Here is a 54,504-nt window from a genome sequence, read left to right on the forward strand (position 1 = left end):
TCGATCGCCGGGATCTATCGCACCACGGAGAATCCATTGCCGGCCGATGTGATCGGCAAGTCGGTGCAGATCCGGCTGTCCGACGAGAAACTGATGATCGAGCCGCTGCGGCTCACGTAACACGAGCCGCGCGAAGACGCGCCGCTTCATGCGTGGCGTCGATTCAATGGACGAATTTGACGAATACAGGGTAAGGGGAAATGGCGAAAATCGTTGTAGTGACTTCGGGCAAGGGCGGCGTGGGTAAAACCACCACGAGCGCGAGCTTCGCGTCGGGTTTGGCGCTGCGCGGTAACAAGACGGCCGTGATCGATTTCGACGTCGGCTTGCGCAATCTCGATCTGATCCTCGGGTGCGAGCGCCGCGTCGTCTACGATTTCATCAATGTGATCCAAGGCGAAGCGAACCTGAATCAGGCGCTGATCAAGGACAAGAAGTGCGAGAACCTGTTCATTCTGCCGGCCTCGCAAACACGCGATAAAGACGCGCTCACGCTCGAAGGCGTCGAGAAGGTGATGACGGATCTCGCCGGCATGGGCTTCGATTACATCGTCTGCGATTCGCCGGCCGGTATCGAATCGGGCGCGTTGCTCGCGATGCACTTTGCCGACGAGGCGCTCGTCGTGACGAATCCGGAAGTGTCGTCGGTGCGCGACTCCGATCGCATCCTCGGCATTCTTTCGTCGAAGACGAAGCGTGCGATCGAAAGCAAGGACCCGATCAAGGAGCACCTGCTGATCACGCGTTACAACCCCAAGCGCGTCAGCGAAGGGGAGATGCTCTCGCTGTCCGACATCCAAGAGATTTTGCGGATCGATCTGATCGGCGTCGTGCCGGAATCGGAAGCCGTGCTGCATGCGTCGAACCAAGGTTTGCCGGCCGTGCACATGGACGGCACCGACGTGGCGGAAGCGTACAAGGACATCGTGGCGCGCTTTCTCGGCGAAGAGAAGGAACTGCGCTTCACCGATTACCAGAAGCCGGGCCTGTTGCAGCGCCTCTTCGGCACTCGCTAAGGAGGGCGCCCGTTATGTCGATTCTGTCGTTCTTGCTCGGCGAGAAGAAGAAGTCTGCGGCGGTCGCGAAGGAGCGCCTGCAACTCATCATCGCGCACGAGCGTGCCGGCGGCCATCCGCCCGCCGATTACCTACCCGCGCTTCAGCGCGAGCTCGTCGCCGTCATTTCGAAGTACGTGAAGATCTCGGACGACGATATCCGCGTCAGCCTCGAGCGCCAAGACGACCTCGAAGTGCTCGAGGTCAAGATCGAAATCCCGCAAGCCTGACCGCGCCCGGGGCGCGAGACATGCGCCCCGGCTGCGCAAGACTGCTGCGAATCACTTTCCTCCCTCATCGCTCCGTGGCACGGCGGCTAGCCAGCCGGCCATCGCGAGCGCGATTCGACGCTGCACCCCGACGCTGCACCACCACGCTTACTCGCAAGGTCGGGCCGGTGCAAATTCGATTACGACTCTGTTAAATCTGTGGCCGCGCATTGCTGGCGCGAAGCCGGCCACGGCTCGGCCGCCCGCCGCCGCAAGGAAGCTGCCGCAGCCTTGCCCAAGCCTTGTAATAACGATAGTCCGACGCTTACAAATTGCAACGAAGAGCCGGCCGCATGTGGGGTTCAATGCGATTCATTCGACATGCCGTCGAATCGACGAACCACGACGTGAGGGGAATAAGATGAAACGCTCGACACTCTATTGGGTTGCAGGCGCGTTGGCTGCATTGCTGCTCGGCGGATGCGTCATCGCGCCGGCCCCCGGCTACTACGGGTACTACGGCGGCTACCACCACGGTTATTACTACGAGCGCTAGCCGCGCCGCGGTGCCGAACCGCAGGCGGCGATCAGGCCAACAACGCTTCGACGGCGAGCACGGCGGCGAAGGCCGCGGCGTTCGCCAGCAGCGCCTCGACGACGATCGCGAGCCAGGTCTTCGGGCGGAAGCGTAGGGCAAGCAACAGTGCCAAGAGCAGCGCGAGTGCGAGGATGGCCACGATGTCGGCGTTATCGATGCGGATGTCCATCGTCGTCTCCCATGCTGATGCGCACGGTGCAAAACATGTCCTGAAATGGTGCGCAAGCCCAGTATAAATAGGCAGTTTGCACGAACAAGTCCGGACATTCCCGATGCTTTCGCCGGTTGCAAGGTTCTCGTCGAATCCGTGGCCGCGAAAATCGCGCGGGCGAGGAATTTTTAGCGGTTTGGCGGCACCAACAGGCGACGGCCGGGGACGGTCACTGACATAGGGGTGCGAATGAATTCATCCGCTGGACGGTCGATCGAGGTCGACCTGCTACGCGGGATCGTGCTGATCGCGATCGCCATCGATCATATTTCCGGGAGCGTGCTGGCGCAGGCGACGCTGCATAGCTACGCCTATTGCGATGCGGCCGAGGTTTTCGTGTTCCTCGGCGGCTACGCGTCGGCGTCGGGCTATGCCGCCATCGCGGCGCGTCAAGGCGAGGGCGCCGCGCGCCGCCGCTTCCTGAAGCGCGCGTGGGAGATCTACCGCGCGTACCTGCTGACCGCGGCGCTCATGCTCGCGTGCGGCGCCGTGATCGCGAGCTTGCCGATTGCATCGCCGCTCGTCGCGCAGTCCGATTGGCCGAGCTTCGTGCATCGCCCGCTGCAAAGCATCGTCGAAATCGCCACACTGCGCCGGCAGCCGTTTCTTTCCGCCGTCCTGCCGATGTACACGCTCTATGCGTTGAGCGTGCCCGTCGTGATCCCGCTTGCGCGGCGCATGCCCGTCGCGCTGTTCGGCGGCAGCCTTGCCGTGTGGCTTGGGGCTTCTTGGCTGGCCGCCGGCGTGCCGGGCGTCGCGAATTGGCCATTCAATCCTTTCGCTTGGCAGTTGGTGTTCATGCTGGGCTTGCTGTGCCGCCAGCATTCCGTATCGACCCCCATGCAAACGTCGAACGTCGGTCACGCGCTGACGGCCGCCGCGTTCGCCGTGGCATTGACGTTCGCCTTCGTGAAGATCTGCATCGATCATCACCCGTCGCCCGGCTACATGAAGCAGAATTTGGCCAGCGTGCGGATCGTCAGTTTCCTCGCGCTGGCTTGGCTGTGCGCGCAAGCCGCGCGGCTGGGCTGGGTGCGAACGGCGGCCGAGCGTCTGGCCGCCGTCGTGACGGTGGGAAGGCACGGGCTCGTCTGTTTCGTCGGCGGGACCGTCGTGTCGATCGTCGTCGACACCGGTATCCGTCTCGCACATGCCGACACGAACGGGTTCGCGCGGCTCGCCGGCGACGTCGTTGCGGTGACGGCAGTGCTGATGCTCGCCCGTATCGCCGCTGCCCGACGGGCCGTGGGCGGCGGACAGCGGAATCTGGCGCCCGCCGCCCGGCTCGTCCGCGTCGCTTCCGACGCCGGGACGCCGCCGCGTGAGCGGCGTCAACGGTGAAGGGTCAGGACAACGTGGCGTCGCGCGTTTCGCGCATCGCGATGACGGCGACGAGACTGACGGCGGCCGCCAGCGAAACATAGCCGCCGACCCACGCCAACCCGCCGCGTGCGGCGAGCATTTGCGCGATGTAGGGAGCGATCGATGCACCGAGGATGCCGCCCAGGTTGTACGAAACACCTGCGCCCGTATAGCGCACCGCGGTCGGAAACAACTCGGGCAGCAGCGCGCCCATCGGTGCGAACGTGATCCCCATCAGGAACAACTCGAGCGTCAGGAACAGCGTGATCAGCGCGGGCGAGCCGCTGCCCACGAGCGGGGCCATGGCGAAGCCCGAGACGATGGCGCCGATCATGCCCGCCATGAGCACCGGGCGCCGGCCGAACCGATCGCTGGCCCAGGCCGCCAGCGGTGTCGCCAGCGCCATGAACAACACGGCGAAGCAGAGCATGCCAAGGAAGCTTTGGCGTGAGATGTGCAGCGTCGAGACGCCGTACGAGAGCGTAAACACCGTCGAAATGTAGAACAACGTATAGCAGACGACCATCGCGAACGAACCGGCCAGCGTGGCGCGGCCGTGATGAGCGAGCAGCGAGACGAGCGGAACGCGCACGCGCTCGGCGCGTTCGATGGCGGCGCGAAAGGCCGGTGTTTCAGCGATCTTCAAGCGCACGTACAGGCCCAGCGCGACGAGCACGGCGCTCGCGATGAACGGCACGCGCCATCCCCAGGAACGAAACTGGGCATCGGAGAGCCCGAGCGCGAGCGCGAAGAACAGACCGTTCGAAGCGAGGAAGCCGACCGACGGCCCGAGTTGCGGAAACATGCCGAACCAGCCGCGTTTGCCTGCCGGCGCGTTCTCGGTGGCGAGCAGCGCCGCGCCGCCCCATTCGCCGCCGAGGCCGATTCCTTGCCCGAAGCGCAGGATGCACAACAGGACGGGCGCGACGGAACCGAGCGTGTCGTAGCCGGGGAGGACGCCGATCAGCGTCGTCGACAGCCCCATGACGAGCAGCGACGCAACGAGCGTCGACTTGCGTCCGATGCGGTCGCCGAAATGGCCGAACAGGAATGAGCCGATCGGCCGCGCGATGAACGCGATGCCGAAGGTGACGAACGCAGACAACGCTTGGGCCGTCGGTGATCCATGCGGAAAGAACACCGGGCCGATGACGAGGGCGGCGGCCGTGGCGTAGACGTAGAAGTCGTAGAACTCGATCGCCGTGCCGATGAAGCTGGCGAAGACGATGCGCGCACGGCTCGTTCCGTCCGCCGGTTCGGACACGGAAGTCACGGAAGGCGTTGACGGCGAAGTGGACATAGGGTCTCCAATGGTTGTGACGGCCGAAGCGACGCCGGTGAGCGTCGGCTTCGATCGCGGTGTTGGGTGGAGCAACGGCACGATTGCGCAACCGCGTGTTCGAGGCACACGCCTGTTGAGCGGTTGAGCAATACAGCAAGAGAAAAACGACAGATGCTATTCGACCAGCGTGGCGCGCGCAGGGTGAGGGCGAAGTGGCGTCGGGCTCATCGGCGCCTCGCGGGTGAGCGGGGCGCCGCGAGCGTGACCGGATGGCCCGGCTGCACGGTGGGGAAAATTATAGAAGGGTGCGTGCGCAGCGGCAACGCTCGACGTGGCTCGATCGCGAGGGCGTTTCAAGCGCTCGATTCAAAAACTCGACTCGATAACTCGCCTCAATCGAGCGTCAGCGCTTGAGGAGACGCGAGTTCGCGCAGTTGGAATTTGCCGTCGTCGTTGAAGAGCCAGTCTTCCATCATTTCGACTTGGCCGAGGCCATTGAGGAGCTTGGCCGGCGGCGGGGGCAGCGGCGACGCGCGGCGTAGCGCGGCAAGCGCCGTTGCCTCGGCGTCGTCGTCGCCGTTCGTGCGGTAGACGGACGAGCGCAGGACCTTGCCGTCGCGATCGACGGTGAACGCGACGACGACGAGCGAGCGCAGCATCGCTTGCGGCGGGCGATGCTCGAGATACGATGGGCTGCGCTCAGCGATGCGTCGCGCGATCGCTTCTCGGTATTGATCGAGCGTAAGGCTATTGACGGCTGCCGGTGGGGGCAGCGCGGCGGCCGAGGGGCGCGTCGGCGGCGTGAACGTGCAGGCGGAGGCGACGAATAAGGCGCCTAGTGCGGCGAGGCCGGTCAGTCCGCAGGCGCGTAATGCGGGGTGGCGCACGAGATCGAGTGTCATGGCGGTCGCGATGTGACTTGCGCGCTAGGTCGAGCGCGAGACGATGTGCATGAAGCGTAGTCAATGGCGCGCGCGGACGCATCCCGATTCGCGCGCAAATCGTGCGCGTGCCCACAGCGCAAGCTCGTGGCGCAACGGTGTGTGCGGGCATGTCTGCACCCATTGCAGAAATGGCGGCGGCGCCGGTCGATGAGCTCAGCCGAGCGGTGGATCGGGCAGCGGCATGCGAACAGGATTGCATGCGAACCGGGGTGCGTCGACACCCCGGCGAGTCCCTCAGGACACTAGCTGAGCGTTAAGCGTCCGCGAAGGTCATGTCCATCGACCACTGCGTTTGATTGGACACGGCATAGGTGACGGCAGGGCTGCCGGACGTATATTCGTCGGTCACGGACAGCAGGCTCGTATCGGGGTGTTGTCCGATGGTCGTTTGGTACATGCCGACTTGGCCGTAGTGGAAATCCTTGGCGTTGGCGAAGATGACGCCCATCAACTGCGCGTCCGGCGTCGTATCGGCTCCGAGCCGGACACCGACGTTGGCGGCCGTGCCGGGTGCGAGGCAGAGCGAGCGGCTGGCCGGCCGACCGTTGATGAGCAGCACTTGATCGTCCCAATTCGGATCGCGTGCGATGCACACGGGATGATTGGCTTGATTCGTCACGTGTACGACGGGATCGGTCATGACGTTGTCTTCCTTTTGATCGAGCGGCCGCCGCGCATGCGTGACGAACGCCGACGATCGGCGGCGCCACGCCGGCCGCATGTCGGGGCGCGGGGCACCATCGTCTCGCGGGGAGGGCGCCTGGGGGCAAATAAGGCAAAGATTAGGACTGCTGCGCGGATCGATGCATTCGGCATCGATGCAGTCATAGCCCTGAGATAGTCCTGGGTGGGGACGACGAAACCCACGCCGCAACGCTCGTGCCGGGCATCAATCGCAGCGAGGCCCCTTTGGGCCGGATGCGGGGGCGGAGCGGGCGCATGGGCATCTTCTATGCGCCGTCAGAAGAAAGCGCTGCGGTCCGGCTGAGCCATCGCGGCGCGCGAGAGGAGGCGGACGATGCTCAATTCATTTTGCCGTGCCGCGGCGGCGACGGTGGGTTGCGCCGCATTGATTGCAGCCGGCTGTTCCTTCTTGCAATCGAACGCCGAAGTCACACCGGTCGATCAGCAATTCATGCTGACTGCCGCGAGCGTCGGCACGGCCGAGGTCGACATGGCGGAACTGGCGGAGCGCCAGGGCGGCGATCCGGCCGTGAAGGCATACGGCCATCGGCTCGCGCAGACGCACGCCCGTATCAACGACGAGCTGTCGCTGCTGGCGGAACGCAAGCACGTGAACCTCATTCACGCGATGGACCCGGCGAATCGCACCCTCTACGAGGAACTGACACATCTGAGCGGCCCGCTGTTCGATCGCGAGTACCTGCTCGCGCAAATCAACATGCATCGCATGGGCGATGGGCTGTATGAAAGCGAGGCACAGGCGGGTGAGGATGCCGACGTAAAAGCGTTTGCGGCGAGGAACGCGCCCGTTGGCGTCGAGCATCTGCAGCTTGCGCAAACGCTGCTGGCGCAGGAACGACCGTCGGGCCGCTAAAAGAGCTCGGGCGGTCTTTTGTCGGTGAGTACTCGCGGCACGGGTTCGGCCAGTGTGAAGCGAATGTGCGGCAACGCGTCGAGCGCGCCTTCGAACTTCGCGTCGGCTTCGCTCGTGAACAGCCCGTCGAGATAGTCGAACGTCAGTAGCGGCACGAGCGCGCTCAGGGCCGCTTGCGCATCCGCTTGCGGCCCCGAGTCGATGGCATCGACGTCGAGCGCGATCTGGCAGGCGCCGTTGCCGGGACATGCGATTGCACCGATGTCGATGATCTTGCCCGCCGCGTTTTGGGCGAGCACGCGGGACCCCGCGGCGAACAGGCGGAAGGGGCGGTCGAATTGGGGTTGGGCGGTAGCGTAGTCGGTCGCCATCGTGGTTCCTCCGGAGTAGTGTGACCGCGCGTGAACTGCCACGCGCAGCCGATGGAGGAAGCAGCGCAACCCGCGTGCCGCCGGAACATCGCGGGTCGGATGGGCAACGGATAGGCCACTCGCTTGGTCGCTTAGCGCAAGTTTGCCCGGGCGAGCATCGATCCTCACGCGGAGCCCAGCCGCCCGTGGCTCGAACCTATGCGCGCCTGCAAGCGAAAGAACGCCACGACGGCGCTGAGCTGCCGTCCCTGTTCGTTCAGGGAAGCGGAGGCGGCCGCCGCCTGCTCCACGAGCGCGGCGTTCTGCTGGGTCACCTGGTCCATCTGGGCCACGGCAAGATTGACTTGCTCGATTCCCCGGCTCTGCTCGGTCGAAGCTGCCGCGATCTCGCTCATGATGTCGCTCACCCGGGCGACGGCGCGGGTGACGTCCGACATCGTTTCCCCGGCCTCCGATGCGAAGCGTGCGCCATCATGAACCGTGGCGACCGAGGCGGCGATCAATTCCTTGATCTCCTTGGCTGCGCCGGCCGAGCGTTGAGCCAGGTTACGCACTTCTCCCGCGACGACGGCAAAGCCGCGCCCCTGATCGCCCGCGCGCGCTGCTTCCACCGCGGCGTTCAGCGCCAGGATGTTCGTTTGAAACGCGATGCCCTCGATGATGCTCGTGATGTCGGCGATCTTGCTCGAGCGAGCGCTGATCTCGCCCATCGTGCTGACGACCTTGCCGACGACCGTGCTGCCCTTTTCGGCGACACCGGCTGCGTCGGCCGCGAGCGAGGTTCCCTGCTGCGCATTGTCGGCGTTTTGCCGCACCACGGCGGTCAGCTCTTCCATGCTCGTAGCCGTTTCCTGCAGCGAACTCGCCTGCTCTTCGGTGCGCGAAGATAAATCTTGGTTGCCCGCGGCGATCTGGCTCGTCGCCGTCGCCAAATGGTCCGCGCCGTTGCGCACCTGACCGACGACGCGCAACAGGCTTTCGTTCATGTCCTTCAACGCCTTCAAAAGCCGGCCCGTTTCGTCGGCGCGATCGGGTGTGATTTCTTGCGTGAGGTCGCCGCGCGCCACGGCCTCGGCGGCATCGACGGCCACCCGGATCGGCGCCGTGATGCCTTGCGTAATGAAGCGCGCCAACAGCGCTGCGGCGATGAGCGCTGCGATCGTCACGACGATGATCGTGCGTTCGGCTTGCGCCGCCAACTGAGTGATCGCCGCCCCCTCTTCATGCGTGCGTGCGAGACCGGTTTCGATCAGTGCGTCGAGGGCCTTGCCGATCGGCTTGTCGGCGCCGGCGACGTCGCGGTCGCGCGTTTCGATCGAGGCGCCGGAAGCGACGAGCGGATCGAGCTTCTCGAGCGATGCCCGATATCCCGCGGTGGCGGCCGTGAGTTTGTCCACGGCCTCGGGTTCGCCGGCATCGAAGGTGCCCATCTGCAACGATGTTCGCGCGGCCTTGTCGATTTCGTCGAGATCCGCCAGAAACTTCGTCCGGTATTCGCCGCCGCGCAGGACATAATCCTTGTAGTTGTGCACGGCATCGCCGAAGAGATCTTTTCCGTGCTGGAGCAGTTGCATTTTCGCAACCGTAACGCTCTCGTACTGGCGCCATTCGGCGCTGATGGCCGACAACCGCGCATACGCAATAGAGCCTAGCACCGCGGTCAAAAGCGCAGCGAGGAAGAACGCGACGCCTAGACGCACGCCGATGCGTAAATCGCGGAAACGGGGCAGCATATGATGGTTCCTTGCTTTTAGGCGCGTTGTTCGGATATGGCTCCGCCCGCAATCCGCAATCTGGAAAACAGCGTATGCAGGCGCTATCCGTATAATCGGCTGCACTCCTCGCTTTCTGAAGCCTTGCAACAGGTCTCGTTTTCCCGAAGGCAAGGCAGCGGCGAAGGGCAGTTTCTCGTAGGGGCGGTCCTTTGCCGGGGGGGAATCACGTGCCGGACAGAGGACCTACAGTGGGGGCGCGCGAGTTTTCACGATATGCCCGGCGTGTCGAAGCGACTTTTATCGAACGTGCCAGGCGCACGGATCAACTGTGCGTAGATGATGAAAGAACGAGCCACGATCGTATGCAGGCGGCGCGAGAAGATCCTGCTTGTCACGCGCGAGCGATCGCGCTGGTCGTTGCCCGGCGGCACGATTCGGCGTTCCGAATCGCCGCTCGAGGCAGCCAAGCGCGAACTCGAAGAAGAAACCACCCTCGCTGTCGATGGTTTCGCCTACCTGTTCGCATTCGGCGGATTCAGCAAGCGGCATCATGTTTATCTCGTCGATCTGCCGCACGGCGTCGTACCCGAAGCCGCGAACGAGATTCTTAGATGCCGCTGGTTCCGGCCGGAACAGATATCAACGCTGATGACGAGCGTGCCGACGCGAGGCATCGTCGAGTTGATGCTTCGCCGCGAGGCCGCGCTGCTCGGACAGCTCGGCTGAGCAGGTGCGTCGCGGCGTCACCCTCGCACTCATCAGCGCAGCAGCGATGCGGCCAGGCCGGCCAACGTCGAAAACGCGACGACCCCGAGTGGCGGGGTTCGCCAGCGCGTCAGCAGAAAGAAGGCGATAGCAGCAACGGCGAAGTCGATCGGCGCGTGCACCGCGCTCGTCCAAACGGGTGAGTACAGCGCCGCTGCCAGCAGCCCGATGACGGCGGCATTCACGCCGGACAAGACGGCCGCCATCGAGGGGGCTGCCCGAAGCGCTTGCCAGTAAGGCAAAGCCGCCAGGACGAGCAGCAGCCCGGGCAGGAAGATTCCTGTCAGCGCCAGCAGTGCGCCGAGGCCGTGATGGGGCGGGCTGCTCATGATCCATCCCAAGTAAGCGGCGAACGTGAAGAGGGGACCGGGCACGGCCTGCGTCGCCCCGTATCCGGCCAAGAAGTCGTTCGGCGAGACCCAGCCGGCAGCGACCGTCTCGTGCTGAAGTAGCGGCAGGACGACGTGACCGCCGCCGAAGACGAGCGCACCCGAGCGGTAAAAGGCGTCGAACACGCGGATGGTGTGCGTCGAATCGAACGGTGCAACGGCGGGAAGCCCGAACAGCAGTGCGCAGAACAGCGCGAGACAGAGCGCGCCGATGGTGCGCGGCACGCGGAACTCGCTCGCGTGCGGGTGTGTGCCGACGATGCTGGCTCGGGAATCCGGCCGGCACAATGCGATCCCGAGCAGGGCACCGAGAGCGATCACGACGAGTTGTGCGTAGACGGTCGTGAGGACAGTGAGCAAGACGATCGAGACGAGCGCAATGCCGGCTCGGCGATGATCGGGGCAGAAGCGCCTCGCCATGTCCCAGACGGCTTGGGCGACGACGGCAACCGCGGCGAGCTTGAGTCCGTGCACGATGCCGTTCCCCACGGGGCCGCCGAGCTCGGGCGCCACGGTGGCGAAGGCGATCAGCAGCGCGGCGGACGGCAGCGTGAATCCGCACCACGCGGCAAATGCGCCTAGCCAGCCCGCTCGAAGCAAACCGATCGAGAAGCCCACTTGGCTGCTGGCCGGGCCGGGAAGGAATTGGCAGAGGCCAACGAGATCGGTGAAGGTCTCCTCGCTGAGCCAGCGCCGCCGTTCGACGAATTCGCGGCGGAAGTATCCGAGGTGCGCGATAGGGCCGCCAAAGGATGACAGGCCGAGCTTGAGAAAAACACGAAGGACCTCGATCGCGGACCCCGCGCGGCTTGGGTGCGACGTCGACATACCTGCTTCCATGGCGATTTGAGGGTGGGGAGGGAGGACGGCTGCGCGCATGGTATCGATACAATCGTCGTTATCGATCTTTGCCGAGGAAAGCATGCGTGCCGCGTTGGAACAGGATCTTATCGAAATTGTTCTTAAGAACCCGTGGAACGCGTTGATTTTGGCAACTGCAGAGCAACTGCGGCTCGACGATTGGTGGCTGACCGCCGGCTGCGTGGCTCAGTCCGTCTGGAATGCGGCTTATGGGCGCGAGATGCATTCGGGCATCCGGGACTACGATCTGTTCTACTTCGATCCTGACACGTCTTGGGCGGCGGAAGACGATGTCATCCGCCGAGGCCGCTCGCTCTATGCTGGGCTGCCTATCGAGGTTCAGATTCGCAATCAGGCTCGTGTTCCACTGTGGTACGAGGAGAAATTCGGCGTTCCTTTCGGTGCGGTGAACGGGGCATCGGACGGGATCGATAGATTCCCATGCGCGACGGTTGCGGTCGGGATCAGATGCTTGCGGGGCCGGTTCGAGGTGTATGCGCCGTTTGGCCTCGAACCTTTGTTTGGGGGAATGCTGAAGCCTAATCGAGTGCTTTCGGTCGAGCCTGTGTATGTCGCGAAAACTGAGCGCTGGCTGCACGAGTGGCCGCACTTGAAGCGGGAGCCCTGGTGAGGCGGGAGGGAATCGCCCTCCGATGGCGTTTTGCCGGCAGGCGGTGTAACCGATAGGGCAGTTCATTTGCCCGACGCTGAACGGCCAGAATAGGCGTTCTGGCGGAGGGCGTGGGATTCGAACCCACGAAGGCCGTAAAGCCTTGCCGGTTTTCAAGACCGGTGCATTCAACCGCTCTGCCAGCCCTCCGAGAGGCGCGATTGTAACCCGAAGTAACCCGAAACGGGGCGACGCCCGCGTACCACCCCGCCTCGCCTCGCCGGTCACGCGCCGCCTTCGTTCAAGAACAACGCCTGCAAATCGTTCAAGAACCGCTGCCCGAGCGGCGTCGGCGCGATCTTTTCATACGTGCGCTCGATCAGCCCGCGCCGCTCCGCCTCCTGCAAAGCCGGCTCGATCGACGTCATCGGCAGCCCCGTCCGCTCGATGAAGCGGTGTACGGGAAAGCCCTCGACGAGCCGCAGCGCATTGAGCATGAACTCGAACGGCAGATCGTGCGCCGACACCTCGTGCTCCTCCTGCACCGGCATGCCCGCGCGCGCTTGCTCGATGAACGTCGCCGGATGCTTGTAGCGCGCCTGCCGAACGATGCGATGCGCGAACGAAAGCTTCGAGTGCGCACCGGCTCCGATGCCGAGATAGTCGCCGAAGCGCCAGTAGTTCAGATTGTGCTTGCACTGCCGATGCGGCTTCGCATAAGCCGACACTTCGTAGCGCTCGTAGCCGCCCGCCGCCGTGCGTTCGTGGATCCACTCTTGCATGTCGGCCGATGCGTCGTCGTCGGGCAACGCCGGCGGAAACTTCGCGAACAGCGTATTGGGCTCGAGCGTCAGGTGATAGAGCGACAAGTGCGGCGGGGCGAACGAGAGAGCCGTCTCGATGTCGGCTCGGCATTCGTCCAACGTTTGCTGCGGTAACGCGAACATCAGATCGAGATTGAAGTTCTCGAAATGGCGCGCGGCGATCTCGACGGCGCGATGCGCATCGCCGCCGTCATGAATGCGCCCCAGCGCCTTCAAATGCGATTCGTCGAAGCTTTGGATGCCCACCGACAGCCGGTTCACGCCGCTCGCTCGAAATTGGGCGAACTTCTCGGCTTCGAACGTGCCCGGGTTGGCTTCCATCGTGATCTCGGCGTCCGCATCGAGCGGCAGTAGCGCGCGCACGTCGGACAACAAGCGATCCAACCCGCGCGCCGATAGCAGGCTCGGCGTGCCGCCGCCGATGAACACGGTATGCACCTGCCGGCCCCAGACGAGCGGCAGCGCCTGCTCGAGATCGGCGCGCAATGCATCGAGATAGTCGTCTTCAGGAAACCGCTCGCCTTTCCACTCGTGCGAGTTGAAGTCGCAGTAGGGGCACTTGCGCACGCACCACGGAAAGTGGACGTAAAGCGCGAGCGGCGGCAGCGAGGTCAGTCGAACGGCGCCGGGCGCGGTGAACGCCTGCACGACGCCGGCGCGGGTGCCGATCATCGTTCCTCCCGGAGCCGGTTCAACAGCGCGGCGAGTGCAATGGCGCGGTGGCTGCGCGCATTCTTGACCTCGGGATCGAGTTCGGCGGCGCTCGCCTGCAACTCGGGTACGAAGAAGTACGGGTCGTAGCCGAAGCCGTTCCCCCCGCGCGGCGCTTCCAAAATCTCGCCGTGCCAGCGGCCTTCGGCAATCAGCGGTTCCGGATCGTCGGCGTGCCGCACGAGCACGAGCACGCAGAAATAGTAGCCGCGGCGATCCGCCTGACCACTCAGACGTTCGATGAGATGCGCGTTGTTGGCTGCGTCGCTTTTTTCACCGCCCACGGCGCGTTGCGCGTAGCGCGCCGAATAGACGCCGGGCTCGCCGCCGAGTGCGCGCACGCACAGGCCGGAGTCGTCGGCCAATGCCGGCAGGCTCGTGAGGCGCGCGGCATGGCGCGCTTTTGCGAGCGCGTTTTCGACGAACGTTGCATGCGGTTCCTCGGCCTCGGGTACGCCGAGCTCACCTTGAGGAACGAGGGCGATGCCTGCGGCGCCGAGCATCGCGTCGAACTCGCGCAGCTTGCCGGCGTTGTTCGAGGCGAGAACGACGCGCGAGAGCGCGGTGCCGCCCGGCTCACGCATCGCCCGCTCCCAACGCCGCCTTTTGCAAATCGACGAGCGAACGAATGCCTTGTTGCGCGAGATCGAGCAACGCGTTCATTTCGTCGCGCGAGAACGGCGCGCCTTCGGCCGTGCCTTGCACTTCGACGAAGCCGCCTTCGCCCGTCATGACGACGTTCATATCGGTGTCGCAGCGCGAATCTTCGTCGTAGTCCAAATCGAGCACGGGCACGCCTTCATAGACGCCGACCGAAATCGCCGCGACGTAATCGGTGATAGGCGATGCCGCGATGCGGCCCGCGGCGATCAGCTTCGAGACGGCATCGTGCGCTGCAACGAAAGCGCCCGTGATGCTGGCCGTGCGCGTGCCGCCGTCCGCCTGGATCACGTCGCAGTCGATATGCAGCGTGCGCGGCCCGAGCCGCTCGAGATCGAACACGGCGCGCAGTGCACGCCCGATGAGCCGCTGGATTTCCTGGGTGCGGCCCGTTTGCTTGCCGCGCGCGGCTTCGCGGTCGCTGCGCGTATGCGTGGCGCGCGGCAGCATCCCGTATTCGGCCGTCAGCCAGCCCTGGTTGCGCTCGCGCAGGAACTCGGGCACCCGCTCGGCGATGCTCGCCGTGCAGATCACCTTCGTGTCGCCGAACTCGACGAGCACGGAGCCCTCGGCATGCTTCGTGTAGTGGCGCGTGATGCGCACGTTGCGCAATGCATCGGCGGCGCGGCCGCTAGGACGTTGAACGGTATCGGGCATGGTCGGCATGAAAAGCGGCCTCGGCCGCATGGCAAGAAGGGAAAGCGCAATTTTACCGCTCCGCGCGCGATCCATGCGCCGCGCCGGGTGCCGAGCCCAATGCCGGCCCCCAATGCCGGCCCCCAATGCCGGGCCTATCCGGCAAAAATGGGATAATGCGCGTTCAACGCTTTCGCGCCGGGTCGACGCGCGAAGCGGCTCGAACAACCGGCCGGCGACGGCCACAATCGCGAGACGGACGATGATTTACAGCATGACAGGCTACGCGAGCGCGACGCGCGAGCTCGCGGCCGCAGGCGGCACCGGAGCCATGAGCGTATCGGTCGAACTGCGCACCGTGAATTCGCGTTTTCTCGATCTGAACTTTCGCATGCCCGAGGAGGCGCGCACCTGCGAGCCGACGCTGCGCGAAATGCTGATGACGAAGCTCTCGCGCGGCAAGGTCGACATCCGCGTGAACTTCCAGCGCAGCGAGCAGACGGCCACGGTGGGCTCACTCAACCGCGATGCGCTCGCGCAGTTGGCCGTGCTCGAACGCGCGGTGCTAGAGGCATTTCCCGGCAGCGAGCACATGCGCACGGGCGAAATTCTGCGCTGGCCCGGCGTGCTCGCCGAAACGAACGTGTCGCTCGAGACGCTGCGCGATGCGGTGCTCGCGTGCGGCAAGCAGGCGATCGGGGAGCTCATCGAGGTGCGCGCGAGAGAAGGGGCCCAACTGGCCACGATGTTGCTGACCAACGTGACCGAGATGGAAGCGATCGTTGCGCGCATCACGCCGCTCGTGCCCGAGCTCATTGCGAAGCATCAGCAAAAGATCGTCGAGCGGTTGCAAGAAGCACTCGGCATCGCCGCGCCCGACGCGGCCGCGACGATCGTCTCTCGCGAGGAAATCGCCGAGCGCATCCGTCAGGAAGTGACGATGTACGGCATTCGCATCGACATCGCCGAGGAGCTCTCGCGGCTCACGGCCCACTTGAACGAAACGCGTCACGTCATCGAAAAGGGCGGCAAGGTCGGCAAGCGCCTGGACTTCATGATGCAAGAGCTCAACCGCGAAGCGAACACGCTCGGCTCGAAGGCGGCGGCGAAGGAGCTCGCCGACGCGTCGATGACGCTCAAGCTGCTCATCGAGCAAATGCGCGAGCAAGTGCAGAACCTGGAGTAACGACAGTCATGATCGAGTCCACGCACGAATCGCACGAGCCGCACATGCCGTCCGGCACCCCGCGCAATCCCTATGCCGGTGCTTATCCGGGCAATCTGTTCATGGTGGTCGCGCCCTCCGGGGCCGGCAAGTCGACGCTCGTGAACGCGCTGCTCGCACGCGATCCGGCGATCCGTCTGTCGATTTCGTACACGACCCGCAAGCCGCGTCCGGGCGAGCAGGACGGCCAGCACTACCATTTCACGACCGTCGAGGATTTCCTCGCGCGCCACGGCGCCGGGGAATTTCTCGAAAGCGCCGAGGTGCATGGCAACTACTATGCGACGTCTCGCTTGTGGATCGAGCAGCAGATGAAGAACGGCCATGACGTGCTGCTCGAGATCGATTGGCAGGGGGCGCAGCAAGTGAAAAAGCGCTTCCGCAATGCGGTGGAGATTTTCATTCTGCCGCCTTCGCTCGCGGCGCTCGAGGAGCGTTTGAAGAAGCGCGGGCAGGACGAGCCGAACGTCATCACGCGCCGGCTGCTGGCGGCTGGCAGCGAGATCGCGCACGCGGCCGAATCGGAGTACGTCATCATCAACGAGCACTTCGAGCGCGCACTCTCCGAGTTGCAGTGCGTGGTCGATGCGACGCGTTTGCGCTTTGCCTCGCAATACGCGCGCCATGCCGAGCTTTTCGTCGAACTCGGCATTCATCTGCCGCAGGCCGACTGAAGGCGGATGCTTGCGCACATAAGGTAGAATGAGCAACATATTGAGAAGGAATTTCGAAACATGGCCCGCATTACCGTCGAAGACTGCCTGAAGCAAATCCCGAATCGTTTCGAGTTGGCGCTCGCCGCGACGTATCGTGCACGTCAGCTCGCGCAAGGCCACACGCCGAAGATCGAAAGCCGCGACAAGCCCACCGTCGTCGCGCTGCGCGAGATCGCGGCGGGCCAAGTCGGTCTCGAGATGCTGAAGAAGGTCCCCGTCTAAAGTGTCCGATGCGCTAGGCGCCTTGCTCGCGCCTAGCGGTCTTTCCGACATGCCATCTCGCGCATAGCCCGCATAGCGACCGTTACGGAGGCGAAAATGAGCGCTACCCCATCGTCCGCCTCCGCTTCCGACGATGCCGTGCATCTCGAGCACGAGCACGACGTCGAAGCACCCGGCCCCGCGCGCAAGTACATCGATGCGGTTCTCGAACAATCGTTTCGCCACCTGTTCGGGCCGACCGCCACGCCGGAACAGCCGCGCAAGCATGACGTCGTTTCGATCGCGAAACTCACGTCGATGCTCGCCGGCTATCTGAGCGCCGAAGAGATCAAGGAAGTCAAGGCCGCGTTCCACTTCAGCGATGAAGCGCACCTCGGCCAATACCGCCACAGCGGCGAGCCCTACATCACGCATCCGGTCGCCGTAGCGGAAACCTGTGCCGGCTGGAAGCTCGATGCCCAGTCGATCATGGCGGCGCTGCTGCACGACGTCATGGAAGACCAGGGCGTCACGAAAACGGAGCTCGCCGAGCGCTTCGGGCCGAAGGTGGCCGAACTCGTCGACGGCTTGTCGAAGCTCGACAAGATGGAGTTCCGCAATCGCGAGGAAGCGCAGGCCGAGAACTTCCGCAAGATGCTGCTAGCGATGGCGCGCGACGTGCGCGTCATCCTCGTCAAGCTCGCCGACCGGCTGCACAACATGCGCACGCTGGGCGCGGTGCCCGCCGAGAAGCGCCGGCGCGTGGCCCGCGAAACGCTCGACATCTACGCGCCGATCGCTCACCGCCTGGGTCTGAACAATACCTACCGCGAGCTGCAGGACCTCAGCTTCGAGAATTTCAACCCGCACCGCTACGCCACGCTCGAAAAAGCCGTAAAGGCCGCGCGCGGCAATCGGCGCGAGGTCGTCGGCAAGATTTTGGAATCCGTGCAGCGCTCGATCGCCGACGCCCACATCGAGGCCGAAGTCACGGGCCGCGAGAAAACGATCTACAGCATCTACAAGAAGATGCGCGACAAGCAGCTTTCGTTCTCGCAGGTGCTCGACGTCTACGGTTTTCGCGTCGTCGTCGGCAGCGCGCTCGAATGCTATACGTGCATCGGCGTATTGCACGCGCTCTACAAGCCCGTGCCCGGCAAGTTCAAGGATTACATCGCGATTTCGAAGGTCAACGGCTATCAGTCGCTGCATACGACGCTCGTCGGCCCGTTCGGCGCACCAATCGAGTTTCAGGTGCGCACGCGTAAGATGCACGAGATCGCCGAAGCGGGGGTGGCCGCTCACTGGCTATACAAGAACGGCGGCGCCGATCTGAACGACGTGCAAAAGCGCGCGCATCAGTGGCTCAAATCGCTGCTCGACATCCAGAGCGAGGCCGGTGATTCGAGCGAGTTCCTCGAACACGTCAAGATCGATCTCTTCCCGGACGCGGTTTACGTTTTCACGCCTAAGTCGAAGATCATGGCGCTGCCGCGCGGCTCGACGGCGCTCGATTTCGCCTATTCGATCCACAGCGACCTCGGCAATCAATGCGTTGCCGTCAAGATCAACAACGAGCTGCTGCCGCTGCGCACCGAGCTCAAGAGCGGCGACATCGTCGAGGTGATCACGGCGCCGTACTCGAAGCCGAATCCGGCGTGGCTCGGCTTCGTGCGCACCGGTAAGGCGCGCTCGGCGATTCGTCACTACTTGAAGACGATGCGGCTGAACGAATCGGTCCAGCTCGGCGAGCGGCTCGTCGACCAAAGCTTGAAGGGATATGGGCTTGCGCTGGCCGACATCGAGCCGGAAGTGTGGGACAAGCTCGTGCAGTGGACGGGCAACAAGAACCGCCAAGAGATCTTTGCCGACATCGGGCTCGGCCGGCGCGTGGCCGCGGTCATGGCCAAGCGGATCGAGGTGCTCGTCAGCGGACGCGATGCCGACGACGAGCGCGCCGACCAAGCCGGCTCGAGCCAGTCGTCGGTGCCGCATGCGCCGCCGGTCGTCATCACCGGCACGGAAGGCATGTCGGTGCAGTTGTCGGCCTGCTGCCGGCCGATTCCGGGCGACGACATCATGGGCTACATCGGCATCGGGCTCGGCATGGCGATCCACACGACCGACTGCCGTGTCGCGCAGCGGATTCACCGGCGCGATCCGGGGCGTTGGATCGACGTCGCGTGGGCGCCTCAGCCAGGCCGGTTGTTCGACGTCGCCGTCAAGGTGCTCGTACGCAACGTGAAGGGCGTCTTCGCCCGGGTGGCGGCCGATATCACGTCGGCGGACGCGAATATCGTCCACATTGCGATGGACGAGGATTTGTCGCAGGAATCGACGGTGTTGCGCTTCGTGATCCAAGTGAGCGACCGCGTTCATCTGGCCAATGTGATGCGCCGCGTCAGAACCAATCCGGACGTCATGCGGATCGTGCGCGAGCGTCCGAGCGAGGATGGTCATCATCGCCACGACGGCGGGATGCGGATCGAGCGGGAACGCGGCGACTATTGAACGCTGAGAGAGGGCGGGGCCGCAGCTACCGGAGGAGCGGGGCCGGGGTCCGGCCGATGGGGCGATCGATGCCGGAGGACGGGCAAGCGGGCGGCGCCCGCAACAACCACCCGAAAAAACCGTCCGAAAAAAACAAAGGGCCTTCCGAGAGGAAGGCCCTTCATAGGTGGCGCGGCTGGCAGGATTCGAACCCACGACCCCTTGGTTCGTAGCCAAGTACTCTATCCAACTGAGCTACAGCCGCACGCTAAAACGCAAAAACCGGACTTCGGTGAAACAAAAGAGCCTTCCGTGAAGAAGGCTCTCGAAAAAAGTGGCGCGGCTGGCAGGATTCGAACCCACGACCCCTTGGTTCGTAGCCAAGTACTCTATCCAACTGAGCTACAGCCGCACGCAGAAGCGAAATTATAGCAAACTTCCGAGAAAAGGGAAGACATCGGAGCGCGTTTGTTCAAACTTTCTCGGAGCGCGTCCGATCGTGTACGCTTGAATATTGATTCCCGCAGTGATTCGTACCATGAACAAAGCATTCGTCAAAGAATCGAGCGACGGCGACGACGACGATCTCGATGTGGTTCAGCCGGAGATACCGGCCGGCACGAAGAACTATATGACACCCGCAGGCCACAAGCGCATGCGGGACGAACTGCTCCATCTGATCGACGAGGCGCGTCCGGAGGTCGTCAAGCTCGTCTCGTGGGCGGCTTCGAACGGCGATCGATCGGAGAACGGCGATTACATCTATGGAAAGCGCCGCTTACGTGAGATCGACCGGCGCATCCGCTTTCTCACGAAGCGGCTCGACGTGGCAGAGGTGGTGGATGCCAGCAGGCAAGAAAACGTCGATCAGGTGTTCTTCGGCGCGACGGTCGAGTATGCGACCGAGGATGGCGAAAGCCATGCGGTCACGATCGTCGGGGTCGACGAAGTCGACCTCGATCGCGGCCACGTGAGCTGGATTTCGCCGATCGCGCGAGCGCTGCTCAAGGCGCGTATCGGCGATACCGTCACGCTGCATACGCCTGCCGGGCCCGAGCAGATCGACGTCGTCGACGTGCACTATCCGGCGCGGGATTAGGGCGCGCCCGCCTCGGCGGCCGACGGCTGCGGCGTACCGTGGCGGGCTTTCCTTTTCGTTGCGCCCGCTGTGCGGTGCGATGAATACGGCGCGATAAAAAAGGCGCCGCGAACATGCGGCGCCTTCGTCATGCATTGCGCGTCGAACCGGAGGCCGGCCGACTGCCTAGCTCAGAAGCGGTGGCGCAGGCCGACCGTCGCGGCGATTTGCTTGTTGTTCGACGACGCATTCAGGCCGTTGATGTCCGCGGTGAGCGGCAAGCCCTTGTTGACCGCGAGCTGATAGACCCCTTCCACGTAGACATCGGTGCGCTTCGACAACGCGTAGTCCGCCTGCAGATTGAACTGATTCCACTTCGGATTCACGCCGCCGATCGAACCGTCCGTGAACGTGTAGGCGCCGGCCAGGCTGACTGCGGGCGTCAGCGCATAACGTGCATTGACTTCGTAGTTGTTGAAGCGGCCCGTGCCGCCCGGCAGCGCGAGCGTTGCCGCCGTGCCGGCGTTGGCCGCGTTGACCCCGAGCGCATCGTTCAGGTGCGTTTGCGTGAAGACGAAGCCCGCCGTCGCCGGCCCGAACGTGTAGTTCAGGCCCGCGCCCCAGGTGCGCTGACGGCTCGCGACGAACGTGGCATCGCCGGCCACCGAGCCGGGCGCCGTCACGGCTTGGTTCAGCGCGTTCAGATCGTTGTCGATCTGCATATAGGCGGCTGCGACGTTCAACCCCATCCAGGAGTACGAAGCGCCGACGCTGACCGTGCGGTTGTTCGAGAATTGGCCTGCCGTATTCGAAAAGCCGTACAACGCGCCGATCTTGAAGCCACCGTAGTTCGCGCTCTGGAAGTGGACCGAGTTATTGATCCGGAACGAGTTGTCGAGGTTGTCGTTGTCGAACGGGTGCGCGAAGTACGTGCCGCCGTACTGCGTGCCCGTCAGCGCCAGCGGTCCGAGGTACTGGACGACGTCGTCGTATTGGCGGCCCAAGGTCACGGTGCCGAACTGATCGCTGCTCAGGCCGACGAATGCTTGACGCCCGAATTCGCGGCCGTTCTGCTTGAGCGTGCCGTTATTGATGCCGAACCCGTTTTCCAACGTGAAGATGGCCTTGAGACCGCCGCCGAGATCCTCGGCGCCGCGCAAGCCCCAGCGGCTCCCGTTGACTGCGCCCGTCGATTGTTGCCAGGCGTGGGCGCCGCCTTGATTGTTCGTGTAGGTGATGCCGGCGTCGATGAGGCCGTACAGCGTCACGCTGCTCTGCGCGTGCGCCATCGTCGCGAATGCACCCGTGAGGGCGCCCACTAGAAGCGTCTTCTTCATCTTTCACTCCAGTATCAGGAAGTTTTTTGGCTGTCCTTGGCTGTCGCCCGAGGCGTCGGCCCTGGCGTCTTGCCACCGCGCCGGACCATCCGCACGGCGATGCGGGAAACCACGGCAACAGGTCCGTTTTTCCGAACTGGGTTGAGTGTAAATAGCGACTCCTTCTAGAACGACCTTCGGAAATCGCAATAAAGTATTGAGTGATCGGAAATAAGGCGAAATCGGCTTCAAACCCTTGCGGTACAAGGCTTTGCGGTCGACATTGCGGGGTCGAAATCGAATATCTGAATCACACTGCGTTGCGTTTACGACACGCGTTGGCGCATATTCAAAAAGAGGGATGCGGGCAGTGATCGATTATTAACGATTCTGAAAAAGACGATTTCCGAGACTAACGGTAATCGCGGCTGGGCATGGGGCTATACTGCCGACTCTGCTTGCCCAAGCAGATCCTTTCATCAAGGAAAGACGTCTCCAAACCTTTGTCAGCGCGGCTTTCGAGCCGCGTTTTTTTCGTCGTCGCCGCCCTGGGGCGCGATTGCACGCCTCAGCCGCGCATGCGCCGCCGGCCGCCCGGCTTGTCCGCCGCTTGCCGATAGTCGACTTCGTCATCCTCGAGCGGCAGGGCCCAGTCTTCCATGACGTAGTGGCGCGCATCCATCGGCGAAGCCAATAGATTTTGCCAGTGGTCGCCGTGCCAGAACGGATCGAACTCGAGGATCGAGGCTGTTGCGCTATTCGTCCGACCATTCGATGCCGTCGTGCAACGCGACATACCGAGAAGCCAGGAGACGAAGCGCTTGAGGGGGATTGCATGCATGGCCGTCTCCAACCGAATCATCTACTTGATGATGAGTGCGCGGTTCGAGCGGGACAACCCGGAAAAATACTTATCGTAGAAATATCTTGTTGCAAACCGGGCAGCTTTTTCCTGGTTGACGATTTTTTATGTGCCCGTCACAGGTAATAGTGACTGCATCCGCGCGACCTTCTCGTGCAAGACGCATATCCGCGAAGTGGACTGCCCGTTTAATGAAAAATTTCTTGACGAGCAATCGGCGGAACATTTATAAAAGCAGCGCCGGAATCACCCAGTGAGCGGCACGCCGAAGAGAGAGACGAGGTGTCGTTCTTCCGAGGCTGGGCTTCAGGCGGAGGGCGCTGCCCGTCTATTAAAATTTCGAGGGAATTAGTACTATGGAAACCGGTGTCGTCAAATGGTTCAACGATGCTAAAGGCTTTGGCTTCATCACGACTGATCAGGGCAACGAAGACGTGTTCGCGCATTTCTCCGAGATTCAGGCTGACGGCTTCAAGTCTCTGAAGGAAAACCAACGCGTTCAGTTCGACGTGAAGACGGGCCCGAAGGGCAAGCAAGCGGCCAATATCCGTCCGCTGTAAGCGTTTGTCCCGGCAAGCCGCGCTCAGCCGTCCTGCGCCACGGCGCTAGCACTCGGCGGTGCGGCACGCATCCTTACAAGGGCGCTCGGGTGGTGCATACTTCGTCAGTCGAAGCACCCGAGCGCCCTTATTCATGTCTGATTCCTCGTTCTCCGCCCCACCAATCGACACGCCCATCGCGTTCGTCGATCTGGAAACCACGGGCGGATCGGCCGCTGAACATCGCATTACCGAAATCGGCATCGTGACGGTGGGGCCGGGCGGGGTTTCGCGGTGGAGCACGCTCGTCAACCCCGGGCAGCCCATTCCTCCCTTTATCCAATCGTTGACGGGCATCACCGATGCGATGGTGCGCGATGCACCCACGTTCGCGTCGCTTGCGCCGGATGTGTTCGGCCGGTTAGCGGGCAGTTTGTTCGTTGCGCATAACGCCAGTTTCGACCGCGGGTTCTTGCGCAGCGAGTTCGAGCGGGCCGGTTTCTCGTTCCACCCTGATGTCCTGTGCACGGTCAAGCTTTCGCGCGCGCTGTGGCCGCACGAGAAGCGCCACGGGCTCGACGCGCTCATCGAACGTCATGCGCTGGAGCCGTTGGCGCGCCATCGCGCCTTGGCAGATGCGGATTTGCTCTGGCAGTTCTGGCAGCGGCTGCATGACGCATGGGGGCCCGAGGTGCTGCGCGGGCATATCGACCGCACCGTGCGGCGCTATCGCATCGCGGGCGACATCACGGAGGACGTCATCGATTCCGCGCCGGCCGGGCACGGCGTCTACGCGTTCTTCGACGCTTCGGACGCGCCCCTCTACGTAGGCCGCAGCGTGCGCTTGCGGCAACGCGTGCGCGCGCATTTGACGGGCGAACGTCGTTCGTCGCGCGAAACCCGGATCGCCGAACAGGTGCGCCGCGTGCAATGGCGTGCGACCGGCGGCGAGGTCGGTGCACTGTTGACGGAAGCGCAATGGGTCAGCACGCTGCGCCCCGCCCATAACCGGCAGCCGCGCGTCGGGCGGGGGGAACCGCAGGGTGCGCCGTGGCCGTTCGAAGCGGCGATCGTGTTCGAGGAGCGCGGCGAGGATGCGGCGCACGAGCGCTTGTTCCACGTCGTCGATCGCTGGTGCTACTTGGGCGCGGCGCCGACGCTCGAGGCGGCCCGAGCGCTTCGGATCGAGAGCGGGGAGCCGGTGTTCGAGCCGTCGACTTTTCGGATCTTGCAGACGCACCTCGCGCGCGGGCTGCGCGTGATGCCGTTGGAGGCCGTGGCGGGGGAGGTCGTGGACGCGGGCGTGTGAGCGAGGCTGTTGCTCGCGCTCAGCGGTGGGGCAACTGGCCTTCGGCGGCTAACCTTCACTGCCCACGCCGCCCGCCGCGCACACATGGGCGAGCGCCGTATTCAACGCGCCAGCGTCGATCTCGCCATAGCGCGTCAGCGTTTTCCATTGATTGACGCTTCGTGCGAGCCGAGTAGGGCAGTCTTCGGCGGTGCGCCACGGCTGCACGCGCGCCAGCGCGGCGATCAGCGCATGTGTCACGCGATCGAGTTGCGGGCGGGTGCTCGTGGCCAGATCGGGGATCGCGCCCGTAGGCGGCGCGGAGGTGCGCCAGCGTTCGAACAACGCGGTTTGCACTTGCTTGCTGGCCTCGATTTGGTCTTGGAAGAAGGTATGAGCCAGCGCCGGATCGACGTCGGCGGCCCGAGCCCGGCGCTCGACGTCGGCGAGTAGCGCCGCCTCGCGCGGCGTATCGGTGATCGGGCGATGGTTCGCCCATTTCCATTGAGCAACGGGGAGCGCCAACGCCAAGCGTTGGGCGACGAGCGCCACGAGGTTCGTCATCGCGGTTTCGTCGTCGTCCGCGCGCGCGAGCGCCGCCGCCAATGACAAGGTCAGCCAAAGGGCGAAAGCGGTCAGCGCCGTGCGGCGCATCCGAGGCTTCATTCGACGCGGGCTCCAAGGCCCGCGACCGTTACAACCGTCACTTCTGTTCGCACGACTTGCGCTGTTCGTCGAAGAACGCTCGCACATGCTCGGGTAGTTCGGTCGCCAGAAATTCGACGCCTACCGGTTCCGGATCCGGGCTGGATACTTTGTCGGGGGTCGGAATTTTGGTCGGCTTGGCTTCCATGGTTTATCTCCTGGCACGAGACGATTATCCGACGCGGTTCCTTCGAAGTGCGAGCGCCGAATCTTTTTTTAACGCTTTGTTGCATTAACGGCACAGCGACTCGTGCTTTGAAGACAGCCTTAAGTTTCTTTGACCAAAATCAACGGATCGTCACCTGCCGCGTCGATCGGCATCTGGCGCAAGCTTGCGGCGCATTGCGCCGGATGTCCGTATCGGAGCGCACGCGATAGCCTCAGATGTGCGAGGCCGGCACGCGGATCGGCCGGTCGTATTCGGTGTTTTTACTATGGACGTCGACGTGTCCGTGAATGCGCGCCTGATGACCGTCTTCGAACATGTAATAAGGAAACGGCCGAGCCGGCTCCGAAACGGCATCGAGGCGCGCAGCGAGCGCCGGATCGAGTTCGAACTCGAGCGAGGCCAGCGAATCGCGCAACTGTTCGGTTTTGGTCGCGCCGACGATGATGCTAGCGACGCCGCGCTTGCGGTGGAGCCAGTTCAGCGCAACCTGCGCCATCGGCCGGCCCGCTTCGCGTGCGACGGCTTCCAGTTCGGCGACGATGCGAAAATTGCGCTCCGTCAGCTTGTCGAACCCCGGCGGCGGCTTCGCGCCGGGGTTTTGCGCGCGGACGGTGTCGAGTCGTCCGCCGCTGCCGGCCCCGCCTTGCGAAGGCTTGTATTTACCCGAAAGCACGCCCATCCCGAGCGGGCTCCAAGGCACGAGGCCCATGCCGAGTTCGGCCGCCAAATCGGCGAACTCGAGTTCCGCGTTGCGTTCGATCATCGAATACTCGAGCTGCATGGCGGCAACGGGTTCGAATCCGCGCCACTGCGCCAGCGTCTGAGCGCGCGCCGCGAACCAGGCTGGCGTGTCGGATAGGCCGACGTAGCGGATCTTGCCCGCGCGCACGGCATCGTCCATCGCTCGCATGACCTCGTCCACGGGCGTCATGCGATCCCACGTGTGCAGGTAGTAGAGATCGATGTAGTCGGTGTTCAGGCGCTCGAGCGAGCCGTCCAGCGCCCGCATGAAGTTCTTGCGCTGATTGCCGCCCGCGTTCGGGTTCCCCGGCTCGGCGTTGTAACTGTACTTCGTCGCGATGACGAGCCGATCGCGCAGGCCGCGCGCGGCGACGAACTTGCCGATGAAGCGCTCGCTCGTGCCTTCCGTATATAAATCGGCCGTATCGATGAAGTTACCGCCTTCGTCCACGTACAGATCGAACAAGCGCTGTGCGGTGGCTTCGTCGGCACCCCAGCCCCACTCGTCGCCGAACGTCATCGTGCCGAGAGCGATCGGCGAAACGCGCAGGCCCGAACGGCCCAACAAGGTGTATCGATTCATCGTCATTCGAGTGCTCCTCTTTAGGTTAGGTACGCAGTGTCGATGGGCGTATCGTGCGCTTTTTGATTTTGTGAAAAAATAGCATTCGACTGAAAGCATTATGAAGCGCTGCTTAATAAAGGAGAGGAGCCGCATGGATCCAGCGCAGTTGCCGGCGCTCGTTGCGTTCGTGAACGTCGCACGTCACGGAAGCTTTACGCGCGCAGCGGCCGAGGGCGGGGTGTCGGCTTCGGCGCTATCGCAATCGATTCGTGCACTCGAAGTGCAGTTGAACGTGCGGCTGTTCAATCGGACGACGCGCCGTGTCGCGCTGACGGAGGCCGGTGGGCAATTTCTGGAGCGCGTACGCCCCGCGCTGGCCATGCTCGAGGGCGCCTATGAGGCGCTCGACGAAACGCGGGCCGAACCGAGCGGCACGTTACGGATCAATCTTCCGCGCATCGCGAGTGAACTGCTGATCATCCCGCATTTGGCCGAGTTCGCGCGTCGCTATCCGCGCGTGGTGCTCGAGATGTCGCTTGACGACGGGTTCAGCGATCTCGTCGGGGAGGGCTTTGACGCCGGCATCCGATTGGGCGAGCAGCTTGCGCGCGACATGGTCGCCGTGCCGCTGTCGGGGCCGCTGCGAGTCGTGATGGCCGGATCGCCGGAATACTTCGAGCGGTTTTCGAAGCCGGCGACGCCGAGCGATTTGACGCAGCACAATTGCTTGCGCTATCGATTTTCGACGAGTCGCGGGATTTACCGATGGGAGCTCGCGCAACCGGGCCAGCCCCAGGGTGTCGTGGAGGTAGGGACGAACGGCACCTTCGTCACGAACGATTTGCGCACGATGGTGCAGGCGGCTGAGCACGGCGTTGGGCTGCTGCACGTCATCGAGGATTACATTCGCCCGCAACTGGCCGATGGGCGGCTCGTGCGCGTGCTCGACGAATGGTCCCTCACGTTCGATGGGTTTTCGCTCTATATGCCGGGCCGGACGCAGATGCCGCTGAAGCTCAGAGTATTCGTGGATTTTTTGAAGGAGAAGTGCCGCATGGCTCGCGCTCGGTGACGATTGCGCTGCGGATTGCGCTGAATTGCGGCGCGCAAAGCAAAACGCCCAGTCACGAGGACTGGGCGTTTTGCTTGAATCTTATGGTGCCGGAAAGAGGAATCGAACCCCCGACCTTCGCATTACGAATGCGCTGCTCTACCGTCTGAGCTATTCCGGCATCAACATCAGAGAAACGCGATTATAGCGACGCTTTTCGGAATCGCGCAAGCCCCTTCGTTCACTTTTTTTCGTCGTGGTGATAGCGCGTCACGCGTTCGACCTCGTTCTTCGAACCGAGGAACACCGCCACGCGCTCGTGCAGGCTCTTCGGCTCGATGTCGAGAATGCGCTCGACGCCGTTCGTGGCCGCGCCGCCGGCCTGCTCCACGATGAACGCCATCGGGTTCGCTTCGTACATCAGCCGCAGCTTGCCCGGCTTGTCGGGCGTGCGCTTGTCGGCCGGGTACATGAAGATGCCGCCGCGGTTCAAGATGCGGTGGACGTCGGCCACCATCGATGCAACCCAGCGTGTATTGAAGTCGGCCTGACGCGACCCCGTCTTGCCCTCGAGCAATTCACCCACGTAACGCTGGACGGGCTCGTACCAATGGCGTGCGTTCGATGCGTTGATCGCGTACTCACGCGTATCGGCCGGAATTTGCAGATTGTTGTGCGTGAGCACCCAAGATCCCAATTCGCGATCGAGCGTGAAGCAGTTCACGCCGTTGCCCGTCGTCAGCACGAGCACCGTTTGCGGGCCATATACTGCGTAACCGGCAGCCACCTGCTGCCGGCCCGGCTGAAGGAACGATTGCTCGGTCGCTTCCTGGCCGTCAGGGCAGCGCAGCACCGAGAAGATCGTGCCGATCGACACGTTGACGTCGATGTTCGACGAGCCGTCGAGCGGATCGAAGACGAGCAGATATTCGCCGCGCGGGTAGTTCGACGGAATCGGGAACAGCGTTTCCATTTCTTCCGACGCCATCGCCGCGAGATTGCCGCCCCACTCATTGGCGTCGAGCAGAATCTCGTTCGAAAGAACGTCGAGCTTCTTTTGCACTTCGCCTTGCACGTTCTCGGTGCCGGCCGTGCCGAGCGCTTCGCCGAGCGCGCCCTTGCTCACGTGATAGCTGATGAGCTTGCACGCACGCGCGACGACTTCGATCAAGAGCCGCAAGTCCGCCGGCAGATTGTTCGTCTCTCGCTGCTGTTCGATCAGGTACTTCGTCAGGGTGGTGCGACGTTGCAAGGACATTGCGGTGCTCCGAAAGCCAGGGAAATGCGACGATTTTACCCGCTCGGGCACCGCATCGACTCGGCGTTTTACGCCAATGCCTTTTCGACGATCTCGCGCACGTCGCGCGATTTGACCTGCCCGGCCACGCGTTCCAGCGCCTCGCGCATCCGCTCGCGCAGCGCCGGCGTGTAGCGGCGCCACAACTCCATCGATCGCGCGAGCCGCGCCGCCACCTGCGGATTGAGCGCATCGAGCGCGATGACCTGCTCGGCCCAGAACGCGTAGCCCGAACCGTCAGCCGAATGGAACTGCGCCGGGTTCGCCGCACAGAAGCTGAAGATCAGCGACCGCGCGCGGTTCGGGTTGCGCAGCGTGAACGCGGGATGGGTCATGAGCTTGCGCACGATCTCGATGACCGGACGCTTGGCGCTGCCTCGCTGCGTCGCCTGCAGTGCGAACCACTTGTCGATGACGAGCGGCTCTTGCTCGAAGCGGCGATAGAAGTCCGCGAGGGCCGGCCCGGCCGCGTCGCCGCCGGCCGAAGCCGAGGCGGCGAGCAGTGCGGCCAGCGCGGCCGCGCGATCGGTCATGTTGTTCGCGTTTTCGTATTGCGCGTTCGCGAGACGGATCGCTTCGGCCGGATCGTCCGCCTCGGCCAGATAGGCCAGCGCCAGATTCTTCAATGCACGATGACCGGCTGCCTGCGGTGCCGGCTCATACGGGCCCGGCGTCGCGTGGCGTTCGTAGATCGCGAGCCAGTCGCGCGCGAGCGCATTCGCGAGCCGTTTGCGCGCGAACTGGCGCGCGGCGTGCACGGCGGCGGGATCCGCTTCGGTCATTTGCTCGGCCAGGTACGATTCGGACGGCAGCATCATCGCGAGCTCGCGGAACGCCGGCGAGAGCGTTTCGTCGGTCAGCACGCGCGCGAAAGCGGCGACGGTTGAGTCGTCGAGCACGAGCGGCTCACCGGCTTGCGCGCGCGCGGCCAGCGCGAGCAATTCGCGCGTGGCGAGCCGCTGGCCCGCTTCCCAGCGATTGAACGGATCGCTGTCATGCGCGAGCAGGAACGCCAGTTCGTCGTTCGTGTAGTCGTACTCGACGATCACGGGCGCCGAGAAATTGCGCAGCAGCGAGGGCAGCGGCGCCTCTTTTACGTCGACGAACGTGAACGTCTGCTCTTGCTCGGTCAATTCGATCATGCGCGTCGTGCCCGATGCGGCGGCTTCGCCTTCGAGACGCAGAGCGATGTCCTTGCCGTCGCGGCCGATGAGACCGATCGCGAACGGGATCAAGAGCGGCCCGTTCTGCGTTTCGCGCGCGGCGCTCGATCCCTCGCCGTAGCCTTGCGCGAGCGTCACGCTGTAGCGCCCGGCTGCCGCGTCGTAGGCCGTGCGCACGGAGACGCGCGGCGTGCCCGCTTGGCTGTACCAGCGTTCGAATTGAGCCAAGTCGCGGCCGTTCGCATCGGCTATCGCATGGCGGAAATCGTCGCAGGTGACCGCTTGCCCGTCGTGGCGCTTGAAGTACAGATCCATTCCGCGGCGGAAACCTTCGCGGCCGAACAGCGTTTGGTACATCCGCACGACTTCCGCGCCTTTTTCATAGACGGTCATCGTGTAGAAGTTGTTGATCTCGACGTAGCTCTCGGGCCGCACCGGGTGCGCCATCGGGCCGGCGTCCTCGGCGAACTGCATTTGCCGCAGCACGCGCACGTCCTCGATCCGCTTGACCGCGCGCGCGGCTTCGTCGTCGGCACCGCCTTGCATGTCGGCCGAGAACTCTTGATCGCGGAACACGGTGAGCCCTTCCTTCAGGCTCAGCTGGAACCAGTCGCGGCAAGTGACGCGATTGCCGGTCCAGTTATGAAAATACTCGTGCCCGACGACGGCCTCGATATTGCCGAAGTCGGTATCGGTGGCCGTTTCCGGATTGGCGAGCACGTACTTCGTGTTGAAGATGTTCAGCCCCTTGTTCTCCATCGCGCCCATGTTGAAGTCGCTGACGGCGACGATCATGAAGCGGTCGAGATCGAGTTCGAGGCCGAAGCGCTTTTCGTCCCAGCGAATCGAATGGATCAGCGAATCCATCGCGTGCCGAGTCTTGTCGAGATCTTGCGGCTCGACCCACACCTGCAGCAGCTTTTCCTTGCCCGAGCCCGTGCGAATCCGCTCCTCGAGCGAGACGAGCTTGCCCGCGACGAGCGCGAACAGATAGCTCGGCTTCTTGAACGGGTCTTCCCATTTCGCGAAGTGACGGCCGTCCGGCAGATCGCCTTCTTCGATCAGGTTGCCGTTCGAGAGCAGGACGGGATAGGCCGCTTTGTCGGCGCGCAGCGTGACCGTGTAGGTCGCCATGACGTCGGGGCGGTCGAGGAAGTAGGTGATGCGGCGAAAACCTTCGGCTTCGCATTGCGTGAAGAAGTTGCCGCTCGATACGTACAGGCCGGACAGCGTCGTGTTCTCGCCCGGGTTGCAGGCGCTCTCGATCGTGAGTGTAAAGGCGTCGGGCACGTTCTCGATCGCGAGGCCGTGCTCGTGCGCATGCACGGCGCTTTCGGGCCATGCCTTGCCGTCGATCGCCGCGCCGATCAATTCGAGCGCCTCGCCCATCAATTCGAGCCGCGCGCTCGGCGCGGCGTCGGGATTGCGGCGCACGCGCATCGTGTTCTTGACGATCGTGCGCTCGGGCACGAGATCGAATTCGAGCGCGACGGATTCGATCAGGAAGGCGGGCGCTGCGTAGTCGGCCCGGCGGATCACAGCGGGATTGACGGTATCGGACATGGCGGATGGATCAAAGAAACCGGTTTGGGCTCGCGTGCCCGGTCGGGGCCCGCCGCGAGTCGAGTCGTCCATTGTACAAAGGCGCGCGCGTGCCTGCCGAAACCGCGTGCGCCTTTGGAATCGGGGCTCGGTCGGCGGTATCATCGTCACGTCTCGCGCGGGACCGGCGCGGGCCATTCACGAAAGACGAGGACTACATGAAGTGGGAGCGAGTGTGGAGGAGCGTCGTGCCGGCGTTCGCGGCGGCGACGATGCTGCTGTCGGGCTGCACGACCTACGTATCGACGCAGGTGACGGCATTCTCGAATTGGAGCGGGAGCGATGCAACGCGCACCTATGCGTTCACGCGCACGGCCGCACAGCAGAACAGCATCGAGCAGGCGACCTACGAGCAACTCGTCGCGAACGAGCTCGATGCCTACGCGTTCCGGCAAGTGCCGAGCGATAGCGCCCGTTATCTCGTGGGGCTGAGCTATGCGATTCACGGCGACACGGTCACCGTGACCCAGCCCGTCTTCTACGGCAATCCGTGGGCCGGCCCGTTCTGGCGGCCGATGAGCCCTTGGGGGCCGTTCGGTCCGTTCCCGCCCGATTACGTGACGCAAAGCTACCCCGTGTTCACGCATACGCTCGACATCCGCATCACCGAGCGTGCCTCGGGCAAGGAGGTCTACAACGTCACGGCGCGCAATACCGATGAAGAGCCGTCGCTCGTGCGCGCCATGCCGTATCTCGTGCGCAGTGCGTTGGCGGATTTCCCGCTCGGCAACGGCACGGTCCGCACCGTGCGCATCCGCTACGACAAGCGTGGCGCGGTGCTCGCGAACGAAGTGCCGGTGAATCCGCCGGATGCCGCCGCCGCACCGCGTCCCGCATCGGGCGCGAGCGCCGCGCCGAAATAGCATTCGCGAACGTCGCGCGGCGCCCTTTCCGGCAGCGGTCTTACACGCCGCCGCGAATGAATGCGAGCGCGCCGAGCACGACGAACAAGACGGCGGCGACGCCGTGCACGGCCTTCGTCGGCAGCTTGTGAGCGAAGCGTTCGCCGAGCCAGATGGCCGGCACGTTGGCGAGCATCATGCCGAGCGTGGTGCCCGCGACGACGCCGAAAAAGTCATGGAAGCGCGCGGCGAGAGCGACCGTCGCGATCTGCGTCTTGTCGCCCATCTCGGCGAGGAAGAACGTTGCGATCGTCGTCCCGAACACGCCCAGATGGCTGCGGCCGACGTTCGTTTCGCTCGGATCGAGCTTGTCGGGTATCAGCACCCATAGGCCCATGACGACGAACGAGATGCCGAGCGCCCAACGCATGATGCCGGGCGTGAGCAGGGTGCCGAGCCACGCGCCGAGCGCGCCCGCGCAGGCGTGGTTCACGAGCGTGGCCGCGAGCACGCCGAGCATGATCGGTACGGGCTTGCGGTACCGCGCCGCGAGGACGAGCGACAGCAATTGAGTCTTATCGCCGATTTCGGCGAGCGCGACGGCTCCGGTCGAGATCAGAAAAGCTTGTTCCACGTGATGGTCTTCCTCGGGCCAAGATGTGAGCGAGCGACGATCCACCGTGCTGCCGGGCCCTGAAAGCGGCGTGCGCGGGGATCATCGGTCTCGCCAGGCCAAAGGCTGCGCCCGCCATAGCTCGCATGAGCCAAGTATGTTGACGGACGCCCCCGCGATGCATGCGCGCTGTGGATCGGCTGATGCGACCCCGGAAGGCGACCGGCGATGCGATCGCTTTTCGTAGCGGATGCGGCGGGGCGGCTACTCCCCAATGAGGGACGGATTCTAGCATAGGGCGGCCGTTTTGGAACAAGCCGTTGGCGCAGCCGGTTGCGCCCGTTGCGCCGGAACTTGCGCGGGGCATGGCGGGGCGTGGGCCGCTCACGCGCGAACTGGCCGGCTCCGGCGTAGCGCGAATGATACGACGGCACATAATGCCTATTTTTCGCGGCCAATTTTCAGTAATATTTCGCCCGACGGTTTCCGGGACGTCTTACAGCATTGAAAAATAACTGAAAGGTTGCGCCTACCTAGTGTGATAGGGGCGAAGCCGTTCCCGTTATGCCCGGAGAACCAGAAAAAGAACATTGACCAAACCGGGGTGTGGTACGCGGTGCCTTAGGGCTTTCGTCGTTCGCATCTTTGCATCGGGAAACCGATGGTTTCGATACGACGACGAACGACGAAATGCTCGACCTGCGCTGGACCATTCCAGTTGCCCGGTGGTCCTGTTGGCCGGCCGGTGCGACGGCCTCTCCCGACATCGGATTCATCGACCCGCTCGTGCGGCGCCGATTGAGTTCGCTTTCCAAGATGGCGTTGAGGGTGGCGCACGATTGCGTCGGTGACGTGAGCCCGGCGCGTCTCGTATTTGCATCGCGGCATGGCGAATTGCGCCGCACGACCGGGATACTCGACGACATCGTCGCCGGTCAGCTCATCTCTCCCACGGCTTTCAGCTTGTCGGTGCTCAATGCGATGACCGGCATCTACGGCATCGCCCGCGGCGATCGATCACCGGCCACCGCCGTTTCGGCAGGGGCGGAGACACTCGGCTACGCCTTGCTCGAAGCGCATGCGCTCTACAGCGCCGACCCACGAACCCCGGTGCTCGTGATCTACGCGGACGAGCCCGCCGATGCGCGCTACGGCGCCGTCGAACACGATATGCCCGCCGCGGCGCTCGCCATTCTGCTTGCGCCCGATGCGCCGGATCAGCTCGCGTGCGCGGCCGGACCCGCGCCTGACGCAGCCCCGCCGTCCGCATTCCCCACGCAGGGCGAAGCGTTGATGCACGGCTTGGCGGCGCGTGCCGCCGTCTCCTGGCAGGGGATGGGCCGCCGTTGGCAGTGGTCGTTGCAAACGGGCGGTGGGCAATGAGCGAGCAGATGATGGCGCGTCTCGGCAAAGCATGGCGGCTCGTCGCCACCGGCGCCGCGTTTACCGTCTTCGGCACCTGCGGCCTTCTGTTTTCCGTGCTCGTGTTTCCGTTCGCGTGGCTTTGGCCGCATCGCGCGTCGAGCCAGCGCGTCGTCGCCACGGTCATTCACGTCTTCTTTCGCGCACTCGTGGCGGCGCTCGAGACCATCGGTGTCATGAAGCTCGACGTGAGCGGGGCCGCGGCATTGTGCGCGCGCGGGCCGGCCATCATCGTTGCGAACCATCCGACCTACCTCGACGTCATGGTGCTGCTTTCGCTCGTGCCGCGCGCATGCTGCGTCGTCAAGAACGCGCACTGGGGCAATCCGTGCTTTTGGGGCATTGTGCGCGCCGCCCGGTACGTCAGCAACGCGGATCCGTCCGAATTGATCGAAGCCGGTGCCCGTCAGCTGGCCGCCGGCTATACGATGATCATCTTTCCGGAAGGCACGCGCAGTCCGGGCGGCGATCGCCTGCATCCGTTCTCGCGCGGGTTCGCGCACATGGCGCTGCGCGCCGGCATTCCGATCCGGCCGGTGCTGATCGATTGCGATCCGCCGGCGTTCACGAAGCGCATGCGCTGGTATCACGTCCCCGCGCGGCCGTTCCGGATGCGCATCGCCGCGCTCGCGCCGCTTACGCTCGATCGTTTCGTCGAGCCGGACGCGCCGCATGCTGCCGCAGCCCGCGTCGTCGCCCAAGCGGTTCAAGCACACATCACTGAGCATCTGTTTGCATATGGATTCTTTAAAACTCGAAATTAAGCGGCTATTGATCGAAGCGCTCGACCTCGAAGATCTGCGTCCCGAAGATATCGAAGACGATGCGCCGTTGTTCGATACGGACGGCGTCGGCCTCGATTCGATCGATGCGCTCGAAGTCGGCATCATGCTGCACAAGCACTATGCGTTGACGATTGCGGCCAACGACGAGCGCACGCGCGAGCACTTTCGCTCGATCAACACGCTCGCCGCGCTCGTGCGCAGCCAACGGACGACGGCAGATGCCGATAGCCATACCGCAACGGAAGGGGAGTGAACCGTGACCGATACCGAGATCCTCGAGCGCATCCGCGCCATCTTCAGCGAAAACTTCGCCATCGACCCGCAGCGCGTCACGCCTGAAGCGCACCTGTTCGAAGACCTCGACCTCGACAGCATCGATGCCGTCGATCTGGCCATCAAGCTGCAGGAGATGACGGGACGCCGCATCAAGCCCGAAGAGTTCAAGACGGTGCGGACGGTCGGCGACGTCATCGGCGCCGTGGAATCGCTGCTGGCGGCCTGATTCGATGCAGGCAGCGTCGACAGCGATGCCCGATGCGCGCGCTGCATTGCGCCGGCGTGCGCGCGCTTGCGCGAACGTCGCGCTCAAGCTTGCGTATCCGGTCGTGATTCTCGCGTTTTGGCGCGTCGGTTCGCCGCGCTTCATCGGACTCGCGCTGCTCGGCCTGCTTTGGCTGCAACGCTGGATCGGCGCCGGCAGCGTTGCATCGCTGCTGGCCGGATTGACGCGATGGGAGTGGACTGCCGCGCTGGCCATGAGCGGCCTGTCGGCCGCCATCGCCTTGACCGATAGCGAGACGCTGCTGCGCGCCTATCCGATCGCCGTCAACGTCACGATGCTCGTCGCGTTCGGCGCGACGCTGCGCGGCGGCCGACCGTCGATGGTCGAAAAATTCGCGCGCGTGCGCAGGCCCCATCTCGACGAGCGCATGGTGCGCTATACGCGCCGCGTCACGCAAGTGTGGTGCGCGTTCTTTCTGCTCAATGCTTGCGCGTCCGCGGCGAGCATGGTTTGGGGATCGCGCGCCTTGTGGGCGCTCTACAACGGTGCCATCACTTATCTATTGGTCGGCGTGTTGATCGTGGCGGAAATCGTCTGGCGTCATGCGTTCGTTTTGCGGGAGAAGACGCGTTGAACGCCTCTTTCGTTGCATTGCGCGAGTTGCCGTGGGCACCGCGCGAGGATGCCGCGCCGGTTTGCCTCGACGACGAAACGGTGCTCGGCTTCAAAGCCTTCAAGATTCGCATCGCGGCCTACGCGAGCTGGCTCGTGCATCGAACGGGCCAGCGCGTTGCAGTGTGCCTCGACGATCCGTTCGAATTCTCTTGCGCGCTCCTAGCCGTGCTCGCGTGCGGCAAGGAGCCGATCGTGCCTTCCGCATCGGCACCTGCTTATTTGGCGATGCTGGGCCCCTGCTACGACGTGCTGCTGACGGCCGCCGAGCTGCCTTCCGTCGAGGCGTGCGCCGTCGCGGGCACGTTGCCCGGAAGCATCGACGCGCATGCGCCGCTGACGCTCTATACCTCCGGCAGCAGCGGCGTGCCGAAGGCCGTGCGCAAGACGCTGGCGCAGTTCGACGCGGAAGTGCGCACGCTGGAAGCGCAGTGGGGCGCGATGCTTGGGGACGCGCCGATGCTCGCCAGCGTGCCCCATCGTCACATCTACGGCTTGCTGTTTCGCGTCTTCTGGCCACTGGCGGCCGGGCGGCCGTTCGATCGCGCAAGCTGCGCCGATCCGCTGCAATTGCAGGCGCGGCTCGCACGAGTGGGCCGTGCGGCCGTGGTGTCGAGCCCGTCGCATTTGGATCGTTGGACCGAACTGCCGGGCTTCGATACGCTGTCTCCGGCGCCGTCGGTATATTTTTCGTCCGGCGGCCCGCTCTCCGAAGAGACGGCCGGCGTCTACGCGCGCCGCTTCGGTGCGGCGCCCGTGGAAATCTACGGCAGCACCGAAACGGGCGGCATCGCTTGGCGCCGGCGCGATCTCTCGGACGCTTGGCAAGCCGTCGCGGGCGCGGAGCTCAAATGCGATCCTGACGGTGCGCTCGTGGTTCGTTCCGCGCACCTGGGGCACGACGGCTGGCATCGAACCGACGATGCGGTCACATTCGATGAGGACGGCCGTTTCCGGCTGAAGGGTCGGCTCGACCGCGTCGTGAAGCTCGACGGCAAGCGCGTGTCGCTGCCCGAGATCGAGACGCATCTGGCGCGCCACCCCTACGTGGCGCAGGCTGCCGCCGTCGTGCTGCCCGGTGCCGCACGCGAACGGCTCGGCGCGCTGATTGCGCTGACGCGCGAGGGCTGCGCGGCACTGCTCGCGCAGGGACGCATCGCGCTGGCGAAGCAATTGCGCACGCACTTGGCCGAGTACGTCGAAGCCGTCGTGCTGCCGCGCCGTTGGCGGTTTTGCGGCGCGCTGCCGGTCGATGCGCGCGGCAAATTGCCGGTTGCGGCCGTCGCCGCGGCGTTCGAGGTGCGGGCGCAAGGCATGGAAGTGCTCGCCCAGTTCGCGCACGACGACGTCCTGCACTACGAACTGCGCGTGCCGTCGACGCTCGTACATTTCGACGGGCACTTTCCGGGCTTGCCGATCCTGCCGGGGGTCGTTCAGATCGATTGGGCCGTGCAACTCGGCGCCGAGCATTGGCCCGAAGTGCGTTCGATGATCGCCCTCGAGCGGCTCAAATTCATGGCCCCCGTTGCGCCCGGTGCCATCTTGCACTTGACGCTGGCCCACGATGCCGCGCGCCGCAAGATGCGGTTTGCGTACCGGTTCGGCGAGCGCGACAGCGCGTCGGGCATCGTCGCGTACGGGGGGGCGGCATGACCGTGAAGGCGGCGATCGTCATCCCGATCTACAACCACAAGGACGAAATCGGCGCGACGCTCGGGCGGCTGATGCCGTATGGGCTGCCGATCTTCGTCATCGACGACGGCAGCGACGACGCCACGCAAGCGGTGCTCGCCGAGCTGGCCGAGCGATGGGCGCCGGCGGTATCGCTGATGAGGCGCGCCGTCAACGGCGGCAAGGGGGCTGCCGTCATGACGGGACTGAAGGCGGCGCGCGAGGCGGGTTTCACGCACGCGTTGCAGATCGATGCCGACGGTCAGCACGATGCGGCGGACGTGCCTCGCTTTCTCGAGGCCGCCCAAGCGGCGCCCGATGCGGTCGTCCTCGGGCGGCCGGTCTACGATGAAAGCGTACCGAAGGCGCGGCTGTATGGCCGGTATCTCACGCACGTCTGGGTATGGATCGAGACGCTCTCGTTCGCGATCCCCGATGCGATGTGCGGTTTTCGTCTGTATCCGCTCGAGGCCGCGTGTTCGCTCATCGATACGTGCGCGTTGCCCACGCGGATGGACTTCGACATCGAAATTCTCGTGCGCTTGTCCTGGCGCGCGCTGCGCTTCGTGACGATCCCCACGCGCGTGACCTATGCGGCGGGCGGCCTATCGCACTTCGACGTCGTGCGCGATAACGTGCGCATCAGCAAGAGCCACACGCGGCTCGTCGCGGGCATGCTCGTGCGCCTGCCGGTGCTGCTCGCGCGCAAAGTGCTGCCGCGTGAGCCGGCGCCGACGGCTGCCGCGGGCAATCAGCGGCGCTGGTGGCGCATTGCCGAACGCGGCAGCCGCACGGGTATGCGCTTGCTCGCACTGAGCTGCCGATTGCTCGGCATGCGGGCGACGCGTTTTTGGCTGCGTCCGATCGTCGCCTACTTCGTGCTGACGGGGCGCGCGGCGCGGCTCGAGTCTCAGCGCTACTTCGCACGCTTGAGGGACGCGTCGCCTGAAGAGACGACGCCGCCGCCCGGCTGGCGCTCGGCTTACCGGCATATGCTCGCCTTCGCCGAAGCGGGCCTCGACAAACTGGCCGCCTGGACCGGACGCATCGATCATGCGCGCGTCGTCTTCGACGATTCGTCGGCGTTCGACGCCCTCGTCGCGAGCGGGAAGGGAGCACTCGTGATCGGGGCGCATCTCGGCAATCTGGAAATGACGCGCGCGCTGGCCGTGCGCGGTTCGCGCGCCAAGGTGACGGCCGTCGTCTATACCGAGCACGCGCGCCGCTTCAACAGCGTTCTCGCCGGTGCGCATCGCGATTTCGCCAGCCGCATGGTCGAAGTCACCGATTTCGGTCCCGAAACGGCGGTGCTGATGCAGCAGCGCATCGACGCGGGCGAGTTGCTCGTGATCGTCGGCGATCGCGTGCCGGCACACGAAACGGGCCGAGTCGTCGACGTGCCGTTCCTCGGCCGTGCCGCGCCGTTTGCCCAAGGGCCGTACGTGCTCGCGCACGCGCTCGGCTGTCCCGTCTACTTGTTCTTTTGCTTGAAGGAGCGTGACGGCCATCGGCTCTACTTCGAGCCGTTTGCCGAGCGTATCGCGCTGCCCCGGCGCGAGCGCGCGGCGCACCTGGCCGAGCATGCCCGCCGTTACGCGGAGCGTCTCGAGTACTACTGCCGGAAGGCACCGTTTCAATGGTTCAATTTTTTCGATTTCTGGGCGCGTCAGCGTGGAGAAGGCAATGGCGGAAGATGATTTGATCGCGCGTCGCAGCGCGCCTGAAACGGCTGCCGCGGGTGCACCCGCGCCCGTTTCGATCGGCGGCCGCCGCCTCGCCATCGAGGACGTCGTCGCGATTGCCGGCGCGCGGCAAGGCGTCGCGCTCTCGAGCGACGCCCACTGGCGCGCGCACATCGAGCGTGGGGCGGCGTTCCTGCGCGCCCGCCTCGATGCGGGTGCGACCGTGTACGGCGTCAATACCGGCTATGGCGATGCCTGCGTGGTGAGCGTGCCGCGCGAACTCGTCGAGGCGCTGCCGCTGCAATTGACGCGCTATCACGGCTGCGGCATGGGACGCCTGCTCGATCCGGCCGAAACGCGCGCCGTCATCGCCGCGCGCCTGAATTCGCTTGCATACGGTTATTCGGGCGTGCGCTTGGTATTGCTCGAACGCCTGGCCGATCTCATCAATTTCGATGTCTTGCCGCGCATCCCCGCCGAAGGCTCGGTCGGTGCGAGCGGCGATCTGACGCCGCTCTCGTACGTCGCGGCGGCGCTCGTCGGCGAGCGCGAGGTCGCATTCGAAGGCCGCGTGCGGCCGGCTGGCGAGGTCTGGGCCGAACTGGGCCGCGTGCCGCTGCAGCTCGCGCCGAAAGAAGGGCTCGCGTTGATGAACGGCACGGCCGTCATGACGGGCCTGGCCTGCCTGGCATTCGTTCGCGCGGCGCAGCTGACGCGCCTGGCCGCACGCTTGACGGCACTCGCCACCGTCGCGCTCGACGGTCGGGCGGCGCACTTCGACGCAACGATCTTCGACGTCAAGCCGCATGCGGGGCAAGCGCAGGCCGCCGCCTGGATCCGGGAAGACCTCGCCGGGCGCGAGGACACGGACGGCCACCGGCTGCAGGATCGCTATTCGATCCGTTGCGCGCCGCACGTTATCGGCGTCGCACAGGATGCGCTCTCGTGGATACGGCGCGATATCGAGAACGAGCTCAACAGCGCGAACGACAATCCGCTCATCGACATGGACGGCGAGCGCGTCTTGCACGGCGGCAATTTCTACGGAGGCCACATCGCTTTCGCGATGGATGCGCTGAAGACGGCGGTTGCGAATCTGGCCGATTTGATGGACCGGCAGTTCGCCCTCATCGTCGACGACAAGTTCAACAACGGCCTGCCGCGCAACTTGTCGGGCGCGAGCCTGGCGCGTGCGCCGATTTGCCATGGATTCAAGGCGGTGCAGATTTCGTCGTCGGCGTGGACGGCTGAAGCGCTGAAGCTGACCATGCCCGCCAGCGTGTTTTCGCGCTCGACGGAGGCACATAACCAGGACAAGGTCAGCATGGGGACGATCGCGGCGCGCGACTGCCTGCGCGTGCTCGAGTTGACCGAGCAAGTTGCCGCCGCGCATACGCTCGCCGCGGTGCAAGCCGCGCGGCTGCGCTTGTCGGTCACGCCGGGCGCATCGCTGACCGAGCCGCTCGCGGCGTTCGTCGAGCAGGTGGGTGCGCTCTCGCCGTTCGTCGGCGAAGACCGCCCGCTCGAGCACGACTTGCGCGCGCTCACGCAGTGCATTGCCGACGGTGCGCTCGTCGGCGCCTGCGCCCCCGGCGCATTCGACGAGACGGTGCGCTGAATGGATCGGGCTCGCTTACCGCTCACGGCCAGTGCGCGCGTGGAAGTGCCGTTCCACGACGTCGACGCGATGAACGTCTGCTGGCACGGACACTATCTGAAGTACTTCGAGATCGGCCGCGCGGCGCTCCTGCGCACGTTCGACTACGACTATCCCGCGATGCAGGCATCGGGCTACCTTTGGCCGATCGTCGAAGCGCATCTGAAGTACGTGCGGCCCGCGCTCTACGGCCAGACGCTCGATGTGCGGACCGAACTGCTCGAGTTCGAAAATCGCCTGAAGGTCGGGTACGAGATCGTCGACGTCGCCTCCGGCGAGCGCTTGACCAAGGGCTATACGATCCAGGTCGCGGTATGCGCGGCGACGCGCGAGCTGCAGTTCGTCTCGCCGCCGATCGTTTTCGAGAAGCTGGAGCAGCGATGGCCGCGATGAAGCAATCGACGTCTCGGCGTGCGATCGCGCGGTTGGCGCTCGTGTCCGGCGCCGCCGCCTGTGCGCTGGCTTGGGCGGCCGTCTGCTGCACGCCGGCAGCGGCAGCGGCCGGGGAGCAGGACGGACGTCCGGCGCGGGCGGCATCGGGCAGCGCGGTTGTCGCGGACGCCGGGCTCGTGGCGCGCATCGCCGCGCAGTTGGGCGACATGCGCGGCGTGCGCGCACAGTTTCGGCAGACGCAGACGCTCGCCGCGCTGTCGGCTCCGCTCGTCAGCACCGGTACGCTCGTCTTCGTGCGCGACCGCGGCGTAATTTGGCGCACCGAGACGCCGCATCGCGTGACTTACGTGATCGGCGATGCGAGTGTGGCGACGATCGACGCGAACGGCACGCGTTCCACGCATGGTGCGCCGAAAGGCGGCATCGCTCACGTGTCCCGAATGATGCGTGCCATGCTCGGCGGTGATCTGTCGGCGCTTTATTCGCAGTTCGACGTCGCGGCGGAAGGCACGCCGGCGCACTGGCGCCTGCTGCTCACGCCGAATCAGCCGCAGCTCGCGCAGGCCGTCAAATCGCTGACCATGGAAGGCAGCGCGTTCTTGACGTCGCTCGTGATCACCACAGCGGGCGGGGATGTGACGCGCATCGATTTCTCGGGCAGCGAGCGAGTCGATGCATTGTCCCCGGCCGAACTCGCCTTGTTCGGAGCGCGCTGATGCCGGTCGCGCAAGAAACGTCGGCGAAGAGACGACGCGGCGGACGACGCGGTGTGCTGCTCGCGTGGTCGGCGCTCGCGTGCATTGCACTCGTCTATTGCGTTTGGCGTTTCGCCGCGCCGGCATTCGGCGGGCACGCTTCGATGCCGCCGCTGCAAACCAATTTGCTTGCGCTGCTGCCCAAAACGGAGGCCGATCCCGTGGCCGAGCAGGCGCTCGACGCGCTCGCCGCCTCGATGGGAGACCGGACGGTCTATCTCGTGACGAGCGACGATGCGGCGCACGCGAAAGCGGCGGCGCGCGAGCTCGCGCAATCGCTGTCGCAAAGCGGCGCCTTGCGCAGCGTGGTCGCGCAACTGCCGCCGTTCGACGTCGGCCAGATCGCACGTTTTTATCTGCCGTATCGATTTGGACTCCTAACGGCCGCCGATCGTGCCGCATTGACAGCGGGATCGGCGGCGCTGCCCGATCTTCTGGCCGAGCGGCTGTTCGACCCGCTACGAGTGGGGCTAGCGGCGCCGCTTGCCGACGACCCGTTCGGTTGGCTGAGCCGCTGGCTCGGCACGCTGCCGCTCGCGGCGGCGAATCTCGCGATCGAGGACGGCATGCTCGTCGCCCATCGCGGTGCGGCGACGAGCGTGCTCGTGACGGCAACGCTGCCCGGCTCGGCCTACGCGACGCCCGTTCAACAGGCGGTGCGCGCGGCGACGGCCCATGCCGAGGATCGAGCGACGCGTGTATTTTCTGACGTGCGCATTGCACACACCGGCGCTGTGTTCTATGCGGATGCCGCGCGGCGGGCGTCGGAGGGCGACGTTCATCGGATCGGCATTTGGTCCGCGTGCGGCATCGCGCAGCTGATGCTGTGGATTTTCCGCTCGCCGAAGCTGATTGCACTGGGCTTTTTGTCGACGGCGATCGGCATCGTCTGCGCACTCGCTGCGACCATGGCGGTCTTCGGCCAACTGCATTTGCTCACGCTCGTATTCGGCGCGAGCTTGATCGGCGAGGCGGTCGACTATTCCATTCAGTACTTCGTCCTCTATCTGAGCGCGGGCAGACGGTGGGATGCACGGCGAGGGCTGCGCGAGGTGCGCCCCGCGCTGATCGTTGCGCTTGCAACGAGCTTGCTCGGCTATGCGATCCTTGCGTGGGCGCCGTTTCCCGCGCTCAAGCAGATCGCCTGTTTCGCGATGGTCGGCATCGCGGCGGCGTTTCTGTCGGTGACTTCGCTGCTGCCCGCGCTGCTCGAGCGGGCGCCGCGCCGCACGCCCACCTATCTGTTCGACGGCGCGGCGCGCCTCCTGCGCATGTGGCAGTCGCTGCTCGATGGCCGCCGCGCGTGGTTCGTCGCGGGGCTCGTCATCGCGGCGGCAGTGCCGGGCTGGATAGGCATCCAGAGCGACGACGACATTCATCTGCTCATCCAACGCGATCCGTCGCTCGTCATGCAGGAGCGCGCCGTGCGCGATGCGATCGGCGTCGACGACAGCGCGAGTTTCTTCGTCGTCAAAGGGGCAACGCCCGAAGCGGTCCTCGAGCGCTGCGAAGCGCTGGGCGAGCGATTGAACGAGCCGCTTGCCGGCCGGCGCCTAGAGCGCTGGCAGTCGGTTTCGCAGTTCGTTCCGTCGGCGCGCAGGCAGGCGGCGGATCGCGCGCTCTTCGCGCGGACGGCGCTGCGCTCGCCCGATGCGCTGCGTGCTACGCTCATGGGCGCGGGCTTTCGTAGCGATGCCGCGGGCCGATATGTCGATGCGTGGACGAACGGCGGCGCGGCGCCTTTGAGTCTCGATGCGTGGCTTGCGACGCCGTGGTCGCAGCCGTATCGTCATCTCTGGCTAGGTGCCGTGCAAGAGGCGAGTGCATTCGCCACCCCGGTCTATGCAGCCATCGTGATGCCGATCGGCGCGAGCGCTGCGCAAGTGCCCGCGCTCGTCGCGCTAGCGCACGCGCTACCCGGCGTGACCTTCGTCGATAAGGCCGCGAGCGTCTCGCGCCTGTTCGGCGCGTACCGGGTCGACAGCGCGCTTTGGCTCGCAGGCGCCGTCGTGCTCGTGTCGGCTCTGCTGATTTTTCGCTATGGAGCGCGCGGCGGGGTGCGCGTCGTCATGCCGGTCGTGCTTGCGGTCGCCGTTGCGCTGGCGGCGTTCGGCTATGCCGGCGTGCCGTTGACGCTGTTCAACTGGCTCGCGCTGATGCTCGTGCTCGGCGTCGGCGCCAATTACGCCGTGTTCCTGCGCGAAGGCTGTGCGCGTCCCGATGCCGACCTGGGCGCGGTCTGGACCGGGGTGGTATTGTCTGCCGCGACGACGCTGCTCTCGTTCGGCCTGCTCGCGATGAGCAGCATGCCGGTATTGAAGAGCTTCGGCGCCACGTTGGCCATCGGCATCGCCGTATCGGCGTTGCTGGCACCGATCGGCATGCCGAAAGAAGGAACTCGCCGATGACACGGCCTTACGTTTATCTGCATGCGCTCGGCATGGTCAATGCGCTGGGCGCCGACACCGACGCGATTGCCGCGGCCCTCGCCGCGGGCGCTTCGCCCGGAATGGGCCGTGTCGCACTCGGCGGCGAGCGCGGTGCCTATGCCGGCTGCGTGCTGGCACCGCTCGAAGCCGCGCCGCCCTCATCCCTTGCACGCTACGATTGCCGCAACAATCGGCTCTTGCTCGCCGCGCTGGCGCAGATCGAACCGGCCGTGCAAGCTGCCTGTGCGCGCTATGGTGCGGCACGCGTGGGTGTGCTGCTCGGCACGAGCACTTCGGGCATCGGCGCCGGAGAAGTGGCGCTCGGCGTGCCGCGCGGGCATACGGCCGGCGACGGCGCGACCGACGGTGCCGTATTCGATTACGTCCAAATGGAGATCGGCTCGAGCGCACCGTTCGCCGCGGCGGCACTAGGCCTGCAGGGGCCGGCGTTCACGATCTCTACGGCGTGTACGTCCAGCGCGAAGGCGTTTGCCAGCGCGCGTCGCCTGTTGCAACTCGGTCTATGCGATGCGCTCGTCGTCGGTGGTGTCGATTCGCTGTGCGAGTTGACCGTGCGCGGCTTCGGTGCGCTCGAATCGACGAGCCCGACGCGTGCGAATCCGATGAGCGTGAATCGAGCCGGCATCAATATCGGCGAAGGGGCGGCCGTGTTCCTCATGAGCCGCGAGCCGGGGCCCGTCGTCTTGGCCGGCATCGGCGAATCGAGCGACGCCCATCACATTTCCGCGCCCGATCCGTCGGGCGTCGGCGGCGAGCAGGCACTGCGCGCCGCGCTGTCCGACGCGGGCGTGACGGCCGAGGCGATCGGCTACGTCAATTTGCATGCGACGGCGACGCGCAAGAACGACGAAATGGAAGCGCGGGTCATGTCGCGCGTATTTCCGCGCGGGGTGGCGGCAAGCGGCACGAAGCCGCTGACGGGCCATACGCTCGGCGCCGCCGGTGCGACGGAGCTAGGCTTCGCTTGGCTCACGCTCGCTCGTGAGGGAGCGACGCTGCCGCGCCACCTGTGGGATGGCGAGGCGGACCCGGCGCTGCCGGCGCTCGATCTCGTCGAGCAAGAACGGCGCTTGTCGCCCGGCCGAGCCGTGATGAGCAATTCGTTCGCCTTCGGCGGCAGCAACGTGAGCCTCGTGCTCGTGCATTGACCGATCCATGACATTTTCGACGATGACGCCGACTCTTCCAGATACCGCCGTCGCTCCGGCATGCCCGAGCGCGAGCGCGAGCGATACCGCATTTCCGCCCGTCGACGACGTGCTGCCGCACCGCGGCACGATGCGTCTCGTGGACGAAATCGTCGCCTGCAGCGACGACGCGGTCGCGGTGCTCTGCCGCGTCGATCGCCACGCGTGGTACGCGGACGCGCAAGGCGCGATGCCGGCCTGGCTCGGGATCGAGCTGATGGCGCAGGCGATCGCCGCGCACGTCGGCTTGATCGCGATGCGTGCGGGCGGCCGGGCAAGACCGGGCGTGCTGCTCGGTGCGAGCCGCTACGAAGCGCATGCGCCTTCGTTCGCGCCGGGTACGCGTTTGCGCATCGAGGCCGTGGAGGTCCTCAAGAGCGAGCAGGGCCACGGGGCCTACGAGTGCACGATCGCCTCCGACGATCGATGCCTGGCGCAAGCCGTCGTAAAGGTATTCCAACCGACCGATTTCCACGCATTCATCGAAGGGAGCTTCACGTCATGACCAGCCGACGCGTTCTCGTTACCGGCGCAAGCCGCGGCATCGGCCGCGCCATCGCCTATCGCCTCGCCGCCGACGGCTTTGCCGTCAGCGTGCATTGCAGGAGCGGCGTCAGCGAGGCCCAGGCCGTGGTCGATTCGATCGTGGCGCAAGGCGGCCGCGCGAACCTCGTGCGCTTCGACGTGCGCGACCGGGCAGCGTGCCGTGCCGCGCTGGAGGCCGAGCTCGCGCGCGACGGCGCGTATTACGGCATCGTCCTGTGCGCGGGGCTCACGCGCGACGCCGCATTTCCGGCGTTGACGGACGAGGATTGGGACGCCGTCATCGAAACGGGCTTGGACGGGTTCTACAACGTCGTTCATCCGCTGACGATGCCGATGGTGCGTGCCCGGCAGGGCGGCCGCGTCGTCACGATCGCGTCCGTCTCCGGCGTGATGGGCAACCGCGGCCAGGTCAATTACAGCGCGGCCAAGGCAGGGCTGATCGGGGCGACGAAGGCGCTTGCGGTCGAACTCGCTTCGCGGCGCATTACCGTCAACTGCGTGGCCCCCGGCCTCATCGACACGGAGATGCTCGCCGGGCTCGAGCATCTCGAGCAGGCACTGCAGACGGTGCCGATGGGCCGCGTCGGCCGTCCCGACGAAGTCGCGGCGACGGTCGGCTTCTTGATGTCGGATGCGGCGTCGTACATCACGCGCCAGGTCATCGGCGTCAACGGCGGGATGATTTGATGAGGCGCGTCGTCATCACGGGAATGGGGGGCGTGACCGCTTTCGGCTCACGCTGGGAGGAAATCGAAGCGTCATTGCGGGCAGGGCGCAATGCGGTGCGCTGCATGCCCGAATGGGACTACTTCTCGTCGCTTCATACGCGCCTCGCGTGCCCGTTGCCGGGATTCGAGGTGCCGCCGGCGTATCCGCGCAAGAAGACGCGATCGATGGGGCCGGTCTCGCTGTATGCCGTGCGTGCGAGCGAGCTCGCCTTGCACGATGCGGGGCTTGCCGGCGAACCCTCGATCGCCGATGGGCGGATGGGCGTCGCCTATGGTTCGTCGTCGGGCTCCGTGCAGCCGATTCGCGGATTCGGCCGGATGCTCGAGACCGGTTCGATGCTCGATGTCACGTCGAACAGCTACATCCAGATGATGCCGCACACGACGGCCGTAAACGTCGGCCTCTTCTGGGACTTGAAGGGCCGCGTCATCCCGACGTCGTGCGCCTGCGCCTCGGGCAGCCAGGCCATCGGCTACGCCTACGAGGCGATCGCCACGGGCAAGCAAACGCTGATGCTCGCAGGCGGCGCCGAGGAGCTGTCGGCGCCGGCCGTCGCCGTGTTCGACGCGCTCTATGCGACGAGCACGCGCAACGACAGCCCGCATTCGACGCCGCGCCCGTTCGATGCGGCCCGCGATGGGCTCGTCGTCGGCGAGGGTGCGGCGACGCTCGTGCTCGAAGAGTACGAGCACGCCCGTGCGCGCGGCGCCGCGATCCACGCGGAAATCGCCGGCTTCGGGTGCAATTCCGACGGCGCGCACATGACGCAGCCGACCGCGGCCACGATGGCGCAGGCGATGCGGATGGCGCTCGCCGATGCGCAACTGCCGCCCGAGGCGATCGCCTACGTGAATGCGCACGGCACCTCGACCGATCGCGGCGACGTGGCCGAAAGCCACGCCACGGCGGCCGTGTTCGGCGATGCGATGCCGATCAGCTCGCTCAAGAGCTATGTCGGCCACACGCTCGGCGCCTGCGGTGCACTCGAGGCCTGGTGGACGATCGAGATGATGAAGCGCAACTGGTACGCGCCGACGCTGAACCTGTCGACGGTCGATCCGGCCTGCGCGCCGCTCGACTACATCATGCACGAGGGGCGGGCGATCGACGCCGAGCATGTGATGAGCAATAACTTCGCATTCGGCGGCATCAATACGTCGCTGATCTTCAAGCGGTGGCGATGAGCGTAGCGATGCGCCCCGATACGCAGCGTGTCGTCGTCACCGGCATGGGCATCGTCTCGTGCCTCGGCAACTCGCTCGCGGCCGTGACCGATGCGTTGCGTGCGGGCCGTTCCGGCGTCGTGCACATCGAAGCTTGGGCCGAGCGCGGCTTCGGGAGCCAGGTCGCGGGGGCCGCATCGGTCGCCGGCGAAACGCCGTTCGACCGCAAGTTCGAGCGCTTCATGGGGGATACGGCGCGCTTCGCGTGCCATGCCGCGCGCATGGCGATCGACGATGCGCGCCTCTCGCCTCTTGCGCTGCGCTCGCCGGCGGCCGGCGCGGTGATCGGCTCGGGCGCCGGGGCGCTGTCCGCCTACGATGCCGCGATTGCGCTCGTCGCCGCGCGCGGCGTCGAGCGCGCTCCGCCGTTCGTCGTGCCGCAGGCCATGAGCAGCACGGTATCGGCGAACGTCGCGCACGTCTTCGGATTGGAGGGCGTCTGCTATACGCCGTCGTCCGCCTGCACGACTTCCGCCCTTGCGATCGGCCAGGCCATACAGTTGATCCAAAGCGAGCGCCAGCAGATCGTGTTGACGGGCGGCAGCGAAGAGTTGCACGAGAACACGGCGCTGATGTTCGATGCAATGGGCGTGCTCTCGCGCGGATTCAACGACACGCCGCAACGTGCATCGCGTCCATACGATGCCGCCCGCGACGGCTTCGTGCTCGGCTCGGGGGCCGGCGTGCTCGTGCTCGAATCGCTCGCGCATGCGCGCTCGCGCGGTGCCCGGATCTACGCGGAATTGACGGGATTCGGCCAAGCCACCGATGCGCGGGCGATGGTGGCGCCCGGTGCGGCAGGCATTGCTCGCGCCGTCAGAGCGGCCGTCGACGAAGCTGGCGTTCGGCCCGACTACGTGAATACCCATGCACCGTCGACGCCCCTCGGCGATGCGCACGAGCTCGACGCGCTCGTTGCCGTGTTCGGCGAACGCGTGCCGTCCTTTTCGTCGACGAAGGGGCTGACGGGGCACCCGCTCGCGGTGGCTGGCGTGCACGAGGCGATCTATACGCTGTTGATGATGCGCGAGGGGTTCATCGCAGGCAGCGCCGGCATCGAATCGCTCGATGCGTGCGCGGCGGGCATGCCGCTCGTGCGCTCGACGTGCTCGGCCTCGCTCGCCACGGCGATGTCGGTGTCGTTCGGGTTCGGCGGCAGTTGCGCGAGCTTGATGTTCGGTGCCTGCGAGGGCGCGTGAAGGCAATGACGAGACGCTTCGCTCTATTTTTGACGTGACGACGACGGGGGTAATGCGATGAAACTGAAACATCTGATCATGCTGGCGGCGACAGCGGCCGCGATGCCTGCGGCCATGGCGCATACGCACACGACGACCTATCCGCTGCAGCCGGTGCTCGATGCACAGCCTGCCGACGGCAAAGTCGCATTCTACTTCGGCGACGCGGCGCATCCGCCCGTTACCGCCTCGCACGGCGAAGAGAGCGAACCGATGCGCTACGCGCGCAAGCTCGACGATGAAACGACATCTTGCAATGCGGCGCTGAAGCAAGCGCTCGCGGTGCTGCGCCAGGACGCGATCAATCATGGCGCCAACGCCGTCATCGACATCGAGACGAGTTTCCACGGGACGCACACTCGCTCGGCAACCGAATTCACTTGCGCCACGAGCTATAGCGCCGCCGCACTGAGGGTGCACGGCGAGATGGTCACGCTCGGGCCGAAGTGAAACCCGCCGGGCTTGGCGGCTCGGCCCGGCGAACCGCAGTTCCTCAACTCAAAAATAAACAGGAATAACCAGAATGAAACGTCATCTGAAGCTGGCCGCCATCGTTGCACTCTCGCTGATGGCCACGCAGGCATTCGCCCGAAATTCCGTGGAAACGTACTCGATCGACAGCGCGCTGAGCTCGGGCGATGGCAAGATCGATCCTGACGTCGCGTTGTATTTTGCCGGCCAGCGGCATCCCACCGTGCTCAAGAAAATGAGCGAAGCGGCGACGAACCTGAAGACGAGCGCCTTCGGTCTCAGCGACGAAGCGGCATGCCAGCATGTGTTCTTGTCGGCCGTGATCGCTTTGCAAAAGCGCGCGCGCGAACAGGGCGGCAACGCCGTGATCAACATCAAGAGCAATTACCAGAACCGTCTCACCGAGAGCGCGACGGAGTTTACGTGCGGCGCCGGCGCGGTCATAGCCGGTGTCGCGCTCAAGGGCGACGTCGTGACGTTGAGGAAGTAAGCGGCGCCGCGGCGGGCACGGCAACGGCAGCGCCGTCGTGCCGGCCCGGCGGCGCTGGGTTCGGGCCGATCAGAGCGGCTTGCGGGCGGCGACGTTCACGAGCGTCTCGCGTCGCTTGCCGGGCTTGGGATGGTGAAGGCCGATTCGCTCGAGCAAGCCGAAATCCTTGGCGCGGCTCCACCACAAATAGGGCAGCGAGACGTTGTCCTTCGTGAACGCAAACCCGCGTGAACGCAGCATCGCGAGATAACCGTCGGCGCTTTTTTGCACGTGCATCGGATGCCGGAACAGAAGACGGATGACCCACGACTTGATGTAGGCGTCGGTCGATTCGGCGAACAGCAGCACGCCGCCCGGCTTCAGCACGCGCCAAAAGGCGTCGAGCGCGCGTTCTTGCTCGACGAGGTGATGGAACGTCTGATGGCAAAAGACGATGTCGGCGCTCGCATCGGGCAGCGGCAGCGCGGCGCAGTCGCCTTTCGTGACCTCGACGTCGACGCTGCTTTCGGTGTCCGCGCGCAAGCGATCGGCGGCTTGCTCGGAGAGCGCGAGCGACGGCTCGTGGCAATCGATTCCGACGATGCGGCTGGGCCCGAATGCGCGGGCGAGCAGTTTGAACGAGATGCCTTGCCCGCAGCCGACGTCGACGATGACGGGCGCGTGCGGGAGCGGGGCGTCGATGAGGCGCTTCAGATCGTCGATGGCCACGCGCAGCACGTGGTGCTCCCACGTATGCGTGCGCAGGAACCAGACGCCGAACGCCGTTTCGGGCACGAAGGTCGAGCGCAAGGCGGGCATGGAATGGGTTGACACGTCGGCTTCCCCGGAGAAGGTTGTTGTAGTGAGCGGATTGTAATCGGAACGAATAAAGACGTGCATCGAAGAGGCCTCGCGGCCTATCTAAAGTCGAAGTAAGGAATCGAGAAGGTGAAACCAACGATGAATACAGCATTCGGGGAAATTCAGCATGCGGACGTCGCCGTCATCGGCGCAGGACCCGCAGGGGCCGTCGCGGCTGCGTTGCTCGCACGCGCGGGCCGCTCGGTGCTCGTGCTGGAGCGTCAGCATTTCCCGAGATTTTCGATCGGCGAGAGCTTGTTGCCGCAAAGCATGGCCTACCTCGAGGAGGCCGGCATGTTGCAGGCCGTCGTCGAGGCCGGCTTTCAATACAAGAACGGCGCGTCGTTCGTGCACGGCGAGAAGACGGCATCGTTCGACTTCCGCGACAAGCATTCCGAAGGGTGGGGCACGACCTTTCAGGTCGAGCGCGCCGCGTTCGATCAACTGTTGATACGCCGAGCGGCCGATCAAGGGGCGCAAGTGCGCTTCGGCCATACGGTGCGCTCGATCGAGACCGGCGATGCGCCGATCCTCGAAGTGCAGGACGAAGCGGGTAGCGTGTATCGTGTCGCCTCGCGCTTCGTCTTCGACGCGAGCGGCTTCGGCCGCGTGCTGCCGCGGCTACTCGACCTCGAAACGCCGTCGCGCATGCCCGCGCGCGCGGCGCTGTTCTCCCACGTGCAGGACGCGCTGCCTGCCGGCAGCACGGATCGCGACAAGATCTGCGTCGCCGTGCATCCCGAGCGCCGCGACGTGTGGTACTGGATGATTCCGCTGGCAGGCGGGCGCACCTCCGTCGGATGCGTGGCCGACGCCGCGTTTCTCGACGTGCCGGACGCCGCGCGCGAAGCCAAGCTGCGCGAACTGATGCGCGCCGAGCCGACGGTTGCACGGTTGATCGGCGACGCGCCGTTCCTCATGCCCGTCAACCGGATCGGCGGCTACTCCGCCAACGTCGAACGCTTGCACGGCCCCGGCTATGCGCTGCTCGGCAATGCCGGTGAGTTTCTCGATCCCGTGTTTTCGTCGGGCGTCACGATCGCGCTGCGCTCGGCTCATCTCGCGACGCAAACGCTTCTGCGCCAACTCGACGGCGAACGCGTCGATTGGGCCGCCGATTACGAAACGCCGCTGCGCAAGGGCATCGACACGTTCCGCGTTTTCGTCGAGCGCTGGTACACGGGTGAGTTGCAGGACATCATCTTCTATCAGAATCAAGCGCCGAAGATCCGGCGGATGATCAGCTCGATTCTGGCCGGCTATGCATGGGACGAAAGCAATCCCTACGTCGCCGATCCCGTGCGGCGGTTCAATGCGTTGCACGAAGTCTGCACGATGACGACGGCTTGATCGCTCAGCCAGCCTACCGTTGCACCACCGCGCACCGCACCACCGCACCACCGCGGTACGTCAGTCCGCGGCGGTGCGGCAACGGTGCACGCCCCGATCATGGCGTGCGCACTCAAGCTCGCCGATGCACGCGCTTGCCCGCCGCATAGGTTTCGAGCACGGCCCGATCGTCGCCTAGCATCGCGAACGCGAACAGCCACTCCTCTGGCGATTGCGCGAGCCCCGTGCGGCGCGCGAGCAAGGGCGTCGCTTCCGGATCGAGGACGATGAAATCGGCTTCCGAGCCGGGCCGCAACGTCCCGATCGTTTCATCGAGCCCGAGCGCTTGTGCGGCGCCGGCCGTGGCGAGCCAGAACAGGCGCGCGGCCGTCAGATGGTGTCCCGTCATGCGCGCGACCTTATGCGCTTCGTTCATCGTCTGCAGCATCGAGAACGAGGTGCCGCCGCCAACGTCCGTGCCGAGTGCGATGGGCATCTTCGCTGCAGCGGCCTTTTCGAAGTCGAACAGGCCGCTGCCGAGGAACAGATTCGACGTGGGGCAGTGCGAAGCCACGGCGCCCGTTTCCGCCATGCGCGCGCGATCGCTCTCGTCCAAATAGATGCAATGTCCGTAGACGGCGCGCCGGCGCAGCAAGCCGTAGTGTTCGTAGACGTCGAGGTAGCTGCGATGGCCAGGGAACAGCGCCTTCACCCACTTGACCTCGTCGGTGTTCTCCGAGACATGGCTCTGGATGAAGACATCGGGGTGCAAGCGCGCGAGCGCGCCGCATGCTTCGAGCTGCTCGGGCGTCGAGGTCGGCGCGAAGCGCGGCGTGAGCGCGTAGAGCTGGCGGCCGCGTTTGTGCCAACGCTCGATCAGTGCGGCACTGTCGTCGTAGCCCGAGCGCGCGGTGTCGCGCAGGAACTCGGGGCAGTTGCGATCCATGAGCACCTTGCCTGCCACCATGCGCAGATTGCGCGCCTCGCTTGCCTCGAACAACGCGTCGGCCGAACCTTTGTGCACCGTGCAGTAGACGAGCGCCGTGGTCGTTCCGCAAGCAACGAGCTGATCGAGGAAGAATTCGGCGACGCTCGACGCGTGCGCGGGATCGGCGAAGCTGCGCTCGGTCGGGAACGTGTAGGTATCGAGCCACGGCAGCAGCCCCGCCGCGGGCGAGGCGATCATCTCCGTTTGCGGATAATGCACGTGCGTATCGATGAAGCCGGGGGCGATCAGC

The 54,504-nt window shown here is 65.1% G+C and carries 55 protein-coding genes, 4 tRNA genes, 1 pseudogene and 1 riboswitch (1 of these 61 only partly in view); of the genes and pseudogenes, 36 read left to right on the forward strand and 24 right to left on the reverse strand.

The window, feature by feature from the left end; genetic code table 11:
• From ACTHNZ_RS10210 to ACTHNZ_RS10225, 4 genes and pseudogenes are all read left to right on the forward strand, one after another.
• Positions 1–120, forward strand: a pseudogene (locus tag ACTHNZ_RS10210) (septum site-determining protein MinC); the annotation flags it as partial.
• 80 nt (positions 121–200) lie between these two features.
• Complete coding sequence (gene minD / locus ACTHNZ_RS10215) at positions 201–1,016, forward strand: septum site-determining protein MinD (RefSeq protein ID WP_440542384.1); 816 nt, start codon at positions 201–203, stop codon at positions 1,014–1,016.
• Positions 1,017–1,030: 14 nt separating this feature from the next.
• The gene (gene minE / locus ACTHNZ_RS10220; protein WP_102608594.1) at positions 1,031–1,285 is read left to right on the forward strand and encodes a cell division topological specificity factor MinE; all 255 of its coding nucleotides are present in this window, start codon (positions 1,031–1,033) and stop codon (positions 1,283–1,285) included.
• Positions 1,286–1,685: 400 nt separating this feature from the next.
• Positions 1,686–1,820: a hypothetical protein gene (locus ACTHNZ_RS10225; protein ID WP_440542385.1), complete on the forward strand. Its 135-nt coding sequence runs from the start codon at positions 1,686–1,688 to the stop codon at positions 1,818–1,820.
• A 31-nt stretch (positions 1,821–1,851) separates the two neighbouring features.
• Here the strand turns inward: ACTHNZ_RS10225 and ACTHNZ_RS10230 are convergent, their stop codons facing one another.
• A complete protein-coding gene (locus ACTHNZ_RS10230) occupies positions 1,852–2,031 on the reverse strand; it encodes a hypothetical protein (RefSeq protein WP_440542386.1) in 180 nt (59 codons plus the stop codon).
• A gap of 231 nt (positions 2,032–2,262) precedes the next feature.
• Between ACTHNZ_RS10230 and ACTHNZ_RS10235 the strand changes: the two genes are divergently transcribed.
• Complete coding sequence (locus ACTHNZ_RS10235; protein WP_440542387.1) at positions 2,263–3,414, forward strand: OpgC domain-containing protein; 1,152 nt, start codon at positions 2,263–2,265, stop codon at positions 3,412–3,414.
• Between the two features lie 4 nt (positions 3,415–3,418).
• Here ACTHNZ_RS10235 and ACTHNZ_RS10240 read toward each other — a convergent pair whose 3' ends face one another.
• The 3 genes from ACTHNZ_RS10240 to ACTHNZ_RS10250 all read right to left on the reverse strand — a co-directional run bounded on the left by ACTHNZ_RS10240 (position 3,419) and on the right by ACTHNZ_RS10250 (position 6,301).
• Entirely contained in the window at positions 3,419–4,735 is a 1,317-nt protein-coding gene (locus tag ACTHNZ_RS10240) for an MFS transporter (RefSeq protein ID WP_440542388.1), read from the reverse strand.
• Positions 4,736–5,109: 374 nt separating this feature from the next.
• The gene (locus tag ACTHNZ_RS10245; protein WP_440542389.1) at positions 5,110–5,619 is read right to left on the reverse strand and encodes a TonB family protein; all 510 of its coding nucleotides are present in this window, start codon (positions 5,617–5,619) and stop codon (positions 5,110–5,112) included.
• Between the two features lie 295 nt (positions 5,620–5,914).
• Positions 5,915–6,301 (reverse strand): hypothetical protein, encoded by a 387-nt coding sequence (locus tag ACTHNZ_RS10250; RefSeq protein ID WP_440542390.1) that lies wholly within the window; start codon positions 6,299–6,301, stop codon positions 5,915–5,917.
• A 378-nt stretch (positions 6,302–6,679) separates the two neighbouring features.
• Between ACTHNZ_RS10250 and ACTHNZ_RS10255 the strand changes: the two genes are divergently transcribed.
• Entirely contained in the window at positions 6,680–7,219 is a 540-nt protein-coding gene (locus ACTHNZ_RS10255) for a DUF4142 domain-containing protein (protein WP_440542391.1), read from the forward strand.
• Here the strand turns inward: ACTHNZ_RS10255 and ACTHNZ_RS10260 are convergent.
• Positions 7,216–7,590, reverse strand: coding sequence for a hypothetical protein (locus ACTHNZ_RS10260; RefSeq protein WP_440542392.1), 375 nt, complete (start codon positions 7,588–7,590; stop codon positions 7,216–7,218). The two genes, ACTHNZ_RS10255 and ACTHNZ_RS10260, sit on opposite strands and share 4 nt — an antisense overlap.
• A gap of 164 nt (positions 7,591–7,754) precedes the next feature.
• Positions 7,755–9,323: a methyl-accepting chemotaxis protein gene (locus ACTHNZ_RS10265; RefSeq protein ID WP_440542393.1), complete on the reverse strand. Its 1,569-nt coding sequence runs from the start codon at positions 9,321–9,323 to the stop codon at positions 7,755–7,757.
• 321 nt (positions 9,324–9,644) lie between these two features.
• On the opposite strand from ACTHNZ_RS10265, the gene ACTHNZ_RS10270 reads away from it, so the two are divergent.
• The gene (locus ACTHNZ_RS10270) at positions 9,645–10,031 is read left to right on the forward strand and encodes an NUDIX hydrolase (protein ID WP_440542439.1); all 387 of its coding nucleotides are present in this window, start codon (positions 9,645–9,647) and stop codon (positions 10,029–10,031) included.
• Between the two features lie 32 nt (positions 10,032–10,063).
• Here ACTHNZ_RS10270 and chrA read toward each other — a convergent pair whose 3' ends face one another.
• Complete coding sequence (gene chrA / locus ACTHNZ_RS10275) at positions 10,064–11,299, reverse strand: chromate efflux transporter (RefSeq protein WP_440542394.1); 1,236 nt, start codon at positions 11,297–11,299, stop codon at positions 10,064–10,066.
• Positions 11,300–11,336: 37 nt separating this feature from the next.
• Here chrA and ACTHNZ_RS10280 point away from each other — a divergent pair, with 37 nt between their 5' ends.
• Positions 11,337–11,951 carry a nucleotidyltransferase family protein gene (locus ACTHNZ_RS10280; protein WP_440542395.1) on the forward strand — a complete coding sequence of 205 codons (615 nt, stop codon included), beginning with the start codon at positions 11,337–11,339 and terminating at the stop codon, positions 11,949–11,951.
• Positions 11,952–12,050: 99 nt separating this feature from the next.
• Here ACTHNZ_RS10280 and ACTHNZ_RS10285 read toward each other — a convergent pair.
• From ACTHNZ_RS10285 to rph, 4 genes are all read right to left on the reverse strand, one after another.
• A tRNA-Ser gene (locus ACTHNZ_RS10285) sits at positions 12,051–12,140 on the reverse strand.
• A 74-nt stretch (positions 12,141–12,214) separates the two neighbouring features.
• A complete protein-coding gene (gene hemW, locus ACTHNZ_RS10290; RefSeq protein ID WP_440542396.1) occupies positions 12,215–13,426 on the reverse strand; it encodes a radical SAM family heme chaperone HemW in 1,212 nt (403 codons plus the stop codon).
• Entirely contained in the window at positions 13,423–14,049 is a 627-nt protein-coding gene (gene rdgB / locus ACTHNZ_RS10295) for an RdgB/HAM1 family non-canonical purine NTP pyrophosphatase (protein WP_440542397.1), read from the reverse strand. Before rdgB ends, hemW begins: the two co-directional genes overlap by 4 nt.
• Positions 14,042–14,782 carry a ribonuclease PH gene (gene rph, locus ACTHNZ_RS10300; RefSeq protein WP_440542440.1) on the reverse strand — a complete coding sequence of 247 codons (741 nt, stop codon included), beginning with the start codon at positions 14,780–14,782 and terminating at the stop codon, positions 14,042–14,044. The genes rdgB and rph overlap by 8 nt, the downstream gene beginning before the upstream one ends.
• A 241-nt stretch (positions 14,783–15,023) precedes the next feature.
• Between rph and ACTHNZ_RS10305 the strand changes: the two genes are divergently transcribed.
• The 4 genes from ACTHNZ_RS10305 (at position 15,024) to ACTHNZ_RS10320 (ending at position 19,414) form a co-directional block, all read left to right on the forward strand.
• The gene (locus tag ACTHNZ_RS10305; protein WP_440542398.1) at positions 15,024–15,947 is read left to right on the forward strand and encodes a YicC/YloC family endoribonuclease; all 924 of its coding nucleotides are present in this window, start codon (positions 15,024–15,026) and stop codon (positions 15,945–15,947) included.
• A gap of 8 nt (positions 15,948–15,955) precedes the next feature.
• A complete protein-coding gene (gmk, locus tag ACTHNZ_RS10310; protein ID WP_440542399.1) occupies positions 15,956–16,660 on the forward strand; it encodes a guanylate kinase in 705 nt (234 codons plus the stop codon).
• A 60-nt stretch (positions 16,661–16,720) separates the two neighbouring features.
• Complete coding sequence (rpoZ, locus tag ACTHNZ_RS10315) at positions 16,721–16,924, forward strand: DNA-directed RNA polymerase subunit omega (RefSeq protein WP_006400783.1); 204 nt, start codon at positions 16,721–16,723, stop codon at positions 16,922–16,924.
• 96 nt (positions 16,925–17,020) lie between these two features.
• On the forward strand, positions 17,021–19,414 hold the full coding sequence (locus ACTHNZ_RS10320) for a RelA/SpoT family protein (RefSeq protein ID WP_440542400.1): 2,394 nt from the start codon (positions 17,021–17,023) through the stop codon (positions 19,412–19,414).
• A gap of 167 nt (positions 19,415–19,581) precedes the next feature.
• On the opposite strand, the gene ACTHNZ_RS10325 is transcribed toward ACTHNZ_RS10320, so the two are convergent.
• A tRNA-Arg gene (locus ACTHNZ_RS10325) sits at positions 19,582–19,658 on the reverse strand.
• Between the two features lie 70 nt (positions 19,659–19,728).
• A tRNA-Arg gene (locus ACTHNZ_RS10330) sits at positions 19,729–19,805 on the reverse strand.
• A gap of 126 nt (positions 19,806–19,931) precedes the next feature.
• Here ACTHNZ_RS10330 and greB point away from each other — a divergent pair.
• Entirely contained in the window at positions 19,932–20,492 is a 561-nt protein-coding gene (greB, locus tag ACTHNZ_RS10335) for a transcription elongation factor GreB (RefSeq protein WP_440542401.1), read from the forward strand.
• 170 nt (positions 20,493–20,662) lie between these two features.
• Here greB and ACTHNZ_RS10340 read toward each other — a convergent pair whose 3' ends face one another.
• Positions 20,663–21,808 (reverse strand): porin, encoded by a 1,146-nt coding sequence (locus ACTHNZ_RS10340; protein ID WP_440542402.1) that lies wholly within the window; start codon positions 21,806–21,808, stop codon positions 20,663–20,665.
• Between the two features lie 547 nt (positions 21,809–22,355).
• Complete coding sequence (locus ACTHNZ_RS10345) at positions 22,356–22,628, reverse strand: hypothetical protein (protein WP_440542403.1); 273 nt, start codon at positions 22,626–22,628, stop codon at positions 22,356–22,358.
• Between the two features lie 377 nt (positions 22,629–23,005).
• On the opposite strand from ACTHNZ_RS10345, the gene ACTHNZ_RS10350 reads away from it, so the two are divergent.
• Together ACTHNZ_RS10350 and ACTHNZ_RS10355 are read left to right on the forward strand one after the other, a co-directional pair.
• Entirely contained in the window at positions 23,006–23,209 is a 204-nt protein-coding gene (locus ACTHNZ_RS10350; RefSeq protein ID WP_440542404.1) for a cold-shock protein, read from the forward strand.
• A gap of 133 nt (positions 23,210–23,342) precedes the next feature.
• Entirely contained in the window at positions 23,343–24,497 is a 1,155-nt protein-coding gene (locus ACTHNZ_RS10355) for an exonuclease domain-containing protein (RefSeq protein ID WP_440542405.1), read from the forward strand.
• A gap of 48 nt (positions 24,498–24,545) precedes the next feature.
• Here ACTHNZ_RS10355 and ACTHNZ_RS10360 read toward each other — a convergent pair whose 3' ends face one another.
• The 3 genes from ACTHNZ_RS10360 to ACTHNZ_RS10370 form a co-directional block, all read right to left on the reverse strand.
• Positions 24,546–25,142 (reverse strand): chorismate mutase, encoded by a 597-nt coding sequence (locus ACTHNZ_RS10360; protein WP_440542406.1) that lies wholly within the window; start codon positions 25,140–25,142, stop codon positions 24,546–24,548.
• A 37-nt stretch (positions 25,143–25,179) separates the two neighbouring features.
• The gene (locus ACTHNZ_RS10365) at positions 25,180–25,329 is read right to left on the reverse strand and encodes a hypothetical protein (protein ID WP_440542407.1); all 150 of its coding nucleotides are present in this window, start codon (positions 25,327–25,329) and stop codon (positions 25,180–25,182) included.
• Between the two features lie 232 nt (positions 25,330–25,561).
• Complete coding sequence (locus ACTHNZ_RS10370; protein WP_440542408.1) at positions 25,562–26,680, reverse strand: aldo/keto reductase; 1,119 nt, start codon at positions 26,678–26,680, stop codon at positions 25,562–25,564.
• 127 nt (positions 26,681–26,807) lie between these two features.
• On the opposite strand from ACTHNZ_RS10370, the gene ACTHNZ_RS10375 reads away from it, so the two are divergent.
• Positions 26,808–27,728: a LysR substrate-binding domain-containing protein gene (locus ACTHNZ_RS10375; RefSeq protein ID WP_440542409.1), complete on the forward strand. Its 921-nt coding sequence runs from the start codon at positions 26,808–26,810 to the stop codon at positions 27,726–27,728.
• An 84-nt stretch (positions 27,729–27,812) separates the two neighbouring features.
• Here the strand turns inward: ACTHNZ_RS10375 and ACTHNZ_RS10380 are convergent.
• From ACTHNZ_RS10380 to pepN, 3 genes are all read right to left on the reverse strand, one after another.
• Positions 27,813–27,888, reverse strand: a tRNA-Thr gene (locus tag ACTHNZ_RS10380).
• Positions 27,889–27,948: 60 nt separating this feature from the next.
• A complete protein-coding gene (locus tag ACTHNZ_RS10385) occupies positions 27,949–28,965 on the reverse strand; it encodes a class 1 fructose-bisphosphatase (RefSeq protein WP_440542410.1) in 1,017 nt (338 codons plus the stop codon).
• Between the two features lie 68 nt (positions 28,966–29,033).
• Positions 29,034–31,730 (reverse strand): aminopeptidase N, encoded by a 2,697-nt coding sequence (gene pepN, locus ACTHNZ_RS10390; protein WP_440542411.1) that lies wholly within the window; start codon positions 31,728–31,730, stop codon positions 29,034–29,036.
• A gap of 197 nt (positions 31,731–31,927) precedes the next feature.
• Between pepN and ACTHNZ_RS10395 the strand changes: the two genes are divergently transcribed.
• A complete protein-coding gene (locus tag ACTHNZ_RS10395; protein ID WP_440542412.1) occupies positions 31,928–32,632 on the forward strand; it encodes a DUF4136 domain-containing protein in 705 nt (234 codons plus the stop codon).
• 40 nt (positions 32,633–32,672) lie between these two features.
• On the opposite strand, the gene ACTHNZ_RS10400 is transcribed toward ACTHNZ_RS10395, so the two are convergent.
• The gene (locus ACTHNZ_RS10400; RefSeq protein WP_440542413.1) at positions 32,673–33,245 is read right to left on the reverse strand and encodes a TMEM165/GDT1 family protein; all 573 of its coding nucleotides are present in this window, start codon (positions 33,243–33,245) and stop codon (positions 32,673–32,675) included.
• 55 nt (positions 33,246–33,300) lie between these two features.
• Positions 33,301–33,509, reverse strand: a riboswitch (yybP-ykoY riboswitch).
• Between the two features lie 405 nt (positions 33,510–33,914).
• On the opposite strand from ACTHNZ_RS10400, the gene ACTHNZ_RS10405 reads away from it, so the two are divergent.
• From ACTHNZ_RS10405 to ACTHNZ_RS10490, 18 genes are all read left to right on the forward strand, one after another.
• Positions 33,915–34,607: a beta-ketoacyl synthase chain length factor gene (locus ACTHNZ_RS10405; protein WP_440542414.1), complete on the forward strand. Its 693-nt coding sequence runs from the start codon at positions 33,915–33,917 to the stop codon at positions 34,605–34,607.
• An 8-nt stretch (positions 34,608–34,615) separates the two neighbouring features.
• Complete coding sequence (locus ACTHNZ_RS10410) at positions 34,616–35,410, forward strand: lysophospholipid acyltransferase family protein (RefSeq protein ID WP_440542441.1); 795 nt, start codon at positions 34,616–34,618, stop codon at positions 35,408–35,410.
• Positions 35,385–35,684, forward strand: a complete 300-nt coding sequence (locus tag ACTHNZ_RS10415) for a phosphopantetheine-binding protein (protein WP_440542415.1) — start codon at positions 35,385–35,387, stop codon at positions 35,682–35,684. Before ACTHNZ_RS10410 ends, ACTHNZ_RS10415 begins: the two co-directional genes overlap by 26 nt.
• A 3-nt stretch (positions 35,685–35,687) precedes the next feature.
• The gene (locus ACTHNZ_RS10420; protein WP_440542416.1) at positions 35,688–35,933 is read left to right on the forward strand and encodes an acyl carrier protein; all 246 of its coding nucleotides are present in this window, start codon (positions 35,688–35,690) and stop codon (positions 35,931–35,933) included.
• A gap of 4 nt (positions 35,934–35,937) precedes the next feature.
• Positions 35,938–36,567, forward strand: coding sequence for a hypothetical protein (locus ACTHNZ_RS10425; RefSeq protein WP_440542417.1), 630 nt, complete (start codon positions 35,938–35,940; stop codon positions 36,565–36,567).
• The gene (locus ACTHNZ_RS10430; RefSeq protein ID WP_440542418.1) at positions 36,564–38,258 is read left to right on the forward strand and encodes an AMP-binding protein; all 1,695 of its coding nucleotides are present in this window, start codon (positions 36,564–36,566) and stop codon (positions 38,256–38,258) included. The genes ACTHNZ_RS10425 and ACTHNZ_RS10430 overlap by 4 nt, the downstream gene beginning before the upstream one ends.
• Entirely contained in the window at positions 38,255–39,973 is a 1,719-nt protein-coding gene (locus ACTHNZ_RS10435) for a glycosyltransferase family 2 protein (protein WP_440542419.1), read from the forward strand. The genes ACTHNZ_RS10430 and ACTHNZ_RS10435 overlap by 4 nt, the downstream gene beginning before the upstream one ends.
• A complete protein-coding gene (locus ACTHNZ_RS10440) occupies positions 39,960–41,576 on the forward strand; it encodes an HAL/PAL/TAL family ammonia-lyase (protein WP_440542420.1) in 1,617 nt (538 codons plus the stop codon). The genes ACTHNZ_RS10435 and ACTHNZ_RS10440 overlap by 14 nt, the downstream gene beginning before the upstream one ends.
• Positions 41,577–42,008, forward strand: a complete 432-nt coding sequence (locus ACTHNZ_RS10445) for an acyl-CoA thioesterase (RefSeq protein WP_440542421.1) — start codon at positions 41,577–41,579, stop codon at positions 42,006–42,008.
• Entirely contained in the window at positions 42,005–42,724 is a 720-nt protein-coding gene (locus tag ACTHNZ_RS10450) for an outer membrane lipoprotein carrier protein LolA (RefSeq protein ID WP_440542422.1), read from the forward strand. Before ACTHNZ_RS10445 ends, ACTHNZ_RS10450 begins: the two co-directional genes overlap by 4 nt.
• Positions 42,724–45,171 carry an MMPL family transporter gene (locus ACTHNZ_RS10455; RefSeq protein WP_440542423.1) on the forward strand — a complete coding sequence of 816 codons (2,448 nt, stop codon included), beginning with the start codon at positions 42,724–42,726 and terminating at the stop codon, positions 45,169–45,171. The genes ACTHNZ_RS10450 and ACTHNZ_RS10455 overlap by 1 nt, the downstream gene beginning before the upstream one ends.
• Complete coding sequence (locus tag ACTHNZ_RS10460; RefSeq protein WP_440542424.1) at positions 45,168–46,361, forward strand: beta-ketoacyl-[acyl-carrier-protein] synthase family protein; 1,194 nt, start codon at positions 45,168–45,170, stop codon at positions 46,359–46,361. The genes ACTHNZ_RS10455 and ACTHNZ_RS10460 overlap by 4 nt, the downstream gene beginning before the upstream one ends.
• A 22-nt stretch (positions 46,362–46,383) precedes the next feature.
• A complete protein-coding gene (locus tag ACTHNZ_RS10465; protein WP_440542442.1) occupies positions 46,384–46,905 on the forward strand; it encodes a hotdog family protein in 522 nt (173 codons plus the stop codon).
• Positions 46,902–47,633 carry a 3-ketoacyl-ACP reductase FabG2 gene (locus ACTHNZ_RS10470; RefSeq protein ID WP_440542425.1) on the forward strand — a complete coding sequence of 244 codons (732 nt, stop codon included), beginning with the start codon at positions 46,902–46,904 and terminating at the stop codon, positions 47,631–47,633. Before ACTHNZ_RS10465 ends, ACTHNZ_RS10470 begins: the two co-directional genes overlap by 4 nt.
• Positions 47,633–48,859 (forward strand): beta-ketoacyl-ACP synthase, encoded by a 1,227-nt coding sequence (locus tag ACTHNZ_RS10475; protein WP_440542426.1) that lies wholly within the window; start codon positions 47,633–47,635, stop codon positions 48,857–48,859. The genes ACTHNZ_RS10470 and ACTHNZ_RS10475 overlap by 1 nt, the downstream gene beginning before the upstream one ends.
• Positions 48,856–50,097, forward strand: coding sequence for a beta-ketoacyl synthase N-terminal-like domain-containing protein (locus tag ACTHNZ_RS10480; RefSeq protein WP_440542427.1), 1,242 nt, complete (start codon positions 48,856–48,858; stop codon positions 50,095–50,097). Before ACTHNZ_RS10475 ends, ACTHNZ_RS10480 begins: the two co-directional genes overlap by 4 nt.
• A 57-nt stretch (positions 50,098–50,154) precedes the next feature.
• Positions 50,155–50,586, forward strand: coding sequence for a hypothetical protein (locus ACTHNZ_RS10485; RefSeq protein ID WP_440542428.1), 432 nt, complete (start codon positions 50,155–50,157; stop codon positions 50,584–50,586).
• 73 nt (positions 50,587–50,659) lie between these two features.
• Positions 50,660–51,097, forward strand: coding sequence for an excinuclease ABC subunit A (locus ACTHNZ_RS10490; RefSeq protein WP_440542429.1), 438 nt, complete (start codon positions 50,660–50,662; stop codon positions 51,095–51,097).
• 69 nt (positions 51,098–51,166) lie between these two features.
• Here ACTHNZ_RS10490 and ACTHNZ_RS10495 read toward each other — a convergent pair whose 3' ends face one another.
• Positions 51,167–51,895, reverse strand: coding sequence for a class I SAM-dependent methyltransferase (locus ACTHNZ_RS10495; protein ID WP_440542443.1), 729 nt, complete (start codon positions 51,893–51,895; stop codon positions 51,167–51,169).
• A 141-nt stretch (positions 51,896–52,036) separates the two neighbouring features.
• Here ACTHNZ_RS10495 and ACTHNZ_RS10500 point away from each other — a divergent pair, with 141 nt between their 5' ends.
• The gene (locus ACTHNZ_RS10500; protein ID WP_440542430.1) at positions 52,037–53,287 is read left to right on the forward strand and encodes an NAD(P)/FAD-dependent oxidoreductase; all 1,251 of its coding nucleotides are present in this window, start codon (positions 52,037–52,039) and stop codon (positions 53,285–53,287) included.
• A 112-nt stretch (positions 53,288–53,399) separates the two neighbouring features.
• Here the strand turns inward: ACTHNZ_RS10500 and guaD are convergent, their stop codons facing one another.
• Positions 53,400–54,504, reverse strand: the 3' portion of a protein-coding gene (gene guaD, locus ACTHNZ_RS10505; protein WP_440542431.1) for a guanine deaminase. It continues 203 nt past the right edge of the window; the window shows 1,105 of its 1,308 coding nt (coding positions 204–1,308); the start codon falls outside the window, past its right edge; the stop codon is at positions 53,400–53,402.

Source organism: Trinickia sp., assembly GCF_051953955.1.
In the GTDB taxonomy this organism is placed as follows: Bacteria; Pseudomonadota; Gammaproteobacteria; order Burkholderiales; family Burkholderiaceae; genus Trinickia.

Coding starts and splice junctions, on each gene's coding strand:
- minD (WP_440542384.1), top strand. CDS start 201: ATGGCGAAAATCGTTGTAGTGACTTCGGGCAAGGGCGGCGTGGGTAAA.
- minE (WP_102608594.1), top strand. CDS start 1,031: ATGTCGATTCTGTCGTTCTTGCTCGGCGAGAAGAAGAAGTCTGCGGCG.
- ACTHNZ_RS10225 (WP_440542385.1), top strand. CDS start 1,686: ATGAAACGCTCGACACTCTATTGGGTTGCAGGCGCGTTGGCTGCATTG.
- ACTHNZ_RS10230 (WP_440542386.1), bottom strand. CDS start 2,031: ATGGACATCCGCATCGATAACGCCGACATCGTGGCCATCCTCGCACTC.
- ACTHNZ_RS10235 (WP_440542387.1), top strand. CDS start 2,263: ATGAATTCATCCGCTGGACGGTCGATCGAGGTCGACCTGCTACGCGGG.
- ACTHNZ_RS10240 (WP_440542388.1), bottom strand. CDS start 4,735: ATGTCCACTTCGCCGTCAACGCCTTCCGTGACTTCCGTGTCCGAACCG.
- ACTHNZ_RS10245 (WP_440542389.1), bottom strand. CDS start 5,619: ATGACACTCGATCTCGTGCGCCACCCCGCATTACGCGCCTGCGGACTG.
- ACTHNZ_RS10250 (WP_440542390.1), bottom strand. CDS start 6,301: ATGACCGATCCCGTCGTACACGTGACGAATCAAGCCAATCATCCCGTG.
- ACTHNZ_RS10255 (WP_440542391.1), top strand. CDS start 6,680: ATGCTCAATTCATTTTGCCGTGCCGCGGCGGCGACGGTGGGTTGCGCC.
- ACTHNZ_RS10260 (WP_440542392.1), bottom strand. CDS start 7,590: ATGGCGACCGACTACGCTACCGCCCAACCCCAATTCGACCGCCCCTTC.
- ACTHNZ_RS10265 (WP_440542393.1), bottom strand. CDS start 9,323: ATGCTGCCCCGTTTCCGCGATTTACGCATCGGCGTGCGTCTAGGCGTC.
- ACTHNZ_RS10270 (WP_440542439.1), top strand. CDS start 9,645: ATGAAAGAACGAGCCACGATCGTATGCAGGCGGCGCGAGAAGATCCTG.
- chrA (WP_440542394.1), bottom strand. CDS start 11,299: ATGGAAGCAGGTATGTCGACGTCGCACCCAAGCCGCGCGGGGTCCGCG.
- ACTHNZ_RS10280 (WP_440542395.1), top strand. CDS start 11,337: ATGGTATCGATACAATCGTCGTTATCGATCTTTGCCGAGGAAAGCATG.
- hemW (WP_440542396.1), bottom strand. CDS start 13,426: ATGATCGGCACCCGCGCCGGCGTCGTGCAGGCGTTCACCGCGCCCGGC.
- rdgB (WP_440542397.1), bottom strand. CDS start 14,049: ATGCGTGAGCCGGGCGGCACCGCGCTCTCGCGCGTCGTTCTCGCCTCG.
- rph (WP_440542440.1), bottom strand. CDS start 14,782: ATGCCCGATACCGTTCAACGTCCTAGCGGCCGCGCCGCCGATGCATTG.
- ACTHNZ_RS10305 (WP_440542398.1), top strand. CDS start 15,024: ATGATTTACAGCATGACAGGCTACGCGAGCGCGACGCGCGAGCTCGCG.
- gmk (WP_440542399.1), top strand. CDS start 15,956: ATGATCGAGTCCACGCACGAATCGCACGAGCCGCACATGCCGTCCGGC.
- rpoZ (WP_006400783.1), top strand. CDS start 16,721: ATGGCCCGCATTACCGTCGAAGACTGCCTGAAGCAAATCCCGAATCGT.
- ACTHNZ_RS10320 (WP_440542400.1), top strand. CDS start 17,021: ATGAGCGCTACCCCATCGTCCGCCTCCGCTTCCGACGATGCCGTGCAT.
- greB (WP_440542401.1), top strand. CDS start 19,932: ATGAACAAAGCATTCGTCAAAGAATCGAGCGACGGCGACGACGACGAT.
- ACTHNZ_RS10340 (WP_440542402.1), bottom strand. CDS start 21,808: ATGAAGAAGACGCTTCTAGTGGGCGCCCTCACGGGTGCATTCGCGACG.
- ACTHNZ_RS10345 (WP_440542403.1), bottom strand. CDS start 22,628: ATGCATGCAATCCCCCTCAAGCGCTTCGTCTCCTGGCTTCTCGGTATG.
- ACTHNZ_RS10350 (WP_440542404.1), top strand. CDS start 23,006: ATGGAAACCGGTGTCGTCAAATGGTTCAACGATGCTAAAGGCTTTGGC.
- ACTHNZ_RS10355 (WP_440542405.1), top strand. CDS start 23,343: ATGTCTGATTCCTCGTTCTCCGCCCCACCAATCGACACGCCCATCGCG.
- ACTHNZ_RS10360 (WP_440542406.1), bottom strand. CDS start 25,142: ATGAAGCCTCGGATGCGCCGCACGGCGCTGACCGCTTTCGCCCTTTGG.
- ACTHNZ_RS10365 (WP_440542407.1), bottom strand. CDS start 25,329: ATGGAAGCCAAGCCGACCAAAATTCCGACCCCCGACAAAGTATCCAGC.
- ACTHNZ_RS10370 (WP_440542408.1), bottom strand. CDS start 26,680: ATGACGATGAATCGATACACCTTGTTGGGCCGTTCGGGCCTGCGCGTT.
- ACTHNZ_RS10375 (WP_440542409.1), top strand. CDS start 26,808: ATGGATCCAGCGCAGTTGCCGGCGCTCGTTGCGTTCGTGAACGTCGCA.
- ACTHNZ_RS10385 (WP_440542410.1), bottom strand. CDS start 28,965: ATGTCCTTGCAACGTCGCACCACCCTGACGAAGTACCTGATCGAACAG.
- pepN (WP_440542411.1), bottom strand. CDS start 31,730: ATGTCCGATACCGTCAATCCCGCTGTGATCCGCCGGGCCGACTACGCA.
- ACTHNZ_RS10395 (WP_440542412.1), top strand. CDS start 31,928: ATGAAGTGGGAGCGAGTGTGGAGGAGCGTCGTGCCGGCGTTCGCGGCG.
- ACTHNZ_RS10405 (WP_440542414.1), top strand. CDS start 33,915: ATGCTCGACCTGCGCTGGACCATTCCAGTTGCCCGGTGGTCCTGTTGG.
- ACTHNZ_RS10410 (WP_440542441.1), top strand. CDS start 34,616: ATGATGGCGCGTCTCGGCAAAGCATGGCGGCTCGTCGCCACCGGCGCC.
- ACTHNZ_RS10415 (WP_440542415.1), top strand. CDS start 35,385: ATGGATTCTTTAAAACTCGAAATTAAGCGGCTATTGATCGAAGCGCTC.
- ACTHNZ_RS10425 (WP_440542417.1), top strand. CDS start 35,938: ATGCAGGCAGCGTCGACAGCGATGCCCGATGCGCGCGCTGCATTGCGC.
- ACTHNZ_RS10435 (WP_440542419.1), top strand. CDS start 38,255: ATGACCGTGAAGGCGGCGATCGTCATCCCGATCTACAACCACAAGGAC.
- ACTHNZ_RS10440 (WP_440542420.1), top strand. CDS start 39,960: ATGGCGGAAGATGATTTGATCGCGCGTCGCAGCGCGCCTGAAACGGCT.
- ACTHNZ_RS10445 (WP_440542421.1), top strand. CDS start 41,577: ATGGATCGGGCTCGCTTACCGCTCACGGCCAGTGCGCGCGTGGAAGTG.
- ACTHNZ_RS10450 (WP_440542422.1), top strand. CDS start 42,005: ATGAAGCAATCGACGTCTCGGCGTGCGATCGCGCGGTTGGCGCTCGTG.
- ACTHNZ_RS10455 (WP_440542423.1), top strand. CDS start 42,724: ATGCCGGTCGCGCAAGAAACGTCGGCGAAGAGACGACGCGGCGGACGA.
- ACTHNZ_RS10460 (WP_440542424.1), top strand. CDS start 45,168: ATGACACGGCCTTACGTTTATCTGCATGCGCTCGGCATGGTCAATGCG.
- ACTHNZ_RS10465 (WP_440542442.1), top strand. CDS start 46,384: ATGACGCCGACTCTTCCAGATACCGCCGTCGCTCCGGCATGCCCGAGC.
- ACTHNZ_RS10470 (WP_440542425.1), top strand. CDS start 46,902: ATGACCAGCCGACGCGTTCTCGTTACCGGCGCAAGCCGCGGCATCGGC.
- ACTHNZ_RS10475 (WP_440542426.1), top strand. CDS start 47,633: ATGAGGCGCGTCGTCATCACGGGAATGGGGGGCGTGACCGCTTTCGGC.
- ACTHNZ_RS10480 (WP_440542427.1), top strand. CDS start 48,856: ATGAGCGTAGCGATGCGCCCCGATACGCAGCGTGTCGTCGTCACCGGC.
- ACTHNZ_RS10485 (WP_440542428.1), top strand. CDS start 50,155: ATGAAACTGAAACATCTGATCATGCTGGCGGCGACAGCGGCCGCGATG.
- ACTHNZ_RS10490 (WP_440542429.1), top strand. CDS start 50,660: ATGAAACGTCATCTGAAGCTGGCCGCCATCGTTGCACTCTCGCTGATG.
- ACTHNZ_RS10495 (WP_440542443.1), bottom strand. CDS start 51,895: ATGCCCGCCTTGCGCTCGACCTTCGTGCCCGAAACGGCGTTCGGCGTC.
- ACTHNZ_RS10500 (WP_440542430.1), top strand. CDS start 52,037: ATGAATACAGCATTCGGGGAAATTCAGCATGCGGACGTCGCCGTCATC.